A 54747-nucleotide genomic window follows, 5' to 3' on the forward strand; every position below is an offset into this window, starting at 1 on the left:
ATTGCGGTGGTGTGGGGGCGCAAGGGCGGGTTTGGGGCAGTTTTGGTTTCTCGGGGGGGGGGGGAGTTGCCCCCCGCTCGTGGGCGAAGCACCCGCGGCCGGGACGGAGGGGTGGTTCCAAGGCTGCTTTGCAGCCCTGCGGGAGCAAGCTCCCTCGCCACAGAGTGTTCGCTCGCAGTGTTATTCGTTATCGAGGCCCTTGCGCCGATACGGGAAGACATCGATGACTTTTCCGGCCCGGATCGCCTCCTGCAAGCCCTTCCAGTAGTCGGCGTTGTACAGCTCGCCATGCAACTGATCGAACAGTTTGCGTTGCGTCGCATCGGCGAACAGAAACGGCGGAAACTCCTCGGGGAACACATCCAGCGGTCCGATGGAATACCACGGTTCGGAGGCCATTTCGTCCTCCGGCGTGCGCGGTGGCGGGATGTGGCGGAAGTTGGCTTCGGTGAGGAAGCAGATCTCGTCATAGTCATAGAACACCACCCGGCCGTGACGGGTGACACCGAAGTTCTTCAGCAGCATGTCGCCAGGGAAGATATTGGCCGCCGCCAGTTGCTTGATCGCCAGCCCGTAATCCTCCAGCGCTTCGCGCACTTGGGCTTCGTTGGCGTTGTCCAGATAAAGGTTCAGCGGCGTCATGCGGCGCTCGGTCCAGCAGTGACGGATCAGCACGGTTTCGCCTTCCAGCGACACGGTCGACGGCGCGACTTCCAGCAGCTCGGCCAGACACGCCGGATCGAATTTGCTCAGTGGAAAACGAAAATCGGCGAACTCCTGGGTATCGGCCATGCGCCCGACCCGGTCGACGCTTTTCACCAGCCGGTATTTCTCGATCACCGTGGCGCGGTCGACGTTTTTCGACGGCGAGAAACGATCCTTGATGATCTTGAACACGGTGTTGAAGCCCGGCAGCGTGAACACGCTCATGACCATGCCGCGCACGCCCGGGGCCATGATGAACTGGTCGTCGGTATTGGCCAGGTGGTTGATCAGGGCGCGATAGAACTCGGATTTACCGTGTTTGTAGAAACCGATCGAGGTGTACAGCTCGGCGATGTGCTTGCCCGGCAGGATGCGTTTGAGGAAGCCGATGAACTCCGCCGGCACCGGCACATCCACCATGAAGTAGGAACGGGTGAACGAGAAGATGATCGACACGTCGGCTTCGTCGGTGATCAGCGCGTCGATCTGAATCCCCCGCCCCTCGCGGTGCAGCAACGGAATCACCAGTGGCCACTGGTCGTCGTTGGTGAAGATGCGCCCGACCAGATAGGCGCCCTTGTTGCGGTACAGCACCGAGGAAAACAGCTCGACGCTCAGTTCCGGGTCCTTGCACACCCAGTCCGGCAGGTTCTCGCGCAATTGCGCTTCCAGGCGCTGCAGATCCCGGGGCAGGTCAGCGTAATCCTCGCTGAAACGGTAATCGGCAAAGATACTTGCGAGCATGCCCGACAGTTGCCCATGGGGCTTGTAGGTGCGGGTCTGCGCGGCTCGGGCGCGGCGCAGGCTCGGCCGGGTGGTGTGGATGAACATGCAGCCGTCGCTGATCAGGTCGTGACTGAACAGGCCGCAGAAAATCGAGTTGTACCAGGTCTCGGACAGTTCATCGTCGAAGCGCAGATCAATGATGCTGATGTAGGCGCTTTTCACCAGCGGCCAGCAACTGACCTCCATCAGCGTGTCCGCCTCGAAATACTCGCGCAGGCGGGCGACGGTTTCACCGACCTTTTCTTCGTAGAGGTTGATCCGCGCCGCCGACGCCGTTTGTATTTCCTGCCAGCGCGCCTGCTCGAAGCGTTCCCGGGCACCATCGGTGATCCGCCGGAAATGCTCGCGGTAATCGTCAAAGCCATCGAGGATCATGCGGGCGATGTCGGTGGCTGGCCATTGCTGCGGCATGGATGAGACCTCTGCGGGAATTGAAGAATCTGTGCTCGAAGGCCTGAGCTTAGCCACGGAACCGGTGGCAGGAGAAGCGTAATTTCTGCCATTTCCGCGACCGTGTTGTACAGCGACACAGTTTTTATCAAAGTTTTTTTATTCGACTGTTCGGTCAGCAAACACGCCCATCAGCCCTTCCCATCGTTCGGCGCCAGCCCACTGATCCTGCGGGTTTCGGATCCAATCAGGCAGCGACATCTCTATCTCGCGGCTTTGCCCGGTTTGGGCATTCCTGCCCACTGCCCGTGACCTTGATTGCGTCGTGACCTTACCAAGATGATGGCACTTTGATATACAACCCACCATCACCCGCCTCACAACAAGATCCTCGGCTCACGAGGACGCCTTCTTTCTCAACGTCCAAGGAGCACATTGATGTCTATCCGGAACCTGCGCACAGGTTTGCGCGCCAGTTTGAGTTTTGCCGTTCTGGCCGGTCTGCTGATGGTGGTGGGCCTGTTCGGCCTGGGCCAGATGAAAGCCCTGCGTGAAAGCGCGGCAGTCATCGAAGAGTCATGGATGCCCAGCATCGAAAGCATTCACGACGCGGCGGCAAACATCGCCAGCATCCGCCTCGAAGCCCTGCGCCTGATCACGAGTACCCAGGCTGCCGTGCGCGAGCGCAGCAAAGGCCTGCTGACGGCACAGCGTCAGGAATTGCTGAAGCGCCTCGACGATCACAAAACCCTGATCGCCAACGATCAGGAGCGGACGATGCTGGAAACGCTGGGCACAGACACGGCCAGATACCTGAGCATCCTTGACCAGATCATCAAACAGATCGACGCCGGGCAGAGCGATCAGGCCTATGCACGACTGACCACGGAACTGGCCCCCCAGGGCAACGTGCTCGACAAAACCCTGGAGCAAATGATCACCCTCAATCAGCAAGGCGCCGATGCCGCTGCCAAAGCGGCGGCGGCAACCTATCAACAGTCGCTGTGGATCGTCGCGACGATCATCGTCATCGCCCTGGTTGCGACCTTGCTGCTGGCGTGGCTCCTGACCCGCAGCATTACCGCGCCGATCAATCAGGCATTGAGCGTGGCCAGGCGGATTGCCTCCGGTGATCTCAGCGCTCCTATCGACAGCGCGGGTCGGGATGAAGCGGCGCAACTGCTCAAGGCCCTGGCCGAGATGCAGGGCAATCTGCGTTCGACCATTCGCGGCATCAGCGAGTCGGCGCAACAGCTGGCCTCCGCCGCCGAGGAAATGAGTTCAGTCATGGAGCAAAGCACCCGTGGCCTGCAACAGCAGAACGACCAGATCGAACAGGCGGCCACGGCGGTTACCGAAATGAGCACGGCGGTGGACGAGGTCGCGGCCAACGCGGTGTCCAGCGCCGAAGCGTCCGAGGCCTCGAACGAGGACAGCAAGCACGGGCATGTGCAGGTCAGTGAGACCATCAGTTCGATTCAGGAACTGGTCAGCGCGGTGCTCGGTGCATCTGAACAGGCCGAAGGCCTGGCGACTCAGGCTCAGGACATCAGCAAAGTGCTGGAAGTGATTCGCGGCATCGCCGGCCAGACCAACCTTCTGGCGCTCAATGCCGCCATCGAAGCGGCGCGTGCCGGAGAAGCGGGACGCGGCTTCGCAGTCGTGGCCGATGAGGTGCGCTCGCTGGCTCAGCGCACGCAGAACTCCACGGAGGAAATCGAGCTGATGATCAGCAGCATCCAGCAAGGCACCGGCGCCACGGTCGGCGCCTTGCAAAGCAGCGCCGAGCAGGCCACCCAGACCCTGCGCCGGGCCAACAGCGCCGGTCAGGCACTGGAGAAAATCACCGCGTCGATCTCGCAGATCAACCAGCGCAACCTGGTAATCGCCAGCGCCGCCGAACAGCAGGCCCTGGTGGCCCGGGAAGTCGATGAAAACCTGGTGACCATCCGCGACTTGTCGACCCAGACCGCCGCCGGCGCCACCCAGACGTCGGCCGCCAGTCAGGAACTGTCGCGCCTGGCGGTCGACCTCAACGGGCTGGTGACGCGCTTCGTGCTCTGACGAAGAAATTAAATGCCCGATCAGCGGTTGCCATCGTCAGGGCGCTCGGCAACACTCTCGTCCCCGAAATGGAAGGAGTTGCCCGTGAGCCCTGTCGATATTTTCCGCATGTTGTCGCTGGCCGCGATCTGGGGGGCGAGCTTCCTGTTCATGCGCATCATCGCCCCGGCGATCGGCACCGTTCCGACCGGCTTTTTCCGGGTTTCGATCGCGGCTGCCGGTTTGCTGGTGATCCTCGGTCTGATGCGTATCAGCTGGGATTTCAAAGGCAAACTCAAGACCGTGATGCTGCTGGGGGTGATCAATTCAGGGCTGCCGGCAACGATGTATTCCGTCGCGGCTCAAGTGCTGCCGGCCGGTTATTCGGCAATCTTCAACGCCACCACGCCGTTGATGGGCGTGTTGATCGGCGGGCTGTTCTTCAGTGAAAAACTCACGGTGGCCAAACTGGCCGGGGTATTCCTGGGTCTGCTTGGCGTGGGCGTGCTGACCCGCGCCGGCCCCGTGGCGTTCGATCTGCCGCTGCTGATGGGTGCCTTAGCCTGTCTGCTCGCAACGACCTGCTACGGGTTCGCCGGATTCCTCGCCCGGCGCTGGCTGGATCAGGCCGGCGGGCTCGACAGCCGTCTTTCGGCGCTGGGCAGCATGCTCGGTGCCACGCTGTTCCTGCTGCCACTGTTCGGCTACAGCGTCATCACTCAACCACCGATGAGCTGGGGCGGCTGGCCTGTCTGGCTGTCACTGCTGGGCCTTGGCCTGGGCTGCACCGCATTTGCCTACATCATTTACTTCCGCCTGCTGAGTTCCATCGGGCCGGTGAAATCGATGACCGTGACCTTCATGATCCCGCCGTTCGGCGTACTGTGGGGCGCATTGTTTCTCGACGAACCGCTGTCGATGGCTCATCTGTATGGCGGAGTATTGATCGCGATAGCGTTGTGGCTGGTGTTGAAACCGACGGCGGTGAAGCCGGCCGAAGCCACCGCTCGCTGATCGCCAGATAGACAAAGGCCCGGGAGTTTCCTCCCGGGCCTTTTTCATGCGCGGCTGTTACGCCGATTTACGGAACACGAACACCAGACCGACGATGATCAACAACATCCCCAGCACGCTCAGCGCGGCCAGCCGATTGCCGAAGATCAGATAGTCCATCACTGCCGTCACCGCCGGCACCAGATAGAACAGGCTGGTGACATTCACCAGATTGCCCCGGGCGATCAGTCGATACAGCAGCAAGGTCGCCAGCACCGAAACCACCAGTCCCATCCACAACACCGGCACGATGAAACCGGCGCTGTGCTCGAAGTGGAAAGGCTGGAACGGCACGAAGATCCCGCACAGCAACAGCCCCGCCAGGTATTGCACTGGCAGCGTGCCGAGGGGGTTGTCGGTAATGCGTTTCTGCATGATCGAGCCGAACGTCATGCTGGCCAGTGCCAACAGCCCGAACAGCATGCCCGCCAAGGACATTCCGGCCAGACCGATGCCCTGGTAAACCACCATGATCAGACCGGCCAGCCCAAGCGCCAGACCGAAAATCCGGCTCGCCGAGCGCTGGCGCTCCATGATCACCACCGTGAGGATCGGTTGTACGCCCATGATGGTCGCCATCACGCCGGGGGTGACTTTCAAGTCCAGCGCCAACAGATAGAAAATCTGATACGCCCCCAACAGCACCACCCCGGTAGCCATCGCATACAGCATCGGCCTGCGACCCTTGGGCAGCTTCAGCCTGAGCAACGGCACCAGCAACACCAGCCCGCACAGGGCGATCACAAATCGGATCAGCAGAAAGGCAAAGGGCGAAGCGTGGGCCAGCCCCCACTTGGAGAAGATCGCCCCGCTGCTCCACAGCAGGACGAACAGGCTCGTGGACGCCGCCGCGAGCGCGGATTTTTTCGAAAGGACAAACATGAATACCACCTGTAGTCAGGCAAATAGCCAACTCAGCCGAAGCTGAAATTCAGTAGGTTTTTTCAGGCGGGCGCAGGGGTCAGCAGAAAACGCTGATCAGCGCGAAACACCCACGCCCAGCGGTGATACGACTGCGCACACCGGCGTGCTGCTGACAGGTGGAGGGTAATGACTGATCTGCACAGGCTGCTGATTCCCGCACGGCACGACGCCAGCGTTGACCGCTGAATCGACTACCGCGTTGAAGAGGGATGCAGGCATTGGGCTGATCTTTTTCGAGGGATGGAAAGGTGAGTCGTGGGACTCACGAGCGCCGACTATAACCAGCCTGCGACATGGATTGCAATGACTTGGGCAAAGGGCCGCCAGCGACGGATGAGCGAAAACTGAATAGGCTGTTGAGCAACGGCTACACCCACTGATGGGGAGACATGGAATGCTCGAAATCATATGCCAAGAGAAAGGACGTATTTGCGGTATCAGTTGTATCGGTCAGAGGCCAGAAAGCAGGCAGGTATCGCGACTCACAGAATGCAGTTTCATGACGGAACAGATTTTTCAAAGATCCGCTTCGAACCCATTGATGCCATAGCATTGAGCGCCTTTGAGCTTTGGGAGAATCCACACTTTTGCTGGCGAGAGATTGCCGCATGGAAGTCACGAGAACCCTTATCCCTGGATATCGCGATCTGGTTTGAAGAACAGCTGTGCGGACTGTGTTTCGCCAACCCAAATAAAAGCCGCCAGAGAATTTGAATCGTGCGACTGGAGGGACAACCCGGAGCGCTTCACCCACTTAAAAAGCGTATTTCGGTTCTGGCGATGATGGCCATTGATGAGTTTGCGCAAATAATCGGCAGTAAGTGGATTGAAGTCCAGGAGCCACTACAAGAAGCAATGCCTGTTTATACAAAACTCGGCTTCAAATTTGATTTGGAAGGCCGCCTTGTCCTCGCAGTCGAGAGTAAAGTATCGTGAAAACTGTTCAAGTAATGATCAACGAGGGCGGGCTCATGCGCAGATCCGTGAAAAAATCCCCTACCAAGAAACGATCAATCAAAACGGATGAAAGGCTTGCTTCCTCTGAGCTATCAACCAATCAGCAGCGTTTTCTTCAGCTACTGACTACAGGTATCGAAGGCGAGCCCGACGTTCTCGCTGGACGGCGCTGACTCGCAGGCAATAAAAAACCGCTCCTTGTGAGCGGCTTTTTCATGCTTTCAAATCCAGCCTCACCCAAACAGCCAATACCCCAGCAACGTCAACACCACCACCGCCAGCACCGGCCGCATCACACGGTAGGCCTTTGGATTGCGGCGTTTCCACTGTTTGACCACGCCGCTGAACTTGTCACTGAAGTTCTTGCTCCAGGCATAGGCCTGGTTGATCCCGCCGACGCGCTCGTCGTCGAGGTTTTGCGGTGCGGTCGCCCGGCCCAGCCAGGCGCTGATGGAGCGGTTGATGCGGGTCATGAGGCGATTGCTCAGCGGACGCTCGACGTCGCAGAACAGAATGACGCGGGTCTGCTCGGTTTCGTTCTTGACCCAGTGCACGTAGGTCTCGTCAAACATCACGTCTTCACCGTCGCGCCAGGCGTAGACCTGACCGTCGACAAAGATCCGGCAATCGTCGGAGTTGGGGGTCGACAACCCCAGGTGGTAGCGCAGGGAACCGGCGAACGGATCGCGGTGCGGGTTCAAGTGGCTGCCGCCTGGCAACAGCGCGAACATCGCGCCTTTGACGTTGGGGATGGCACTGACCAGCTCCACGGTTTTCGGGCACAGAGCCTCGGCCGATGGCAGCGGTTTGTCATACCACTTGAGGTAGAAGCGCTTCCAGCCTTTCTTGAAGAACGAGCCGAAACCGGCATCGTTGTTCTTTTCGGCGGCGCGGATGTAGCCCTCGTCGAACAGGTGCATGGCTTCGTCGCGGATGGTTTCCCAGTTGTCGCGCAGCACGTCCAGTTCCGGAAATTTGCTGCGATCCAGATACGGTTTGGACGGCACGCCGGAAAACAGGTACATCAACGCGTTGTACGGAGCGAACAGCGCCGAGTGGTTGACGAACTGGCGCAGCACCGGCAAACGCGCCTTGCCGCGCAAATGCACGTAGAGGATGCTGCTCACGAACAGCAGCAACACCGATACCTTGGCGGCCAACGAAAAGGTCATCAACGACTCCTTGAAAAAAGACAACGCCACGCCATGTCACTCACCCGGCATGGCGGCCGGCCATGATAAACACTACCGGCGCCGGGAAAAACCCGCCCGACCCAAGATTCAGTGTTAAGAATTGCGCAACAAAGCACTAATTAACATAACGAGCCTGAATCCTGGCTGACCTGAATCAACGGTACGCTTACTGCTGGTTCTCCTGATCGGTGAACAGGTCGCTGAACAGCATGCTCGACAGGTAACGTTCACCCGAGTCCGGCAGCACCACCACAATGGTCTTGCCCTGCATTTCCGGGGTCTCCGCCAGGCGCACCGCAACCGCCATCGCCGCGCCGCAGGAAATGCCACACAGAATTCCCTCTTCCTGCATCAGACGCAGCGCCATGACCTTGGACTCTTCGTCGGTGACGCGCTCGACCCGGTCCACCATCGACAGGTCAAGGTTCTTCGGCACGAAACCAGCGCCGATGCCCTGAATCTTGTGCGGACTCGGTTTGATTTCTTCGCCGGCCAGGGCCTGACTGATCACCGGCGAAGACACGGGTTCCACTGCCACCGAGATAATCGGTTTGCCCGCCGTATTCTTGATATACCGCGATACACCGGTGATGGTTCCGCCGGTGCCGACGCCCGCCACCAGCACGTCGATGGCACCGTCGGTGTCGTTCCAGATTTCCGGACCGGTGGTTTTTTCATGGATGGCCGGGTTGGCCGGGTTATCGAACTGGGCCGGCATGAAATATTTGCCCGGATCGCCGGCCACGATCTCGGCAGCCTTTTCGATCGCCCCCTTCATGCCCTTGGCGGGTTCGGTCAGCACCAGTTCGGCCCCCAGCGCCTTGAGCACCTTGCGCCGCTCGATGCTCATCGAGGCCGGCATGGTCAACATCAGTTTGTAACCGCGAGCGGCGGCGACGAACGCCAGGCCAATGCCGGTGTTGCCCGAGGTCGGCTCGACGATGGTCATGCCCGGCTTGAGTTTGCCGCTGCTTTCGGCGTCCCAGATCATGTTCGCGCCGATCCGGCACTTGACCGAGTAGCCCGGGTTACGACCTTCGATCTTGGCCAGAATGGTCACGCCACGGGGCGCAATGCGATTGATCTGCACCAGCGGCGTATTGCCGATGGAATGGGCGTTGTCAGCAAAAATGCGGCTCATGGCTGGGTCCTTGTACAGCGTGGAATTCAGCTCTCCAAGGTAAGCCTGTTGCTCCTGGCAGTCCAGTCGGGTCGAACGTCTGCAACCGCCAACAGTCAATCGCTTTACATCGCAAGGAAAATGCCACCATGAAGCGTCGCTACCGTTGGCCGTTGTGGATCCTCACTATTGTCGTCGTCCTGTTGGTCGCTCTGCACATCGCCCTGCCCTACCTCGTGCGCAACTATCTGAACGACAAACTGGCCAACATGGGCGACTACCGTGGGCAAATTACCGACGTCGACCTGGCCCTGTGGCGTGGTGCGTACAAGATCAACGGCCTGAAGATCGTCAAGGTCGACGGCAAGGTACCGGTGCCGTTCGTCAACGCGCCGTTGATCGACTTGTCCGTCAGTTGGCATTCATTGTGGTACGACCATGCGGTGGTAGCCCAAGTGAAGTTCTTCAAACCGGAAGTCAACTTCGTCGATGGCGGCGCCAACAAACAGAACTCCCAGACCGGTAAAGGCACCGACTGGCGCGCCCAGCTGGGCAAGCTGTTGCCGATTACCCTCGACGAAGTGCAGATCCACGATGGCCGCATCAGTTTCCGCAACTTCAACTCCAAACCGCCGGTGAACATGAATGCCACGAACGTCGAAGCGAGCATCTACAACCTGACCAACGTGGTCGACACCAAGGGCAAACGCGACGCCCGCTTCGAAGGCAAGGCCCTGCTGCTGGGCCAGGCGCCGCTGGAAACCTCCGCCACCTTCGATCCGCTGAGCAACTTCGAAGACTTCGAATTTCGCCTGCGGGCCCGCGATCTCGAACTCAAGCGCATGAACGACTTCGCCTCGGCCTACGGCAAATTCGACTTCAACGCGGGCCACGGCGATGTGGTCATCGAGGCGCAGGCCAAAAAAGCCCAGCTCACGGGCTACATCAAACCCCTGCTGCGCGATGTTGAAGTGTTCAACTGGCAGCAGGATGTGGAAAACAAGAACAAAAGCATCTTCCGCTCGGTCTGGGAGGCGCTGGTAGGCGGTACTGAAACCGTGCTGAAAAACCAGGCCAAAAATCAGTTTGCGACCCGGGTCGAACTCAGTGGCAGTGTGCATCAGCAAAATATCAGCGCATTCGAAGCGTTTTTGCAGATTCTGCGCAACGGATTCATCCAGGCTTTCAATGCGCGGTATGAGCGGCCGAAGCCCGATACGGGCTAAGTTTTTCGGTTGACGATGTAGCGTCCAGTATCCTCTGCCGCGATCAGCGCAGGTTTCTCCTGCAATGAATCCCAACCCAGGCAGGCCAGGGCCAATGACCGCGGCACGGCTTCCCGCCCATTGCTGTAGCGACTGATGCTGCGGGCACTGACACCCAACGCTTCGGCTGCCTGATTCAGCGGTAACCCCGTGCGAGCGCGCCAGTCCATAAAGATTCGAGTGTTTTCATCCGGTGCATTTTGCGCCAACGCATCCCTGTACAAAGTATCGGCACCAATCTGGATATCCGGTTCCAGCCACTCCACGCTCCAGCCATCGTCGCCCAAGTCAGCGGTTGCGAACACTTCACTATCCAATAGCGGAGCGAGCCCCGGATAGGTTTGGAGGTCGCGGCTCAAGTCCAGGTTCATCTGTTGGCCGTCAATAAAGGTCAGTGACAGGCGAGCATCAGCCAGTGCCTTCACAGCCGCCAACCGTGGCCGCTTCATGGGTAACATCGTTTCCAGTCCTCCAGCAATTGTGTCTGATGGGCCCAAACCCATGCCAACGCCTCCTTGACGATCAGCGGCGGTGCCTTGCCCATCATGACCTCGACGGTTTCCAGGCTCAGCATCACATCCACTCCGCCACCGGTCAGGTGAACATGGGGTGGCGGGTGATCCTTCTCGCGCAACTGAATGCGGTATTTTTCGCGAAATCGGTATTTAGTAGACATGCTCGAAGGCTATCGCCAAATCGGCGATACCTGAATACTGGCCCCGTGCCGAAACTGAGTCAACATGTGACGCCCCATTCAGAGACTGAATACGCCGTCTGCGTTCACAGTCGACCGGGCTGCACGTTATAGTCGGGCATCCGATTTTTCGCCTCCGCCCTGCCCGTTCAGGTCGGCGTTACCGTTCGAGGATTAGCAGATGAAGTTCGAAGGCACCCAGGCCTACGTCGCCACCGATGACCTGAAGCTGGCAGTCAACGCCGCCATCACCCTGGAGCGGCCGCTGCTGGTCAAGGGCGAGCCGGGCACCGGCAAGACCATGCTCGCCGAGCAACTGGCCGAATCGTTCGGCGCCAAGCTGATCACCTGGCACATCAAGTCCACCACCAAGGCCCATCAGGGCCTGTACGAGTACGACGCGGTCAGCCGTCTGCGCGATTCGCAACTGGGCAATGAAAAAGTCCACGACGTGCGCAACTACCTGAAGAAGGGCAAGCTCTGGGAGGCGTTCGAGTCCGAAGAACGCGTGATTCTGCTGATCGACGAAATCGACAAGGCCGACATCGAATTCCCCAACGACCTGCTGCAAGAACTCGACAAGATGGAGTTCTACGTCTACGAAATCGACGAGACCATCAAGGCAAAACAGCGTCCGATCATCATCATTACCTCCAACAACGAGAAAGAGCTGCCGGACGCCTTCCTGCGCCGCTGCTTCTTCCACTACATCGCCTTCCCCGACCGCGCCACCCTGCAGAAAATCGTCGACGTGCACTACCCGGACATCAAGAAAGATCTGGTCAGCGAAGCGCTGGACGTGTTCTTCGACGTGCGCAAGGTGCCGGGGCTGAAGAAGAAGCCGTCGACCTCGGAACTGGTGGACTGGCTGAAACTGCTGATGGCCGACAACATCGGTGAAGCGGTGCTGCGCGAACGCGACCCGACCAAGGCGATCCCGCCGCTGGCCGGTGCGCTGGTAAAGAACGAACAGGACGTGCAACTGCTTGAGCGCCTGGCGTTCATGAGCCGTCGCGGCACCCGTTAAGAGGCTGACGCCATGTTGCTCAACCTGTTCAATGAAATGCGTGCAGCCAAGGTACCGGTCTCGGTGCGCGAGCTGCTCGACCTGATCAACGCGCTGAAACAGCGCGTGACCTTCGCCGATATGGACGAGTTTTATTACCTGTCCCGGGCGATTCTGGTGAAGGACGAACGGCATTTCGACAAGTTCGACCGCGCGTTCGGCGCCTACTTCAACGGCCTGGAAAAGCTCGACGATCACCTGCAGGCGCTGATCCCCGAAGATTGGCTGCGCAAGGAGTTCGAGCGTTCGCTGACCGATGAGGAACGCGCGCAGATCCAGTCCCTTGGCGGCCTGGACAAGCTGATCGAAGAGTTCAAGAAACGTCTGGAAGAGCAGAAGGAACGCCACGCCGGCGGCAACAAATGGATCGGCACCGGCGGCACCAGCCCGTTCGGCTCCGGTGGCTTCAACCCGGAAGGCATCCGGGTCGGCGATGCCGGCAAGCGCCAGGGCAAAGCGGTGAAAGTCTGGGATCAGCGCGAGTACAAGAACCTCGACGACTCCGTGGAACTGGGCACCCGCAACATCAAGGTCGCCCTGCGCCGCCTGCGTAAATTCGCGCGCCAGGGCGCGGCAGAAGAGCTGGACATCGACGGCACCATCGACCACACCGCCAAGGACGCCGGCCTGCTGAACATCCAGATGCGCCCGGAGCGGCGCAACACGGTGAAACTGTTGTTGCTGTTCGACATCGGCGGCTCGATGGACGCCCATGTGAAGATCTGCGAAGAGCTGTTCTCGGCCTGCAAGACAGAGTTCAAGCATCTTGAGTACTTCTACTTCCACAACTTCATTTATGAATCGGTGTGGAAGAACAACATGCGCCGCACCTCCGAGCGCACATCGACCCAGGACCTGCTGCACAAGTACGGCGCCGACTACAAGGTGATCTTCATCGGCGATGCCGCGATGGCGCCCTATGAAATCACCCAGGCCGGCGGCAGCGTCGAACACTGGAACGAAGAGCCGGGTTACGTGTGGATGCAGCGCTTCATGGAGAAGTACAAGAAGCTCATCTGGATCAACCCGTACCCGAAAGACACCTGGGGCTACACCTCGTCGACCAACATCGTGCGGGATCTGATCGAGGATCAGATGTATCCATTGACCCTGCGCGGGCTGGAAGAAGGGATGCGGTTTCTGTCCAAGTAACCACTGCATTTGTGGCGAGGGAGCTTGCTCCCGCTGGACTGCCTGGCAGTCCCGTTCCGTTTCGCAACGGAGGGGGCCGCTTCGCGCCCCAGCGGGAGCAAGCTCCCTCACCACAACTAAAAGCGCTTCAGATACTCGACATGCTCCCGGTGCGCGACCTCCTGCACCACCGGGCGCAATCTGATTTTCTCCCCCGGCAGACACTGCGCCAGACGCGCCAGCGCCAACGGCGTCAGCGCCCCCAAACGCGGATACCCGCCAATGGTCTGCCGGTCATTGAGCAACACGATCGGCTGCCCATCCGGCGGCACCTGCACCGCACCCAGCGGAATGCCCTCGGAAATCATCGGTTTGCCCTGATACTGCAACGCCGTCCCCAACAGGCGAATGCCCATGCGGTCGGCGCGGCTGTCCAGCGTCCAGGCACGGTTGAATGCATCGAACAGGCTCTGCCCGCTGAACTGGCCGATTTGTGCGCCAAGCACCAGATCCAGCGGCGCGTCGAGACGCAGATCCGGTCGATGGGCCGCCGGGAGCTCACGCACCAACCGGGTTTCGCCCTGATAATCCAGCGAAGCGCCCTTGGCCAATGGCAAGCCAAAACCATCGAGACCGCCGAGTTCCTCACGCACCACGGTGGCACGGCTGCCCAGCACTTTCGGCGCTATGAACCCACCGGGTGCCGCCAGATAGGCCCGAGCCCCGAGCAATGGCTGAGTCAATTGCAGTTTCTGTCCTTTGCGCAGTTTGAAACTGCTCCACGGCGCCAATGCTTCGCCGTCGATCTGCGCCCCCAGATCGGCGCCAGCCAATGCCAGCAGACAGTCGTCCTGCGCCACCACGGCAAACCCGCCGAGGGTGATTTCGATCACCGGCCAATCCAGGTCATTGCCCAACAGCCAGTTGGCCCAGGCCATCGACCGCCAGTCCGCCGCACCACCCTGGGTCACGCCCAGATGACGCACGCCAAAACGCCCGGCGTCCTGCAACAGGCACAACGGCGTGCTCGCTTCAATCGTCAGTCGGCTCATGCCAGGGCCTCCAGAGGCGTGTCGTCACCACCGAGCCGAATGAATTCGGCATGGCTCACCGCTTCGAAGCGCACGGTGTCGCCGGGCTGCATCAGGCTGTAACCCTCGCGCTCGCGGTCGAACAGCTTTACCGGCGTGCGCCCGATCAGGTTCCAGCCGCCGGGCGACACCACCGGATACGCGGCCGTCTGTCGCTCGGCGATGCCGACGCTGCCGGCGGCGACTTTTTTGCGTGGCGTATTCAGGCGCGGTGTGGCCAGCACCTCTTCAACCAGGCCCATGAAAGCGAAGCCCGGCGCAAATCCAAGCGCGAACACCTGATATTCACGGCCACTGTGGCGGCGGATCACCTCTTCCACCGGCAAACCGCTGCGTTGCGACAGCAGGCTCAATTCCGGGCCGACACTCGAGTCGTACCACACCGGCAGCACATGACACTGGCCGCCGGTTCGCGCATTCGGCGTCAGGTCGATCAACGCTTCGGCGATCAACTCCCGTGCCTGACCCGGATTCAATGCCGTCAGGTCGTAATGCACCATCAACGTGGTGTAAGACGGCACCAGATCGATCAGATGCTCGCCAAATACCGTGCGCAAGCGCTCGCTGGCGGCGAGCATCCACGGCATGTTGGCCTCGGCGATTTCATCGAACAGACGCAGCATCAGGCAATCCACTGCCACCACTTCCACCCGCGGATTCATGGCATGCCCTGCTCGCTCAAGGCCTGACGAATGCGCTGCACGGCCGCCACTGAACCGGCGTTGTCGCCATGCACGCACAAGGTGTTGGCCTGCAAATGCAGCGCACTGCCGTCGCTGGCGGTCAGGTTGTCGCCCCGGGCGATAGTCAGCGCTTGTGCAATGATGGTTTCGGCATCGTGGTGCACCGCACCCGGCAGTTGTCGCGACACCAGTCGGCCCGCGCTGTCGTAGGCGCGGTCGGCGAAGGCTTCGAACCACAGGGTCACGCCGTACTCGTCACCGAGCTGTTGCGCTGCGGTGTTGTCACGAGTCGCCATCAGCATCAGCGGCAAACTGCGGTCGTAAGCCGCGACGGCCTGAATCACCGCCCGCAACTGCGCCGGGTTGGCCATCATGTCGTTGTACATCGCGCCATGGGGTTTGACGTAGCTGACTTTGCCACCCTGGGCGCGGCAAATGCCGTCGAGGGCGCCGATCTGGTAATGCAGGATGTCTTGCAGTTCCTGGGCGGTGTAAGCCATGGAGCGCCGACCGAAACCCACCAGATCCTGATAGGCCGGATGCGCGCCGATCTGCACGCCATGGCTCAGGGCCAGGCTGACGGTCTTGCGCATGATGCCCGGGTCGCCGGCATGAAACCCGCAGGCAATGTTGGCGCAATCGATGAAGGGCATGACTTCCGCATCCAGACCCATGGTCCAGCTGCCGAAGCTCTCGCCGATGTCACAGTTCAATAGCAGGCGGCTCACAGTGAACACTCCTGTAGCTGTTATCTTTTTATGCCGTAGGACAGGTGTCGCAGGTTATCAGTTACTGCGCGTCCAGTTGCTTGCCCCGGGTTTCCGGCAGGCTCAGCGCCGAGAGAATAACCACGCCGTAGGACACCGCCGCAAAGGCCCCGATGCCGACACTCAGCGGCACTTTCTGGCTGAGCAGCCCGATCAGCAGCGGGAACAATGCCGCCAGCGCCCGGCCGATGTTGTAGCAAAAGCCCTGCCCCGAGCCGCGAATCCGGGTTGGAAACAGTTCAGTCAGAAACGCCCCCATGCCACTGAAAATCCCCGAGGCGAAGAAGCCCAGCGGAAAACCCAGCCACAGCATCACACCGTTACTGACCGGCACCTGGGTGTACAACAGAACGATGGTGAACGAGCCGACCGCGAACAGGATGAAGTTCTTCTTGCGCCCCAACAGGTCGGTCAAATAGGCGCTGATCACATAACCGGCGTAGGAGCCGATGATCACCATCGCCAGATAACCGCCGGTGCCGAGTACGCTCAAGCCGCGTTCGTTCTTCAGAAAAGTCGGCAGCCAGGAGGTAATCGCGTAGTAACCGCCGAGGGCACCTGTGGTGAGCAGTGAGGCGCGGAACGTGGTGAAAAGCATGCCGGGGGCGAAGATCTCATAGAACTTTGACGGGCTGTCCGGGGTTTGCCTGGCCTTGGCTTCGCGGTAGATCTCGGGATCTTTCACCAGACGGCGGACGAAAATCACGAACACCGCCGGCACGATGCCGAGGATGAACAGTGCGCGCCAGGCGTCTTCCGGCGGCAACACCGAGAACAGCAGCGCATACAGAATCGCTGTCAGTCCCCAACCGAGCGCCCAGCCCGATTGCACCATGCCGACCGCCTTGCCACGATCCTTGGCGCGGATCACTTCACCGATCAGCACCGCGCCGGCCGTCCACTCGCCACCGAAACCGAAGCCCATCAGGGTGCGGGCGATCAGCAGTTGTTCGTAGTTCTGGGCAAAACCGCAGAGGAAGGTGAAGAAAGCGAACCACAGCACCGTCAGTTGCAGGGTGCGCACGCGACCGATGCGGTCGGAGAGAATCCCCGCCACCCAGCCGCCGATGGCCGAAGCGATCAGGGTGCTGGTATGGATCAGCCCGGCCTGGCCGGTGGTGATGCCCCACATCGCGATCAGGGTCGGCACCACGAAGCTGAGCATCTGGGTGTCCATGCCGTCCAGACCGTAGCCGATCTTGCAGCTCCAGAAGGTGCGGCGCTCCTGCTGATTGATGTTGCGATACCAGTCGAACGGGCCGGGACGGGCCGTGGTCTTGGGGAGGTCGAGGGTGTCGGGCGCACTCATGGCATGTCTCCGCAGGCTTTTATTGGTCTTGTTCGAAGCTCCGACGACGCCTATCGTGGGAACCGGATGCGTCGATTCTTGGGTGCGTCACCCGGTCGCGTCCAACGAATAAAAACCCGCCCAAGACATAAGAAAAATTTGTTGCCATGAACCTGAAGTTTCTCGAGACCTTCGTCTGGGTCGCCCGGCTGAAGAGTTTCCGCCTGACCGCCGACAAGCTGTTCACTACTCAGGCGTCGATTTCCAGCCGCATCGCCGTGCTTGAGGGTGAGCTTGGGGTGAAGCTGTTTGTGCGGGATTCACGCGGTGTGAGCCTGACGCCGGAAGGCCTGAAAGTGCTGGACTATGCCGAGCAGATGCTCGACACGATGCAGGCCTTGAAGCAGTCCATCGAGACCCGATCCAGCAAGGTCGGCCGAGTGCGCATCGGGGTGATGGACACGGTGATTCACACCTGGCTGAGCCCGCTGGTGGCGCAGATGACCGATCTGTACCCACGAGTGGAAATCGAACTGGTGGCCGATACCTCGCTGAACCTCTGCGATCAGTTGCAAAAAGGCTTTCTCGATCTGATCCTGCAAACCGATCTGGTGCGTCATGAAAGCGTGCGCAGCCTGGAACTGGCCAGCCATCCCATCGGCTGGATCGTCGCCAGCCAATCGATCTACAACCGCGATTACGCGAACCTCGCCGATCTGGCGCAGGAACGGATCATCACCTACTCGAAAAACTCCCGGCCGCATCAGGACATTCTGGCGCTGATGCAGAATCAGGGCGTGCTGGCGCCACGCTTGAACTGTGTGAACTCGGTGTCGGCGATCACCCGGTTGTTGCGCGACGGCTTTGGTATCGGCGCATTGCCGCCGGTGCTGGTGGCCGAAGAACTGGCGCGGGGCGAACTGACGCTGCTCGACATCGATCAACGGCCACCCGATCTGCAAGTGGTGGTGTCGTGGCGAGTGGGCGTGGAATGGGCCGAAGAGATCGTGACGTTGTGTCAGCAGGTGCTGGAGGGGTATGTGCGCAAGGTGGGTACGGATTACATGCTTCTTTCTGAATGACCCCAGCATGTGGCGGGGAGCTTGCTCCCGCTGGACTGCGCAGCAGGCCTGAAACCTGCCATCCTCGTCATTCAGAATAAGGGTTTACGCCGGTTTACGACTGCTACGCAGCCGAACGGGAGCAAGCGCCCTCGCCACCGGGATCGCGCGGCCCTACAGCCCGCGCACATCCCGGTCTTCGATCGGCCGGCTCTGGCGCAGTCGTTTGCCGCCCAGCACCACCCAGTCGATCAGACGAAACAGGCATTCGAGACCGAACGACAGCAGCATCGCGCCGCTCATGCCCCAGATCATCGCTTCCGGTGTCAGCAGAATCTGGTAGCTGTAGCCGTTCCAGGTCTCTTTGCGAATGTCCGGATCGGCGGCCAGCACCACTTGCAGGAAGCGGATGTACCAAGGGCCCTGCATGGCCTGGAATTGCTTGTCCAGCGCCAGTTGACGGTTGAGCAAGGTGCTCAGGCTGTCGGCATCGCTGCGAAACACCGGATCCTCGCTGGCGCGGTAGTGGGCGACCAGTGCCTGCATATCCCCCTTGAAGAATTGCGCGGCGGTACCCTGGAAACCGCGCAGGCCGGTCTGCACCTCGATCAGATGCGCCTCGACCCGCTTGGCGTAATCGTTGATGAATCCCGGCACCTGGACACCGATCAACAGGCCCGCCGCAAACAACACCAGCCGTAGATAACTGAGCAACATCGAGGAAAGATCCTTTATTCGGTCGTGCCCTGACGGACGCATTCGCCGCGTCGCCACAGGCTCCATTGACCCGGTTCGTAGCGGGTCCAGGTTTCGTTTTCGGTCAAGGGTTCGGTGGCAATCACCGTGACCACGTCGTTGGGCGTGGTCTCGGCCTGGAAGTCGACGATCACATCGACGTCCTTCAGCCGTGCCGGGCCGAACGGTGCGCGCCGGGTGATCTGCGCAAGTTTGGTCGAGCAATAGCAGAACAGCCAGTCGCCGTCGCTGAGCAGGCAGTTGAAAACGCCTTTGCTGCGGTATTCGGCGCATGCCGCGACGAGATCCGGCAGCAGCACTTCTATATCGACCGGTTCCGGAAACGCTGCACGTACGCGGTTGAGCAAATCGCAGAATGCCGCTTCGCTGTCGGTATCGCCGACCGGGCGGTAGAAACTCTTGATCGGGGTGAAATCGGCGAGCTGGCCATTGTGCGCGAAGCACCAGTTGCGCCCCCACAGTTCGCGGACGAACGGATGGGTGTTGGACAGGCAGACCTTGCCGACATTGGCCTGGCGGATATGGCCGATCACCACTTCGCTCTTGATCGGATAACGCTGCACCAGATTGGCCACTTCCGACTCGCAGCTGGCTGCCGGGTCCTGAAACAGCCGCAATCCGCGACCTTCATAGAAGGCAATGCCCCAGCCATCGCGATGCGGGCCGGTGCGACCGCCGCGCTGCATCAGACCGGTGAAGCTGAACACGATATCGGTCGGCACGTTGGCGCTCATGCCCAATAGTTCACACATGTGCGGGCTCTCGTGATTACAGACGCGGCTCGACGCGCCGACGCTGCGGATTGCCCGGCAGGGGTGGCCGGCCATAACGATCATCGCCGGCGCCGCCGAACGGTTGATCGCTGTCGCGCTCGTCATCGGCACGGGCGGCGGCGCGGGCGGCTTCGGCCTGTTCCTTGCGCGCCTTCGAAGCGCGTTCGATCGGGAAGCGGATCAATACGAAAATCAGGTACAGGCCGAACGCGATCATCGCGTACATGAGCAGTTCGGAGATCGCGCGCCAGGCGTTGTTGCCGACCTTGAACGCCAGATCCAGCGCCGTGATGGCGACGGCCGGGGCGAATTTTTCCTTCACCGGATCGATGATGGTCGGGCTGAACAGCAACACCGCCACCAGCACACGCAGCGGCTCGCGCAGCCAGCGCCACATCCAGCGGGTCATGCGCATCCACACCAGCAGGCAGCCAACGGCAGCAAAGGCGTAGAGGCCCCAGGCGATCAGATAGTCGTTCTCGGTCATGGTGTCCATGGCAAGGCAGGCAAAGAGGCGCTTATAGTAACGACTTTTCGCACATCAGGCTTCCCCGCCGTCCGTGCGGTCCTCATTTGTCATGTTCGAGAGCCCTCCATGCCCGTATCCGCCAACGTCACCAGCGCCCCGATTGCCCGCAAGGATGCCGGTCACGACCCGTATGCCTGGCTGCAGGAACGCGACACCGACGCGGTGCTCGACTACCTCAAGGCGGAAAACGACTACCAGCAGGCGCAGACCGCCGATCAGGCCGGACTGCGCGAAACCCTGTTCGAGGAGATCAAGGGTCGGATCCTCGAAACCGACCTGTCCCTGCCGTCGCCGTGGGGTCCCTATCTGTATTACACCCGCACCACGGCGGGGGACGAATACCCGCGTCACTACCGCTGCCCGCGTCCGGCCGACGACAGCCTGACCCTCGACGAAAGCCGCGAACAACTGCTGCTAGACCCGAACGCCCTGGCCAATGGCGGCTTTTTCTCCCTCGGTGCGTTCAGCATCAGCCCGGATCACCAACGTCTGGCCTACAGCGTCGATGCCTCGGGCGACGAGATTTACACGCTGTTCGTGAAGGAGTTGTCCAGCGAGCGTGTCAGCGAACTGGAGTTCCAGGACTGCGACGGCAGCATGACCTGGGCCAACGACAGTCTGACCCTGTTCTTCAGCGTGCTCGACGACACCCATCGCCCGCACAAACTGTTCCGCTACCGACTCGACGGCACGGCCGCCGAAGAGGTGTTCCACGAGCCGGACGGGCGTTTCTTCCTGCATTGCTACCGCGCCAGCTCCGAGCAGCAACTGTTGCTGTCGCTGGGCAGCAAGACCACCAGCGAAGTCTGGGCGCTGGATGCCAATCAGCCGCACCAGGCGTTCACTTGCCTGGCGCCACGGGTCGAGGATCACGAGTACGACGTCGACCACGGCAAGCTCGACGGCGAGTGGACCTGGTTCATCCGCACCAACCGCGACGGTATCAACTTTGCCCTGTATCAGGCCCCGGACACCGGTATCCCGCCGAGCGAAGCCGACTGGCAGAACCTGATCCCGCACAACGATACCGTGATGCTCGATGGCGTGACCCTCAATGCCGAAGCGTTGACCCTGAGCCTGCGCGAAGGCGGACTGCCGATCATCGAAGTGCGCCCGCACGGCCTGGCGCCTTATCGCGTGCAATTGCCGGACGCGGCCTACAGCCTCTACGTGCAAAACAGCTTGGAATTCGAAAGCGATCGCATCCGCCTGCGCTATGAAGCGCTGAATCGTCCGGCTCAGGTGCGGCAACTGATCCTCGCTACCGGCGAACAGGCAGTGCTCAAGGAAACCCCGGTGCTCGGCCCATTCGACGCCGACGCCTACGTCAGCCAGCGCCTGTGGGCCACCGCGCCGGACGGCACGCTGGTGCCGATCAGCCTGGTGATGAAACGCGAAATGCTCGGCAAGCCGGTGCCGCTGTATCTCTACGGCTACGGCGCCTACGGTTCGAGCCTCGACCCGTGGTTTTCCCACGCCCGTCTGAGTCTGCTGGATCGCGGCATGGCGTTCGCCATTGCCCACGTGCGCGGCGGTGGTGAACTGGGCGAAGCCTGGTATCGCGCCGGCAAGCAGGAGCACAAGCAAAACACCTTCAGCGACTTCATTGCCTGTGCCGAATTCCTGATCCTCAACGGCATCACCACCGCGCCGCAACTGGCGATCAGTGGCGGCAGCGCCGGTGGCCTGCTGATCGGTGCGGTGCTCAACCAGCGTCCGGAGCTGTTCGGCGTGGCAATCGCCGAAGTACCGTTCGTCGATGTGCTCAACACCATGCTCGATCCGGATCTGCCGCTGACCGTCACCGAATACGACGAGTGGGGCAACCCCGAAGAGCCTGACGTCTATGAGCGGATCAAGGCCTACGCGCCGTACGAAAACGTCACCGCCCAGGCTTATCCCGCGACACTGGTGATCGCCGGTTACAACGACAGCCGCGTGCAGTACTGGGAAGCGGCCAAGTGGGTCGCGAAGCTGCGCGCAACCAAGACCGATGACAATCCGCTGCTGCTCAAGACCGAACTGGGCGCCGGCCACGGCGGCATGAGCGGGCGTTATCAGGGATTACGTGACGTAGCGCTCGAATATGCATTTGTTTTCAAGGTTCTGGGCATCGCCTGAGGAACTCCGCCGGTCACTCGGGTCTTAATTCCAGACCCAACAGGCCGATAGCACATCAATCCCCTGTGGGAGCGAGCCTGCTCGCGATAGCAATCTGTCAGTCATGTTGATGTTGGCTGACACTCCGCCATCGCGAGCAGGCTCGCTCCCACAGTAGTTCTGTGCAACGCCTTGAAACAGTGAAAACAAAAAAAGACCGCTCGACATGTCAGAACCAACTCTACTGAACAACGAAATCCGCGACTGGCTGATGGACTGCGGCCTGTTCGACCAATTGCAACTGGCGGACTTCGCCGCCGCTTCGGGCTACTTCAGCATCAGCAGCGTGGCCGAAGGCGAAGCGATCTTTCGCGAAGGCGATGCCGGCAGCTTCATGTGCATCATCCACACCGGTCAGGTGGCCGTGCAGAAGACCGGCGCCGACGGTCAGGTCATCACCATGGCCACGCTGCGCAGCGGGCGTGCCTTCGGTGAGATGGCCGTGCTCGACGGCGAGCGGCGCTCGGCGACCTGCGTGGCGGCGAGCAACTGTCAGTTGCTCAACCTCGGCAAGGACTCGTTGGAAAAAATGCTCAACGACGCGCCGAAGATCGCCGCCAAGATCATCCGCGCCCTCGCCGTTTCCCTCTCCAGACGCCTGCGCATGGCCGACGGCCAACTGGCGGCGCAGCAGATCTAGCCGCCGGGGGGTTTGGGTTTGCCTTCAGGCTGCTCGATACCCGGCACCGGCTGATCCCTGGTCGGCGGGCTGGGCATTTCGATCGGCACCAGCGGCGGCCCGCCACTGCCGGAACCGGCCTTGGGAATCGATACCGGGCTGATCTGCGGATACGGTGTCGGTGTTGCGGTGCCGGGCGAACCCGGTTGCGGCGTCGGACTGACGGGCAACGCCTGCTGGGCCTGCGCGCCTGTTGCCGAAAGAGCGGCCAGCATGATCGCTGCCAGAATGCTGCACTTCATCGATGACTCCAATGGCCCCGGACTGGCCTCAGACTACTCCCAACCGCACTTGCGTGCTGTTCCTTTATTGCAGAACACGCCTCGGGCTGAGCTAAACTTCCCCACATCCGTCATTAGTCTTTCTACCAAGGTGAACCCATGAGTTCGTCCACCCCGACCAACACTTCGAAACTGGATCGCATCCTCGCCGACAACCAGCGCGACAAGGAAATGGGCTATCGCGACAAAGCCCTGAAGATGTACCCGCATGTGTGCGGCCGCTGCGCCCGCGAGTTTTCCGGCAAGCGCCTGAGCGAACTGACCGTGCATCACCGCGACCACAACCACGACAACAACCCGCAGGACGGCTCCAACTGGGAATTGCTGTGCCTGTACTGCCACGACAACGAACATTCGCGCTACACCGATCAGCAGTATTTCGGCGAAGGCTCGCTGAGCACGCCGAAGATCGCCAAGGCCACGCACAACCCGTTTGCGGCGTTGGCCGGGTTGATGAAAAAAGAAGACTGAAGATCTTCAGCGCCTGACCCGGCCCTTTCGCGAGCAGGCTCGCTCCCACATTGGTTTTGTGTACGACACCGATCTGTGGGAGCGAGCCTGCTCGCGAAGGCGGCCTGGCAGACACCGCCAATCTCAAACTGAACAACCCTCCCCCAATCCCCGTATAATCGCCCTCTTTTTTCCGAAGGCCCTCCGCTCGTGGCAGACAAACGGTACAGCTGCATTGGCTTGTATAACCCCAAATCACCGGAAAACGTCGGTTCGGTGATGCGCGCCGCAGGCTGCTACGGCGTGTCGACAGTGTTCTACACCGGCAAGCGCTATGAACGCGCCGCCGATTTCGTCACCGACACCAAGCGCGTGCACTACGACATCCCGTTGATCGGCATCGACGACCTGAAAAAGATCCTGCCGCTCAATTGCGTACCGGTCGCCGTGGAACTGGTCGACGGCGCCCGCCCGCTGCCGGAATACACCCACCCGGATCGCGCCCTGTACATCTTCGGCCCCGAAGACGGCTCGCTGGATCAGGAGATCCGCGACTGGTGCGAAGACGTCGTGTACATCCCGACCACCGGTTGCATGAACCTCGCCGCCACGGTCAATGTCGTGCTCTACGACCGCATGGCCAAAGGCCTGAACACCCGTTCCGGGCCGAAATTCCGCTGAAGCGCTGCACATCCGATGGAACGAGCTGACTGCCGGTGCAGTCAGCTTGTTTATCCATCACTCATTGCCTGGAGAAAGATCATGACCGAGCTCAAACGCGTCGAGCGTATCGAATCCACCCCGTTCCAGACCCGTTCCGAACAGAACGTCGAAGGCTGGGAGCGCATCGGCTCGCTGGCCGGCGGCGTGATCATGGTCGGCAAGGGCCTGCGCCGTGGCGGCGTGTTCGGCCTGATCCAGGTGGCCATCGGCGGCGTGGCCATGGCCCGAGGCATCACCGGCCACAGCTCGGTGAAAAGCCTGCTGGAAAAAAGCCGTCAGGACATGAACAACGTGCGCACGAAGATCGAGCGCGCCGGTGAAGAGCTGAGCAAGCTGAAAGCCAATGCCGAAGCGGCGACCAAAACCGCGACCGTGACCGGCAATGATTCGGTGAAGTCGCCTGAAGCCGGGGTTTGACGGCTAGCGAAGCAACCCCGTATCAAGGACTTTGGACGACTCGCCGATGACGCTCTCGGCGAGTTGCCCGAACGCCTTGGTATCCACCGTTCCCAGATGCATCGCCCCGCGCAGCACATCATCCAGCGACCGTTTGTTGCGGGTCTTCAGACGAATTTCACGATCCAGTTCCTGCAGCAGCAAAACTGCTTTGGATACCTGCGCCGGGTCGATCTGTTCACCGCGCAAGGTCGTTACCTTCTGGCTGTCCTTCGCCAGTTTCAGCTGCAACGCCTGATAGCGTTCATCACTCATGCCACCCGCACGACGCACCAGTTCGACGGCGTAATACTCGGCGAAACCTTCCTTGATCCAGTCGCTGCGCTGCTCGTCGTTGATCCGTGCGAACACTTGCGCCAACTCGCGAACCAAAGGGCTGCTGCCGCTTTCGCTGACCATGGGCAATCGGGTATTGAGATAGATGGACTCGTGTGCGCCCATGCTGCCGCGCCACATCGGGTCGTTGGCGCCGACGATCAGCAGCTTGCCCGGATGGCGTGGAAACACCGCTTGCACCTGCGGCCAGACGAATGTCAGCAGCGTCAGCACATCCATCCGGCGCATGCCTTGCCCTTGCGGCGAGGCCACCGTCACTTCGGTTTCCCCCAACCGCGTACGGCGGCTGCCAAGGTGGCCGGCCAGCATCCAGCCCGTGGGCCGGTCGAACAGACGGGATGGATTGTCGATGCGGAATTTGTTCTTGCCGATGCGTGGCCAGGCGGTTTCGACGCTTTTCCAGCCATCGGGCAATTCGAATTGCAGACGCGAGACCAGTTCAACGCCGTCCTGCTGATCGAGTTTGGCCGGCGGCACCAGTTCATCGCCGCGCATCAGCGCCCAGGTCGGAGTCATGCGCGTGTCGAAGCTGCCGCTCTTGCGGCCGTGGCTGATGCGTACGCGGTAGGTCAGGCTGGCCTTGTCCGCCGTCGGGCGCCATACGCCGCGCGCGTGTTGGCCCGGTGTCAGTTGCCATTGGCCATCGGCCTTGAAGTCGCTGTAGCGGCTGCCGTCGCCGAGGTCGAATTCCAGACTGCGCACGGCCTCGCCTTTGGCCAGGGTCAGGCTCACTTGCGCCTGATCGCTTTGCGGCAACAGGCGCACGTGGTAATCCAGATCGACCTTCTTGGCCGCCCATACCGGCGCGCTCAGCGCCAGCAATCCGACGATCAACGCCCGGCGCAATCCCGTCGCCATACCTGCTCCTTGGTCAGTCATTAACCTGCGCGGAAAATCAGGTGATCTTCCCAGTCCTCTTCCGGCACGCTGCCTTCGGCGAGCATGCGCCCGGACTGGGAAATCCGTTCGTGGTGCACCGCGTCGCGATCACCGCAGACCAGGTGGTGCCACAACGGCAGATCCTTGCCTTCGCTGACCAGCCGATAACCGCAGGTCGGCGGCAGCCATTTGAATGCTTCGGCCTGGCCCGGGGTGAGCTGAATGCAGTCCGGAACAAACTTGATGCGGTTCGGATAATCGCTGCACTGGCAGGTTTTCAGGTCCAGCAGCTTGCAGGCGATGCGTGTGTAATAGACGCTGTTGTCTTCTTCATCTTCGAGTTTCTGCAGGCAGCACAGTCCACAGCCGTCGCACAGCGATTCCCATTCCTCGTGATCCAGTTGATCGAGGGTTTTGCGTTTCCAGAACGGTTCGACTTTGGCGGCCATGGCTCAAGCATCAACATCAGGTGGTGAAAAGGCCGCCAGTCTAGTGCCCAAGGCCCTGTGGGCCAAGCGTCGGCGACTGCCGGTTGTGCAGGGCTTGTCAGTTTTTTCGCGGCCAAGTAGCTTTGCCAGTCTCAAGAAGCCGGGCCGGAGGCCATTGACGCTCGACCGCGTTGCACTCCGGTGAACTGCACGGCTTGAGACTCGACCCCCATCGTTCAGCCCAACTGATCCCGCCGGGTTTCGCTTCCAACCTGTTCTCAAACGTAGCAAGGAATCTCTCGATGAGTGCCAACCCTCGCGTTGCCGATTACGCCATTCACCCGCAATTTACCGATCGCTGGTCGCCCCGGGCCTTCACCGGCGAAGCGATTCCGGAAGAAACCCTGCTGAGCTTCTTCGAAGCCGCACGCTGGGCACCGTCGGCGTACAACTCGCAGCCGTGGCGTTTTCTCTATGCCCGTCGCGACACGCCGAACTGGGAGCGTTACCTGGGCCTGCTCAATGAATTCAACCGTGCCTGGGCGCAACATGCTTCGGCGCTGGTGATCGTGATTTCCAAAACCACCTTCACCGCACCGGGTGCGACCGAGGAAACACCCGCGCTGTGGCACACCTTCGACACCGGTTCTGCGTGGGGCCACCTGGCATTGCAAGCGAGCCTGAGCGGCTGGCATACCCACGGCATGGCCGGCTTCGATCAGGAGCTGACCCGCAAGGAGCTGAACATTCCGCAAGGTTATGCACTGCACGCGGCAGTCGCCGTCGGCAAGCTGGGTGACAAGGCCACCCTGGCGGACTACCTGCAGGCACGGGAAGTGCCGAGCCCGCGTCGTCCTTTGAGCGAGCTGGCGGCCGAAGGCGACTTCACCCTCTGAGCCACACCACAAGAAACACTGTGATCGTTCCCACGCAGAGCGTGGGAACGATCTCTAGAGTCAGTAACCGCGCGCGAAATCCACTTCCCCGCGCAACGCCTCGCCCGCCTGGTAAGCCCGCAGGTTATCCAGAAACAACTGCACCATCATCGGCGGCGATGTCGGTGCCGAGCTGTGTCCGGTCAACAGCAAGCCCCATGCGGTCCAGAACGGATGACGCTGCGGCAGCGGCTCCTGACGGCAAACGTCGATCACCGCACCGGCCAGATGGCCTTCCTTCAGCGCTTCCACCAGATCCGCATCGACCACCGCCACACCGCGTCCGGCGTTGATGAACAACCCGGTCGGCTTGAATTGCTTGAACAGCGCTGCGTTGTAGATGTCATGAGTGTGCTCGGTGTTGGGCAGCAGATTGACCACGTAATCCACTTCACCCACCAGCCGTGGCAGGTCAGCCATCGAACCGACTTCGACAAACGGCGCCTGCTCCCGGGCGCTGCTGGCGATGCCGTACAGCACGACGCCAAATGGCAGCAGGAACTGCGCCACGCTCTGGCCGATATCACCGGTGCCGACGATCAGCACCTTGCGCCCCACCAGACTCTGGCCGGTGCGGTTGTCCCACTTTCGCTCGACCTGACTCACCAGCCGGGCCAGCACTTCACGCTCGTGACCGAGCATGTAGGTCAGCACGTACTCGGCCATCACCTGACCGAAAATACCGACCGCCCGGGTCAGGCGGTAATCCCGACGCAAGCCGTCGGCCAGCAGCGGCGTGATGCCGGCCCAGGTCGATTGCAGCCAACGGGGCTGATGGCCCTGACGCAACAAGGTCGCCAGCAGATCGGGCTGCCCCAGCCATACGGGGCAATCGACAGCCTGACGGGCCAGCTCGGCGGAGTCGCCGCTGGTCAACACTTCAAGCTCGGGAGCTGCCTGACGCAGCAGCCGGGCGTATACAGCGTGGTCGTGTTCAGCAATCAGAACGCGCATCTTCAAACCTTTCGCAAACCGTGCAGACGACCGCCCGCCTGGGGGCAGTCATCGCGGTAAAAACAGTTCCAGGGATTACAAGAGGCCCAGGACAGGGCCTCGCAGGTCAGACCGGGTCGTTGCGTCGCAGCAACTCTTCCGGCAAGTGCTCGATGTACTCTTCTTCGGCCGGCGGCATCTGCAGGTGGTAGCCCTGCTTGTCGAGGTTCTCCAGCACCACGGCGATGTCTTCGCTGGCCAGCTTGCGCTCGGGGGTCAGCACCAGATCGAAGGAATGCTTCGCCTTGCCGAAAGCCGCCATCAGACCTTCCGGCACGCGCTCCAGGGCATCACTCTTGAGCACGTAGAGGTACATGCCGCTCTTTTTCGAACTTTGATAAATGGAGCAAATACGTTTCAAGGCTGTTCTCCGGCGGTGGCCAGGCTGTCGAGCAGCTTCTGGCCCATCAATTCGCGACGCCAGCCACGCAGCGAATCAGGCAATTGGTAAGGCCCCTCGGGGAAGCCGCTCTTGACCAGCGCTTCGAGGGTTTTCTTGCGCAACATCAGTTCCGGCGCGATCCCCAGACGTTCGGCTTCGGCCTGACCGAGGGCCCGCAGCCGTTTGATCAGCGCGGCGGCTTCGATCGGCAGCGGCTCCGGCACGGCCGGCGGCCACTGGTCAGGCCCCACACTGCCAGAGCGCTTGATCAGATCAAGCAGAAATTCGCCGTCCTGACGCACGGTACGCGGATGCATGTCTTCGATCTTGCCCAGCGCGCTGAGGCTGTCCGGCTGCGTGCGGGCCAGCGGCCACAGCGAATGCTCACGGACAATACGATTGCGCGGCAGGTCGCGGGCACGGGCCTCGCGCTCACGCCAGGCGCAGAGTTCGCGCAACACGGCCAGTTGAGCGCGGGACAGTTTCCACGCCAGCTTCGCCTCGCGATACACCTCATAGGGATCGGTCTCGCGGCGCAGGTTGGCGACCAGTTCGGCGCCGTCCTCCAGCACCCAGGCAAATTTGTCGTCGGACAGTTTCGGACGCAGTTGTACGAAAACCTCCGCCAGATGCACGGCGTCTTCGGCGGCATAGCTGATCTGCGTGTCGGACAACGGACGCTGCAGCCAGTCGGAACGGGTTTCGCCCTTCGGCAGTTCGATGCCGAGCACTTCCTGCACCAGACGCGAATAGCCCATCGAGAAGCCCAGGTTCAGGTAGGCAGCCGCCAGTTGCGTGTCGAACAACGGCGCCGGCAGGCTGCCGGTCAGGCGCAACAGGACTTCGAGGTCTTCGCTGCAGGCATGCAGCACCTTGAGCACCGCCGGGTTTTCCAGCAACGCCGCCAGCGGTTGCCAGGCGTCAATGGTCAGCGGGTCGATGAGATAGGCACGTTTGCCGTCGCCGACCTGCAACAGGCCGGCAATCGGATAGAAGGTGTCGACCCGCATGAATTCGGTGTCGAGGGCAACGAAAGGCAACTGCTGCCACTCGGCGCAAAACCGCGCGAGGCTATCGTTGTCGCGAATCCAGTGAATATCGATGGCCACACGGCTCTCCCTTCAAGAATGGCGCGCAGTATATATCGCCATCGGTGCTTTCCGCGCCTCCGCAAGGTCTGTGCTTTGATGAAATCTCCCACCTGATAACAAGAATAGTCTTACAGAAAGATTCCGCAGACTCGGTTCCTGGCCAGGACTGCCTCCTGTCTGAACCGCCAATGAACCTGTCAAACCCGCCAATCGACTGGCTATCGACTTTTTAAATACCACCCGGGATTTTCTGATTTGCCACCGGCGGCACTGCGCTCGCTTAATCGCTGGCCGCTCGCTCAAAGGTCTGAACATGGAAAACACACGCGCCACCTCCCGCCCTGCTGTCTGGCTGATGCTTGGCATCATTCTGGTCGCCCTCAACCTGCGCCCGTCGATGGCCGCCATCGGGCCTTTGCTGTCGGCGATTCGCGGCGATATTGCGCTGAGCTTCAGTCTGGCATCGCTGTTGACCATGCTGCCGGTGATGGCGATGGGGCTGGCGATGTTCTTCGGCGTCGGCATCAGCCAGCGCCTCGGCGAGCAACGCACGGTGGTGCTGTCGTTGCTGATCATCGGAGTGGCGACCCTGTCCCGGCTGTTTCTCGATTCGGCACCGCAACTGATCGTCAGTGCCGTCCTGGCCGGGTTCGGCATCGCGCTGATCCAGGCCTTGATGCCGGCGCTGATCAAGTCGCGGTTTCCCGGCAACGTGGCACTTTGCATGGGGCTCTATGTCACGTCGATCATGGGCGGTGCTGCATTGGCCGCCTCGCTCGCGCCACGGGTGATGCTCGATACCGGCAGCTGGCGCGCCGGGCTCGCGATCTGGGCGGTATTGGCGCTGCTGGCGTTGGTGTTCTGGTGGTCACCGCGCGATGCAGCACAGCCCGGCACAATCACGGCAGTGAAGAAAAAATCCTTCATCAATCATTCCCGCGCCTGGCTGCTCGCCATCTTTTTCGGTCTTGGTACGGCGTCCTACACCTGTGTGCTGGCCTGGCTCGCGCCGTATTACGTGGAAAAAGGCTGGAGTGAACAGAATGCCGGTCTGCTGTTGGGTTTTCTGACGGCCATGGAAGTGATTTCAGGCCTGGTGGTTCCGGCGATTGCCAACCGAAGCCGTGACCGGCGCCTGGTGCTTGGCGCCCTGCTGGTGCTGATCATTGCCGGGTTCTGTGGGCTGATCCTCAGCCCGCAATACCTGAGCCTGCTGTGGCCATGCCTGCTGGGGCTGGGGATTGGCGGGTTGTTTCCGATGAGCCTGATCGTCTCCCTCGACCACCTCGACAACCCGCAACACGCTGGTGGTCTGACGGCTTTCGTACAAGGTGTCGGTTACCTGATCGCGGGCCTTTCACCGCTATTGGCCGGGGTGATCCGCGATCGACTGGGCAGCTTCGAGTGGGCCTGGTGGTCGCTGACAGCAGTGATGATGGTCATGCTGCTGATGGTGCTGCGTTTCGACCCTCGACATTACGCCCGGCACTTTCACTGATCGGGCGTTGTGCACGGGTCTTCCCCTCTCTGGCTAAAGGCTTCTGGCCATCTTTTGCACGAAGGATTTGACACGTCGTATTACTAAAACTTTCTGTCCCACAACTGTCCGTGAAAAATCCTACAGGGCTTCCTCCTGGCACCATCGTTCCGTTACGATCATGCGCACACGTTTGCGCGGATTCGGCGCAAGGAGCACAGCGAGACGGAACGGATGCTGAACAGTAACTTGCTTAGAAAGCTCGACATGCAGGATCTCATGGTGTTTGTCGCCGTGTATGAGCAAAGCAGCGTCACCGATGTGTCGGAGGCGCTGTTTGTCAGTCAGTCCACCGTCAGTTACTGCCTGAAGAAACTGCGCACCAGTTTTGAAGACGAGCTGTTCGTCAACACCCGCACGGGCATGCGCCCGACCTACAAGGCCAGCAGCATGTATGGCCACGTGCAGAAAATCCTCGAAAGCATCAACCTGTGCCACGCCGGCGCCCCGGCTTTCGATCCGATGGCGCAGCCGGTGACCTTCAACATCTGCGCTCCGGAATACTTCGAACAGCTGATTCTGCCGCGCATGTTGAAGCGTTTCGACTTCGACGATCTGCCGGTGATGGTCAACATGCACAAGTTCGAAACCGACGTCCCGGTGCAGGAACTGCGCGACGGCAGCCTCGACCTGGTGATCTGTTTCGGCCCGCACTTCCACCGCAGTCATGCCGACCTGAAATCCCGGATGCTGCTGGAGGATGATCTGGTCTGCGTCTTCGACAAACGTGCGACGCCGCTGGAGCCACGTCTCAGCCTGCAAGCGTTCACCGAGCGGCGGCATGTGTTCCCCACGCCCTGGACCTCGACCACCAACATGGTCGATGGATGGCTGGCGCGGCAGGCACAGAAGCGCCAGATCGTCGCCCGCTCCAACAGTTACAGCGCCGCCTTGAAAATGATTACCGGAACGGATTTCATCCTGACCCTGCCTCGCCGGATCCAGCGCTTGCTGACCAACGACGCGGTGTTCAATCACTGCGAGGCGCCCAACGGCCTGCCGGGTTTCACCCTGGACATGCAGTGGAGTCACAACGTTGATCAGGACAGCGCCAACCTGTGGCTGCGTGAGCAGGTCATCAAGACCTGCGCAGAACTGGAAGCGGCTTGAGTCCTACATGCCGATGGCGGTTTTGCTGTAGGAATCGCGGTCGATATCCAGTAACTCCACACACAGCTGGACTTCGACCCCGGCCGGCCAATCGCACAACTCCTGCAGCACCGCGAGCAGGCTTTGCGAAAGTTGTTTCTTGATTTCCGGCGAGCGGCCGCTGAGCAGCGCCAGCTTCACGTGCACGAAGGCGCGCTCGCCAATGCCGGTACCGACCTTGAAGGTTTCGACCTTCACCGCACGGCTCTTGATATCGAATTCCGCCGCGAACTGACCGGAACCCACCAACGTGTTATTGAGCCGGATCAACGCCACATCGGCGTTCAGTTGCGGCAGGTTGGCGGTGTATTCCATGTGCAGGTGTGGCATCGAAAGACTCCAATCGGTCGGCAGAAAGGTCGTACATATACCACAGCAACGGCTGACTCACGCCAACAATGGCATCACCGGCCGCTCGCTCATGAATTGCTCCAGCCGCGAGCGCAGCCAGCGCTCGGCCGGGTCGCTGTCGACATGGCTGAGCCAGACCATCGACAGGTCGAGCGTCGGGGTCTTGAACGGGAAGGCTTCCTTGAACAGCAGCCCCGAGGCGGCCATGGCCTCGGCCGTGTAGTCCGGCAGGCTGGCGATCAGATCAGTGCCCGCGAGCAGCGCCGGCAAGGCGCTGTATTGCGGCACCGACAACACCACCTGACGGGTGCGACCGAGGTCCGCCAGCCACTCATCGGCATAGCCACTGACATTGGCCGTATGGGAAACCAGTACGTGCGGACGTGCGCAATATTCGTCGAGGGTCAACGGGGTGTCGGACTTGTCGGCGCGCAGGATGCTCGGCTGGATATGTCGCAACAGCTTGCGCTTGGCATTGGCCGGCAGGCCCCGGGTCTGGCTGATACCGACGGTGATGTCGCCAGCGGCCAGCAGATCGGGAATTCGCCAGTAATCGACATGCTGCACCACAAACACCACGTTTGGTGCTTCCTGGCGCAAGGCGCGCAACAGCGGCGGCAACAGACCGAACTCGACATCGTCCGACAGGCCGATGCGGAAGGTCATGGTGCTGACGGCGGGATCGAAATCACGGGTCAGGCTCAGCGCCACCGACAGCGAGTCCAGCGCGGGCTTGAGATGGCGATAGATGTCTTCGGCGCGGGCTGTCGGTTCCATGCGATGACCGACGCGAATGAACAATGGATCGTTGAGCATGGTGCGCAAGCGATTGAGCGCCGAGCTGATGGTCGGCTGGCCGAGAAACAGCTTTTCCGCCGCCCGTGTCACGTTGCGTTCGAGCATCAAGGTTTCAAACACCACCATCAGGTTGATGTCGGCCTTGCGAAGTTCATTGCGGTTCATCCATTGCCCCCTGTCCCCGAATTGCGGGCAGTGTAGAAAGGCTGCAGGGGACGCGTCCATCAAAACGGTGCGTCATTGCACCGTCAGAGACTTCAGCCCCAGGCCCATGATCCGCGAATCGTCGTTGATACCCAGCTGCCGGGGACTTGTGGCATCCGGCAATTGCAATTCGATGGTCAGCCGGTCATCGCTCGCAAGGTGCTCACCGAGCGCTGTGCTGATTGGAATCTCCAGACGATTGCCATGGAATCGAGTCAGACTCGTGCTCAGTACCTGCTCGCCATTCAAGCTCACGATCACTCGCTGGACGGGGTGCTGTGGCTGGACGAAGGCCAGTGCGTCGAGCACGATTGAACGCGCCTGCGGCACCAGGCGCATTTCGATTTTCGCCTGTTGCCCGTCCGTCCACGTGCCCCAGTTTTCCGGTGTCGACCAGCCGTCGGCCAGTTGTCGATTCCGATAGTTGAACGTCAGCGTTTGCCCAGGCACCGAGAGGGGAATCATGGATATCCGCTGCCCCTCATCCTTGATCGACAGGCACTGTGCGCAGCGTTTCCACCCGGGAGCGAGCACAATGAGGCCGTCCACACGGGTCAACAGATCGGTTTCACTGTTGATGCTTTTGGCTGCGTCCGCCAGGACATCGTCACTCAGGATGTACAGCGAGTCTGCGTCGTAATGCCCCGAGTCGAGCATGCCTCGCGCTTTCTGCTGCGCCAGCGTCAGTGCCGAAGCACTCACACGCGCCAGATAGACGGCATCGGTCTTCATGCCGTGGGCTGCGGCAAACCCGGCAATCACCTGCCAGCGATCGTGCTGGTTCTGCGGCATCAGACTGCGTACATTCGCGTAATGCCCGGCAGCGCTAGCCCAGAAAGGATCGTGCAGCGGGCTGTTCCAGGCCGCCGATGGCGCAAGCATTTTCCCCTGTCTCAGCCCAAGCCAGCCGTTGCGGGTATCGGCGACCTGGACCACCAGTGCCGTGGCGAGCAAAAAAATCACAACTCGCGGTCGATAACTACGCACCACCAGAAAAAGCACGCCCAGGACAAGGGCATACAGCACCGGCCAGAACATCCGCCCCGAGGCCCGGAAGACATTGGCCAGCTTGAGGATCATCTCCGGCAGCGGGTAGCCTACGGTCAATGCGCCGATCCCGATCTGATTCGACAGCGCGAAGATCCACAGTCCGAACAAGGCCAGCAACAGCCATGGACGGGCGCGCACCATACCCTTCAAGGATTGGCGGTTGCCCACCCAGGCAATCAGCGCCACAGGCACCAGCAGAAGCACGCCCAGCCCCATGTAATTGAAGCCTTCAAAGTCATCTTCGCGTTTTGGCAAATTCGGCAGGATCAGGGACCAGCCCGCCGGATCGACCGGGGACAGCACATTCATCCGGTACAAACCGAAACCGGCCGAGGCCGCACCGTCGGCAATGCTGAAATAACCGGCCTGCCAGCAGCACCCACTCACCAGCGCAAACAGCAATCCACCTTCGATGAGCCCATGACGCGGGGTCAATTCACGGCTGAATGCCTTGCCCAGCAGATCCGCCAGCCAGATCAGGGCCACCATGGCCAGCAAGTAGGCGTGCACCCATGATGTAACCGCCAGCAACGTCCCCCAGGCCCAGCGGCGTCGACGCAGGTCCGGCACCAGCGCCAGATACAGCGCGGCCAGAATCAGGAAATGCCCCGCCAGGGAAAGGTGCGCGCCCATGCGCAGAAACATGGCTGGCGAGAACACCAGCAGGCCCGTCCCCAACAAACGGATCACGGGATGGCCACTGATCAGCCCGAGCAGTTTCCAGCCGAACCAGGCTTGCAGGACACAACATGCCAGCAGCCACAGCCCGAAATACTGGAAGGTGTCCGGCAACCACGCACTGAATGGCTTGAACAACAGCGCCAACAAGGGATTGGAGTCGGAAAAGATGATCGAACTGCTCAATTCCAGGCCATAGGACGGATTGAGCCCGAGCGGAAAAGTCCATGGCGAATATCGGAAGAATTCCCAGCCCAGATAATGCGTCGCCGGATCACCCTGCTCCAGCCAGGCAATGTCTTGCGGATTAAGCGCTGGCGGCCCGATTACCAGGAAAAACACCAGCGCCCCCAACAGCAACGGCAGCAAGAAGAGCGCCGGATGCTCGCGCACATCCTTCATCGATAGGTCCAGAAGTTATGCAACACGAAAGTGAATGCCGGAATGGTCATTGCGACTGCCAGGATGCCCAGCAGGTAATGCAGCCCGGCCATCTGCGCAACCCAGGCGACGAACATCGCCAGGAAAAATCCTCCCGCCGAAACCAGCAGGAATCGCAGCAACGTCTTGCCGTGCAAGCGGGCCGAAAAACTCCAGGTGGTGTTGATCACGTAGGAAACCACCGTCGCGACTATAAATGCCACGCCGTTGGCCAGCGGTGGCCAGGGACTCACGCCCTTGATGAACGACACTGCCACCAATGCATGCAACGCGGTGACGAACAGTCCCGTCACGGCAAAGCGCAAACCGCGCCGGATCAGCGCGTCTTTCTCGGCAGACGTCACGGTTTGCGCGCCAGCACAAAAACACTCAGACCAGCCAGGCGATTCATGCCCATCAAGGGAAGCTCCAGGCTGCACAGGGTCTTGAGCAGTGTATTAACCAGCGGATGATGTTTTTTCAGCTGCGAGCGCGGTTTCGAACCACCGGGAATCAGGCGCGACGCAACCGCAATCGGGAACACTGCGCCGAAGTAATAAGCGCCCTTCTCGACCGTCAATCCGGCGTTCCTTGTCAGAGACTCGAACTGTCTCAGGGTGTAGCGGCGTTTGTGCTCGAGGAAATCATCGTGCCCGCTCCACATGAACTGGAACGCCGGCACGGTCATCAGGAAGCGGCTGCCCGACGGCACTTTGTCGACATAGGACTTGAGCAACCCCAGATCGTCGTCAACGTGTTCCAGCACATCCATCAGCAACACCAGATCGGCGTCCACGGTATCGATCGCACGGCGGTAATGCACCGGTTTGCCACCCGTGCTGGCAGTGGATTCGGCGGGGTAGCTGATGTCCACGCACCAGGCCTCATGCGCTCCCGTGCGGGCCAATAAATGATGGGAGAAAAAACCAGACCCGGCACCGACATCGAGGATTCTCTTTATCGGTGCCTCGCCCAGCAATCGGCGGGTCGCCGCTGCTTTGGAAGCGTAATACCAATGCTCGCCGATGCTGTCGCCGAGGATATCGGTTTCCTTGAGGTCCATGCTTCAGTCTCTGGATTCGTAAATGCGGCGCACCAGAAAAACCGGTCGGCGCTTCGCTTCGATATAGGTGCGGCCCAGGTATTCACCGAGTACACCGATACCGATCAGTTGCAAGCCGCCGAGGAACGTCACCGCCACCATCAGCGACGCATAACCGGGCAGATCAATACCGTAGATCAGCGTACGCACCACAATGAACATGGCAAAGGCAAATGACACCAGAGACACCAACGCTCCCAGGTACGTCCAGATCCGCAATGGCTCGGTACTGAAACTGGTGATGCCTTCAAGCGCGAAATTCCACAGCCGCCAGCCGTTGAATTTACTCTGCCCGGCCGCCCGCTCCGGGCGCTCGTATTCGACCTGAGTGGTGCGAAACCCGACCCAGGCAAACAGGCCTTTCATGAATCGCCGAGACTCCGGCAGCGTCAGCAACGCGTCCACCACACAACGATCCATCAGACGAAAGTCACCGACGTTCTCCGGTAACGACTGTTCGGCAATCCTGTTGTGCAGGCGATAGAACCAAGTGGCGGAAGTCTGCTTGGCCCAGGAGTCATTGCGACGGCTGAGGCGATGCCCCAGTACCACTTCGTATCCCTCACGCCAACGCTCGATCATCTGCAGAATGACCTCGGGCGGGTCCTGCAAATCGATATCGATCGGCACCACGATCTGCCCGGTACAGATCTGCAAACCGGCGGAAAGCGCAGCCTCCTTGCCGAAGTTGCGACTCAGATCGACGATGCGGATACGCGAGTCGTTTCGCTGGCAGATCAGCAGGCGCTCCAGCGTCGTGTCGCTGCTGCCGTCATTGACGAAAACCAGTTCGAGGCGGATCTGCTCTTCAGGATCGAAAACCTGATGGATGCGCAGGAGAAAGCCGTCGAGGCTGTCCTCTTCATTGAAGACGGGAATCACCAGCGACAACGTCACCGGCCCCGCGTTTTGCGTTCCGTGCGCTTGAGTCAATGGACTGCTCTTTTCTTGTCGTGTCTGTCGGTCGCCGAAACGGATTCGACGCCATGAGCCGTACCGTATTAAGCAGTACCACTGAAGGTCGTGCAAGGGTAGCGCAAGGACGTACCGGTCAATCCGGAGGCCGTTCCTGACGCAGGCCCTCCCTCTTGCAGAAACATTATCGAATGATTGGAAACAAATCCTGGATAGCCAAATGACAAGGCTCCGCTAGGCTTGCGAGCATGCGTCAAACAGGTTGTCGCAATATCCCCATCGCATGGAGCGAACTCAATGTATTTCGAGATTTACAGGCAATCCAAAGGTACCCTCAGCACCGGCAAAGGCCAATGGCGCTGGCGGTTAAGGGCGGGAAACCATGAAACGGTCGCCAGCGGGGAGTCGTATGTGAACAAGGCGGACTGCCTGCACGTGATCGAGTTGATCAAGGGCGTGCACGGGGAAACGCCGGTGAAGGAGATTTGAGACTGGCCGATCACCCTGCCGGTACGAAGAAGCCCCACGGATTTTCATCCATGGGGCTTTTCCAGTACGGGCGTTGATCCTCAGAACTTCTCGGGAATGTGCCGGAAGGGAATCGTGTTATTACGGCGTACTTCCGAGCCTGGCACAGGTTTCGAGACAGTGCTTACGAACTCATGAAATACCTCTCGGAGCTTGTTGGGCTCCTCTCCAGCTTGATGACGTCAATCGATTATCAAGCGGCGTTTTTTTTCAGCACATACAAAAAAGCCCCGCAGCTTCTCAGCTACGGGGCTTTTTCCATGTATGGCGGAGAGATAGGGATTCGAACCCTAGGTACCCGCGAAGGTACAACGGATTTCGAATCCGTCCCATTCGGCCACTCTGGCATCTCTCCAACGGCGCGCATCATAACAACACTTTCGTTGAATGGGAAACCCCTGAACGAAATATTTTCTGTGCTATCAGATGCTTGCGTCGATTAAAGCGGTATGCCCAGACGGTTGGCGACTTCTTCGTAGGCTTCGATGACGTCACCGAGGCCCTGACGGAAGCGGTCCTTGTCCATCTTCTTCTTGGTGTCCTTGTCCCACAGACGGCAGCCGTCCGGGCTGAACTCGTCACCCAGGACGATGGAGCCGTCGCTGAACACGCCGAATTCAAGTTTGAAGTCCACCAGCAAGAGGCCTGCGTCGTCGAACAGTTTGCTCAGGACTTCATTGACCTTGAGCGACAGTTCTTTCATGCGCGCCAGTTGCTCGGCGGTGCCCCAACCGAACGCCACCACGTGGGATTCGTTGATGAACGGATCACCCTTGGCGTCGTCCTTCAGGAACAGTTCGAAGGTGTACGGGTTGAGCTTCATGCCCTCTTCGACGCCCAGACGCTTGACCAGGCTGCCGGCGGCGTAGTTGCGCACGACGCACTCGACCGGAATCATGTCCAGCTTCTTCACCAGGCATTCGGTGTCGCCCAGCAGTTTGTCGAATTGGGTCGGGATGCCGGCCGCTTCGAGTTTCTGCATGATGAAGGCGTTGAACTTGTTGTTCACCATGCCTTTGCGGTCGAGCTGCTCGATGCGCTTGCCGTCGAACGCCGAAGTGTCGTTGCGAAACAGCAGGATCAAGCGGTCAGCGTCGTCGGTCTTGTAAACCGATTTGGCTTTGCCGCGGTAGAGTTCTTCACGTTTTTCCATGATGGGCTCCGCTTGCTAAGTAGATGGGCTAGGCGATGTGGCGCCAGTCGAGCCCTGAATCTTGATCGGCCAGTTGCAGCCAGTCCGGGTCGCACCCGAGGGTGTCGACAAAACATTGCCGGGCCAGCTGCGGCAGGTTGTTCTTGCTGCTCAGATGGGCCAGGACCAGGTGTTGCAGGCCTTGCCAGCCCAACTCGGCCACCAGGAATGCCGCCTGGTGGTTGTTCAAATGTCCCAGCTCGCCGCCCACCCGCTGCTTGAGAAAGTACGGGTAATGACCACGGGCCAGCATGTCGCGACAATGGTTGGACTCGATCATCAACGCATCGAGATCCCGATAGCCATCCAGCACCTGCTCGCAATATGAACCCAGATCGGTCAGCAGGCCGAAGCGTCGCTGTTCCTGATCACTGAAGACATACTGGGTCGGTTCCTGTGCATCATGGGCCACGGCAATGACCCGGATGTCCAGAGCACCGATCTGCAGTTGCTCGCCGCCGGCCACGAAGCCTGCGGGTTCAACCGGTTTGCGCATCCCGCGCAACGTGCCGCGACTGAGATAGACAGGCAGATTGTAGCGCCGAGACAGCAAACCCACGCCATGCACGTGGTCGGCATGTTCGTGGGTCACGAGTATCGCGCTCAGTTGCGCCGGGCTCACACCCAGGCGCAACAGGCGTTTTTCGGTTTCCCGAAGGGAAAAGCCACAATCCACCAGCACATACGTATCGTCACTGGCGATCAGCGTGCCGTTCCCTTGGCTACCGCTGCCGAGAACGGCAAAACGCATTGGATCAGCCCAGGTTGTCCTGAATCACGCTCAACACTTTACGGGCCACTTCGGCCGGCGCGACGGTGTTGATGTTTTTCTCCACGGTCACCTGAACGTTCTCGCCAACCTTGCTCAGGCGAACCTGATAACGCTCGGCACGGGCTTCAACTTCTTCCTTGGTCGGCGCACTGCCGAACAGGCTGCTGAAGAAACCAGGCTTCTCGTCTTTCTTCTCGGCCTTCTCGGCCAGGTTGATGTAGTACAGGCCCAGGCTGCGGTTGATGTCTTCGACGCGCCACTGACCTTGCTCCAGCGCACGCCCAACGCTCGACCAGGCACGGTCCAGATCGGAACCGACGTTCAGGACCGGGTTGCCGCTGCCGTCTTCGCTCAGGCTGACACGACTCGGGGTATCGAAATCACGCGATGCCAGCATCGACACCGAACCGCCCTTTTCGGAAGTGCGGCTCATGCTCGCCAGCAAGTCGTCGACCAGCGCAGCGTCCAAACCGGTGTTGACCGAACGGTTGGTGAAATCGACATTTGCGGTGCTGCCGGCAGGCCGCTCGGCGCTGACCACATAGATCTCACTGGTATTGCGCTGCACGCCCGGCTCGATGCGCACCCGCACGCGGGTTTCACTGTCGGCACCGACGCCGGCGGCGCTCAGGCGCTTGGCCATGGCGGCGGACAGTTCATCGGCATGCTGCCAGGTGGTGGTGAACTCACCGGTTTGCGGGCGTTGTTCATCCAGACGGAAACCGTTGTCCTGGAAGAACTGCACAGCCACTGGCCAGACTTCGGCCGGCGGATGCTGGCCCATGACCCACCGTGAATCACCGCTCTTCTGCAGCGAGTAATCGCTGGCATCGGCGATTGCCGACAACGGCTGAGGACGCGGAACCACATATTCGCCGGTAGCGGTATCGTCGGCGACGTTGCGCGGGATCGGCAGCAGCGGATCCAGACGCTTGGAGGTGCTGACACCTTCCGGAAGTTGCATCGGTGCAGTCTGTTTCGCTTCCAGGTAGTCGCTACCACGGTCACGGAAATAACCTTCCGGGCCCCAGATCCATCCACAGCCACTGGTGCTGGAGATAATCAAGGCAAGTGCGGAAAGTCCGGCCATTCGCTTCATGCGTTGTACTTCCTCAATTAAACCAGGACGCCGCACTGGCGCAGGGCCGAGCGCAACGTTTCATGACAAGGAGCGCTCAGCCAGGTCAGCGGCAGGCGGATACCTTCGTGCATCAGGCCCATTTCGACCAAAGCCCACTTCACCGGAATCGGGTTGGCTTCGATGAACAGGTCCTTGTGCAGCGGCATCAGTTTTTCGTTGATCGCCCGTGCGGTCTCGGCGTCGCCCTTGAGCGCAGCCTCGCACAGGTCGGCCATTTCGCGTGGAGCGACGTTGGCAGTGACGGAAATGTTGCCTTTGCCGCCCATCAGGATCAGCTCGACGGCGGTAGGATCATCGCCCGACAGCACGATGAAATCCTTGCTCACGCCATCGAGGATCGCCTTGGCGCGCTTCAGGTCGCCGGTGGCTTCCTTGATGCCGATGATGTTCGGCACGCTGGACAGACGGATCACGGTTTCGGCCTGCATGTCGCAGGAAGTGCGGCCTGGAACGTTGTAGAGGATCTGCGGGATGTCCACGGCTTCGGCGATGTGTTTGAAGTGCTGGTACAGGCCTTCCTGGGTCGGCTTGTTGTAGTACGGAACCACCAGCAGGCAGGCGTCGGCGCCGGCTTCCTTGGCATTGCGGGTCAGCTCGACGGCTTCGCGGGTCGAGTTGGCGCCGGTGCCGGCGATGACCGGAATCCGACCGTTGACTTGCTTGACCACGGCTTTGATGACGGCAATGTGTTCTTCTACGTCAAGGGTTGCCGACTCGCCGGTCGTACCGACCGCGACAATGGCATGGGTGCCGTTCTTGAGGTGGAAGTCCACGAGTTTGCTGAGGCTGTCCCAGTCAAGACGCCCTTGTGCATCCATGGGTGTGACCAGTGCCACCATACTGCCCGCAATCATGAAACCGCTCCTGCCGGAAAAAGAGAGCGGTAATGGTACTGGCGCCAACATGCTTGCACAAGCGAAGTACGGTGCCGCCATTCCCCTGAGCGCCGCTTTTCGCTACCCTTCAGACTTTGATCGGTACAGATCAGCTTGTACGTCGGGTTCCTGCTCCCTGTTTCGGCCATCGAGGCCCCATTCCAGTGTCGCCGCCTTACGCTTCCTTAATTATCGAAGCCGTGGCGATATGCAAATCGGGCTTTCCGTACGGGCATGTCCCGGCAATCAATGCCTTTAACCTACCGACCGCTCATCGCTTTAGGAATGCTGCATGTCCACCCCCACAGTTCGCGAACAATTCCTTGTCGTCAGTGCGCTCGGCGCCAATCCCATGGAGCTGACCAACGTCCTGTGCCGCGCCAGCCATGAAAACCGCTGCGCGGTCGTCACTTCGCGCCTGACCCGCCACGGCGAGTGCAGCGCACTGGTGCTCGAAGTCTCCGGCAGCTGGGACGCCCTGGCCCGCCTGGAAAGCAGCCTGCCGATCCTGGCCAAACGTCATTCGTTCACCGTGAACGTGGTTCGCAGCGCCGCCCTGGAAAATCGCCCGCAGGCCCTGCCGTACGTGGCTTACGTCTCCTCGGCCTATCGCTCCGACATCATCAATGAACTCTGCCAGTTCTTCATGGATCACAACGTCGAGCTGGAAAACCTGACCTGCGACACCTATCAGGCGCCGCAGACCGGTGGCACCATGCTCAACGCCACATTTACCGTGACCTTGCCGGCCGGCACCCAGATCAGCTGGTTGCGCGACCAGTTCCTGGATTTCGCCGATGCCATGAACCTGGACGCGCTGATCGAACCGTGGCGCCCACAGAACCCAATGTAAGGAAGCTTTCATGGCCGTAACCATCGATCAACCGGTTGCCGACTTCGAAGCACCCGCCACCAGCGGACAGACCGTGCGCCTCTCGGCCCTCAAGGGCACGCAAGTGGTGATCTACTTTTATCCGAAGGACAGCACTCCGGGTTGCACCACGGAAGGCCAGGGGTTTCGTGATCAATACGCGGCGTTCAAGGCTGCCAACACGGAAATCTTCGGCATTTCCCGGGACAGCCTGAAGTCCCACGAGAACTTCAAGTGCAAGCAGGAGTTTCCGTTCGAGCTGATCAGCGACAAGGACGAAGCCGTCTGCCAGCTGTTCGACGTGATCAAGCTAAAAAAACTCTACGGCAAGGAATACATGGGTGTGGATCGCAGCACCTTCCTGATCGACAAGAATGGTGTACTGCGTCAGGAATGGCGTGGCGTGAAAGTGCCAGGCCACGTTGATGCGGTGCTGGCCGCCGCTCAGGCACTGAACAAGGCCTGATCCTTTCGGCGCCCTGGCGGGCGCCGAATCCGTTTCAGAGCAGTGGCGCTACCACCGGCTCCTTGCGTGGCCAGGCATCAAGCACGGCCTTGAACAGCGTCGCCAGCGGAATCGCGAAGAATACCCCCCAGAACCCCCACAACCCGCCGAACAGCAGCACCGCGCAAATGATTGCCACCGGGTGCAGGTTGACCGCTTCGGAAAACAGCAGCGGCACCAGCACGTTGCCGTCCAGGGTCTGGATAATTCCGTAGACCGCCATCAAATAAATGAACTGATCGCTCCAGCCCCACTGGAACAGCGCGATCAACATCACCGGCACCGTCACCACTACCGCCCCGACATACGGCACCACCACCGACACCCCCACCAGCAACGCCAGCAGCGCCGCGTAGTTCAGCCCGAGGGCGACGAAGGCGATATAGGTCACGCCACCACAGATCACGATCTCGATGACCTTGCCGCGAATGTAGTTGGCGATCTGCCGGTTCATTTCCTCGGCAACCCGGGTGATCAGCGCTCGCTCACGTGGCAGATAACCGCGCACCCATTCGCCGATCATCACTCGGTCTTTCAGGAAGAAGAACACCAGGATCGGCACCAGAACCAGGTAGATCATGATGTTTACCAGCAGCGGCAGACTGGACAACGAAAACGTCAGCGCCCACTGCCCGAACTTGCCGATCTCGCCCCGTGCCGCCTCGATGGCTTGCAGCACCTGCTCGTCGGACACCAGATGCGGATAGCGCTCCGGCAGCAGCAACAGCAACGACTGCCACTTGGCGAGCATGCCCGGCAACTCGTTGAACAAGGTGATCAGTTGATGCCAGAGCAACGGCAACACCACGACGATGAACAACAGCAATACGCCCATGAACAGCGCGAATACCAGTCCCACCGCCGCGCCGCCAGGCATCCGCAGGCGCTCCAGGGTCACCACAAGACCCTGCATCAGGTAAGCCAGCACCATGCCGGCCAGAACCGGCGCAAGCATTCCACCCAGAGTCAGCACGGCGGTGAAGGCAAGAAACAACAGCACCGCCAGCACGACGGCTTCCTCATCGGAAAAGTAGCGCTGAATCCAGTCGCGTAACACTTTGAACATCAATAATCCTTAGGTCTTTTACGCTGTCGATTTCAGGCTTTTTTCAACCAGTAACGGTAGACGCCTGCCTCGTCTTCTTCACGCAGCAGCGTATGACCGGCCAACCGCGCAAAGGTGCGAAAGTCGCGCTGTGAGCCGGCATCCGTGGCGATCACCTTCAGCACTGCACCGCTGGGCAACCTGTTCAGTTCCATCTTGGCCTTGAGCAACGGCAACGGACAGTTCAGGCCGCTGGCGTCCAGTTCACAGTCGTGGGCTACGGCGTCGGTCATGCGTCACTCCGGATCAGGTGGTCAGGCTGCCTAGAATATCTGGTCGCAGGCCCGGTGTCCGGCTACAGTAAGGACTTTGTCGACTAAGGCTTTGTGCATGACATTTTTGCGCCCTACCCTGCTGACGCTCGCTTGCCTGCTCGCCTCACCGGGCTTCGCCGACGACCTGCCGTCACTCGGTGACGCCAGCTCTGCAATCGTCTCGCCACAACAGGAATACCAACTGGGCCGTGCCTGGCTGGCATTACTGCGCAGCCAGGTTTCGCAACTCAACGATCCGCAACTCAAGGATTACGTCGAGTCCAGCGTCTATAAACTGGTGGAAACCAGCCAGGTCAACGACCGACGCCTGGAGTTCATTCTGATCAACAGCCCGCAGCTCAACGCCTTCGCGGCACCAGGCGGGATTGTCGGGGTCAACGGAGGCCTATTTCTCAACGCCCAGACCGAAGGTGAATATGCCTCAGTGCTGGCCCACGAACTGGCACACTTGTCACAACGCCACTTCGCTCGCGGTGTCGAGGCCTCCCAGCGGATGCAGGTGCCGATGATGGCCGCCCTGTTGGCCGGCATCGTGATCGCAGCAGCCGGTGGCGGTGATGCGGGGATTGCGACCATCGCCGGCACTCAGGCGGCAGCGATCCAGTCGCAGCGCACCTTCTCGCGCCAGAACGAGCAAGAGGCCGACCGTATCGGCATCCTCAATCTGGAAAAGGCCGGTTACGACCCCCGCTCCATGCCGACCATGTTCGAGCGCCTGATGCGCCAATATCGCTACGATGCCAAGCCGCCGGAATTCCTGCTGACTCACCCGGTGACCGAGTCGCGGATCGCCGACACCCGCAACCGCGCAGAGCAGGCCAAGCCCGGCGGCATCGAGGACAGCATGCGCTATCAGTTGATCCGCGCACGGGTACAGCTGATTTATGAAGAAACACCCGGGATGGGTGCAAAACGCTTCCGGGCGCAACTGGACGAAAACCCGAAAAACAATGTGGCCCGTTACGGTCTGGCGATCGCCCAGATCAAGGGAGGCCAGCTGAATGAGGCGCGAGCGAACCTCACGCAGTTGCTGGCGCAGTCGCCGAACGAAATCATCTACAACCTCGCCCAGATCGATCTGGACATCACCAACAATCGCTTGGCAGACGCGCAGTCACGCGTCGACCGCATGCTGACGCAATACCCGGGAAATTATCCGCTGAACCAGGTACGTGTCGATCTGCTGTTGAAGCAGAACCGTACAGCCGATGCGGAAAAGGCTCTGGAAGGCTTGTTGAAATCACGCCCGGACGATCCGGACGTCTGGTATCAGGTGGCGGAGACCCGCGGCTTGTCCGGCAACATCATTGGTCTGCATCAGGCCCGTGCCGAGTATTTCGCACTCGTCGGCGACTATCGCCAGGCCATCCAGCAACTGGATTTCGCCAAGCGCAAGGCCGGAAACAACTTCCCGCTCTCGTCGCGTATCGATGCTCGTCAGCGTGAGCTGATGGAGCAGGAACGCATGATCAAGGACATGATGGGATAAAACTGCGGGCATGAAAAAACCGCCTCATTCGAGGCGGTTTTTTTTGTCTCAACAACAGCGAATCATTCAGCCAGCTTGAAGGTAATGAAGCTGGCACGTCCCTGACGCAGAACCCGCATCGATACCGAGCGATTCTTCGGCAGTGCCTTGGCGATCTCTCCGAACTCCTTGGCCGAACCAATGGCCTGGTTGTTCAAGTGAGTGATGATGTCGCCAGGCTGCAGACCAATCAGGGCGGCAGGGCCGTCCTGCACCTCCTTGATGACCACACCACCTTTGAGATCGTAGGTTTTCTTCTGCTCAGCGGTCAGTTCGGCCACGGAAACACCGAGGCGATTACTGCTGGTCTCGACGCCGGATTTCGGCAAGGCATCCAGCTCCTTGTCTTCGTCAGGAATCGCGCCGACCGTCAGCTCGATATTCTTGCGCTTGCCCTCACGAATCACTTCCAGATTGGCCTTGGCGCCAGCTTTCAAAGCACCTACCAGGTGAGGAAGATCAGCGGACATGACAATCGGTTGACCGTTCATGCTCAGGATCACGTCGCCTACTTGCAGTCCACCCTTGGCAGCCGGGCCGTCGTCCTGGATCTGGGCCACCAGCGCACCGGCCGGTTTTTCCAGACCGAATGACTCTGCCAGATCCTTGTTCACTTCCTGAATGACAACGCCCAGCCAGCCGCGACTGACCTTGCCACCGCTTTTCAGCTGGTTGGAGACATCCATGGCAACGTCGATCGGGATAGCGAAGGAAACACCCATGAAGCCACCGGAGCGGGTGTAGATCTGCGAGTTGATCCCCACCACTTCACCGTTCAGATTGAACAGCGGACCACCGGAGTTGCCAGGATTGATCGGCACGTCGGTCTGAATGAACGGCACATAGTTTTCGTTCGGCAGGCTGCGGCCGACTGCGCTGACGATGCCTTGGGTCACCGTGTGGTCGAAGCCGAACGGCGAACCGATCGCCACGACCCACTGACCGGCTTTCAGGTCCTGAGACTTGCCGAGCTTCAGCACCGGCAGGTCCTTGCCTTCGATTTTCAGCAGGGCCACGTCGGAGCGTGGATCGGTGCCGATCAGCTTGGCTTTCATTTCGCTGCGATCTGCCAGTCGAACAAGGATTTCGTCGGCATCGGCGATCACATGGTTGTTGGTCAGGATGTAGCCATCCGGCGAAATGATGAAGCCCGAACCCAGCGATTGCGCTTCACGCTGACGGTCACCACGTGGCGAACGCTGCTGCGGCGGCATGCCCCGCTCGAAGAACTCACGCAGCATCGGCGGCAAGCCATCCAGATCCGGCATCTGCTGGTTCACTTTGCGATCCGGCAGTTTTTGCGTGGTACTGATGTTCACCACCGCAGGCGAGGCCTTTTCAACCAACTGGGTGAAATCCGGCAGGTTGACCGGACTGGCCACTTCAGCCGCACTGACTGCCGGGACAGCCTGACCGAGCACCAGCACAGCGGTGATGACGGAGAGATAAGACTTCAAACTTGGTATCGACATACAGCTCCCGTTACGACGAGCAGGGTTAAGCGATATGGAGCAAGGAACACCGGAAACCACAGGCCGGCATTTTTGTTCCGGGAACAACAAACAAGGCCAGAGCCGAGAGGCTCTGACCTATAAAAAACTTTCGGGTTATTTGCAAATGAAAATGCTCAGCAAACATTTCACATCTCGAAGACGAAGTGGAAACGGCTGGAATCAGCTCACTGCTTGCTGGTTGCAGCGCCATCATTGCGTATCGACAGGGCAATCCGCTCGGCAGTGCCAATCGGAATTTCGCCGACCACGGTCACCATCATCTCGCCCTGTGGCGTAGTCAGCCGGCGGGACACAGCAACGGTAGGACCCAACTGAGTCCGGGTATCCGTGACGACTGCACCGTTGAGCGGCTCCAGAAACACCGAGAAACGAGCCAGTCCATCGTCATACAGCAGACTGTTGACCTGGGTCTTGGTGTCGGGATCCTTGTGCGAGGAACTGCTGGTGAGCTCAAATCCGGGGGGCAACCAGTCGGATCGCCAGACCTGGGCAGCCTTGACGGCTGAAGCCTTGTCACTGTCGAGGTTGACCGGTTTACAGTCGGAAGCAGCCTGAAGATCCTTGTCGGTCGGAACCTCGGAAGTATCCAGACGAGTGAACTGAAACCGCTCCAGCAACTGCCCCTTGTCGTTGAGCAAAAGGGATTTGAGCGGCAATCCCGTTTCCTTGTCCAGATGCAGCTCGAAACCGTAGCGATATTGATCTCTTGGCGTCAGCGATACGATTACCGCCTCACGCCCGGCCACACGCGACTTGCCGATCACGGCAAGATCATACCAATTCTTCAGTTTCTGGGGATCGAGAGGACGAGCGGCAGAGTTCGGAGAATCTCCCAGCCCCGCAATCAGGGCGCCACTCACGCACTGAGTATGCCCGTCAATGCGCACAACCTCCTGCGCCGAACCGTCAAGCTGAAGCAAGCGCTCACGCACTTGGCCGTTCTGGACACGATGCCAGATGCTATGGGTAGAAAAACTACCGTTACGCTCGTAGACGAATGTGCCGTGAAAGCTTTGCTGCTGCTCCGCCTGGCCCAGGCGGGTCAGCCAGTCCTGGGCCTCATCAGCATGGGCGGGAACAACGAACCAGCCGCTGAGCAGAAGCGAAAGTAGAGGTATGGCGCGCATGATCCTCCTTAACGGTTTTCCAGACTGGCTGCACGCGCATAAGGCAGGGCACTTTCAGTGCCTTTCAGCGCGGCTTGCTGAGCGTGTTGGCGCAGGTAACCCGGCAGACGCTGATCGTGCCAGCCTGGCTGACCTTGCAGCACACCATTGGCCATAGGGCCGGTGGCTTCCGAACTCTCATTGTAGCCGGCCAATACAGCCGGGCCTTTTACTTGAGGAACGGCCAATGCTGGCTGATTGGATTGTTGCGCAAGTTCAACACCGGCGATTTCATCCTGGTTGTACAGACGAACACCGGCCAGTACGGCAACAGTCACCGAGGCTGCAACAGCAAGACGACCCAGGCTGCGCCAAGGACCGCGGGACACTTTGGCTGGAGTGGCTTCATCTTCCAGTGCAGAAGAAACCGCCGCAGCAAGATCCAGGCGTGGCAGCAGCAGATCCTTGTGCATGGCTGCCCGAGCGATCTGGTAACGAGCCCAGGTTTCGCGGGTTTCAACATCATCCAGTGCGTTGAGCACTCGACGCAATTCCAGTTCGTCCGCTTCGTTATCCATCACTGCGGACAGCGATTCCTGCAGGGCTTCCCGACTCATGGCGTTCCTCTCTTGGCTGTCGCCGCTGTCTTTAGTTTTCCTGCAACAACGGCTGCAGGGCTTTATCGATGGCCTCCCGAGCGCGAAAAATCCGGGAGCGCACGGTACCAACCGGACATTGCATGACACTCGCGATGTCCTCGTAACTGAGACCATCGAATTCACGCAAAGTTAAAGCCGTGCGCAAATCCTCTGGCAATTGCTGAATGGTTCGATGGACGGTGCCTTCGATCTCATCCCGCAGCAATGAACGCTCTGGAGATTCAAGATCCTTCAGGCCGTGATCGCCGTCATAGAACTCTGCATCTTCCGAGCTGACATCGCTATCCGGCGGCCGGCGGCCGCGTGAAACCAGATAGTTTTTCGCCGTGTTGATGGCGATGCGGTACAGCCATGTATAAAAGGCACTGTCTCCGCGAAAGTTTCCAAGCGCTCGGTACGCCTTGATAAAGGCTTCTTGCGCAACGTCCTGGGCTTCATGGGTGTCGTGCACGAAACGCACGATCAACCCGAGAATTTTGTGCTGATACTTCAACACGAGCAGATCGAAAGCTCGCTTGTCGCCGCGCTGAACGCGCTCAACCAGCTGCTGATCCTCTTCCTGGGTTAGCATGAACACTCCTCGATAAACTCGGAGGAGGCTTGCATGACCAATCGACCGGACTTGCAAACATAGACTCGGGCTTTTCGCAAAAGTTCTCCCCCTCCAAGCAAGTTTCCTGCGGGCTTCTGATTTGACACGCACGAAAAACGCAGCGCGGAACATGCCGGCTGCGCGAATAATCTTTTCATCGGCTCACCGGTGAGAATCCAAGCACGAATTCCTCGTTGAAGCCGACACTGTCCCTTGATTCAGGCAACTGTCTATTGATCTTGAGCCTTTGGCAAAAGTTCCAAACATTTATAGTCGGACAAAAGCGACATTGGGCAACCACGGGTGGAAAAAGCATGTTTCATCCGCGATACAGCCGCTTTTTCCATGAAACAGAGAAAAAAGCATCTGAAAAGGCGCCCGCATTTTTCCATCACGATAGTTTCACAATGCCATGTCGGCCCGGCTATTGTGCCGCCCCACCCCTCTATATACTAGTGGGCTGTGTGGCTGTCTCGACTCGCCCCTCCGCCTGTCTTGCGCCAACCCCGACCCGGGTCGCATTGAGCGGAATCCTGAAATGAGCCAACAGTTTCAACACGATGTCCTGGTGATTGGCAGCGGTGCTGCCGGTTTGAGTCTCGCGCTGACCTTGCCCGGTCACTTGCGCATCGCCGTATTGAGCAAAGGTGACCTCGCCAACGGCTCGACTTATTGGGCCCAAGGGGGTGTCGCAGCCGTACTGGACGATACCGACACCGTCGAATCCCATGTGGACGATACGCTCAACGCCGGTGGCGGCCTGTGTCATGAGGATGCAGTACGTTTCACCGTCGAGCACAGCAAAGAAGCGATCCAGTGGCTGATCGACCAAGGCGTGCCCTTTACCCGCGATGAGCACTCCGGGACAGAAGATGGCGGTTTCGAATTCCACCTTACCCGCGAAGGCGGCCACAGCCACCGCCGCATCATCCACGCCGCCGATGCCACCGGTGCCGCGATCTTCACAACCTTGCTGGCCCAGGCAAAAGAACGCCCGAACATAGAGTTGCTGGAACAGCGCGTCGCCGTCGATCTGATCACCGAACGTCGCCTGGGGTTGGATGGCGACCGCTGCCTCGGCGCCTACGTGCTCAATCGCAAGACCGGCGAAGTCGACACCTACGGCGCCCGGTTCGTGATTCTGGCTTCCGGCGGCGCCGCCAAGGTCTACCTCTATACCAGCAATCCTGACGGCGCCTGCGGCGACGGCATCGCCATGGCCTGGCGTTCGGGTTGCCGCGTGGCGAACCTGGAATTCAATCAGTTCCACCCCACCTGCCTTTATCACCCGCAGGCCAAGAGTTTCCTGATCACCGAAGCCCTGCGCGGAGAAGGCGCGCATTTGAAATTGCCGAACGGCGAACGCTTCATGCAGCGTTTCGACCCACGCGCCGAGCTCGCGCCCCGGGACATCGTCGCCCGGGCCATCGACCATGAAATGAAGCGCCTGGGTGTCGATTGCGTCTATCTCGACATCAGCCACAAGCCCGAAGCCTTCATCAAATCGCACTTTCCGACCGTCTACGAGCGCTGCCTCGGATTCGGCATCGACATCACCAGACAACCGATCCCGGTCGTCCCGGCGGCGCACTACACCTGCGGCGGCGTAATGGTCGACCAACAGGGTCGCACAGACGTGCCCGGTCTCTACGCCATCGGCGAAACCAGCTTCACCGGCCTGCACGGCGCCAATCGCATGGCCAGCAACTCGCTGCTGGAATGCTTCGTCTACGCCCGTTCTGCCGCCTCGGACATCCTCGGACAACTGTCCGACGTCGCCATCCCCCACGCCTTGCCCGCCTGGGATGCAAGCCAGGTAACCGACTCCGACGAAGACGTGATCATCGCGCATAACTGGGACGAGCTGCGGCGCTTCATGTGGGACTATGTCGGCATCGTACGCACCAACAAGCGCCTGCAACGGGCGCAACATCGCGTGCGACTGCTGCTGGACGAAATCGACGAGTTCTACAGCAACTATAAGGTCAGTCGCGACCTGATCGAATTGCGCAACCTGGCACAAGTGGCGGAACTGATGATTCGCTCGGCCATGGAGCGCAAAGAGAGCCGAGGCCTGCATTACACCCTCGACTATCCGGACCTGCTGCCCGAAGCCCTCGACACTATTCTGGTGCCGCCCACCTACGTCGGCTGAACTTGAGACGTACCCGCAGGCGTCGGTGCAGATCCGCCGCCTGCGCATCCCGGGGCACGCAGATCGACCTGACCCGCCACTCGCCGCGCAAACGAAAGCGCAGCACCACAATCATGGGTAGCGCCAGACTGTCCGGTCGCAATTGAACCGGTTGCCAGCCATCGGCCCGATTCCACAACTGCCAGCCATCGGCATCACGACGCAATCCACAGAAGGCCTTTGGATGACTCAACAGTATCTGGCGCGGCAACACCCAGGCAGCGTGGCCCAGACAGGCAAGCATGCCGAGCAGGCTGCCCCAGAAAGGCAGGACAAGCAGAAACAGGGAGCACAGTGCCAACGCCTGCGCCAGGAGATACGCCGCCAGCAACTGCCGTGAGGCCTGCCAGCGGCATTCGAACGTATTACTTGGGCTGGACACGGTCCAGAATCATGCGAACCATGCGTTGCAGCTCGGGATCTTCCGATTCGCTGCGTTCCATGAACCAGCCGAACATGTCCTGATCCTCGCATTCCAGCAGGCGGACATACAGCGCCCGGTCCACCTCGTTCAGATTCGAGTAGACCTCTTTCACGAACGGCACCAACAACACGTCAAGCTCGAGCATGCCGCGACGGCTGTGCCAAAAGAGGCGATTCAGTTCAACTTGTTCGACCATGGAGCGCTCCTCAAATAGGCCGCAAGTATACAGGCCCGGGGCGGGCCGAACAGTCGGCTTTGGTCGGGCACCACCGATCCTTTATGAACTACCCATTTCAACACCACCCCCTTATGATGTGCCCCAGTCTATTTACCCTGCGATGACCCATGGCCGATTCTGCTTTTTTCTGCACCCTCTCTCATGAAGGCGTTCTCGCGGTTCGCGGCGCGGATGCCGGAAAATTCCTGCAAGGCCAGTTGACCTGCAATATCAATTACCTGAGCGATGACCGGGCCAGCCTTGGCGCCCGCTGCACGCAGAAAGGCCGGATGCAGTCGAGCTTTCGCATTGTGCTCGAAGGCGACGGCGTACTGATGGCCATGGCCGGTGAACTGCTGGAGCCGCAACTGGCAGACCTGAAAAAATACGCCGTGTTTTCCAAATCGAAACTGACCGACGAAAGCGCCGCATGGGTGCGCTTCGGTCTGGATCACGGGGATGCAGCCCTGAGCAGCCTGGGTCTGGAACTGCCGGCGGACGCCGACAGTGTGGTTCGCCATGAAGGGCTGATCGCGATTCGTGTTTCCCCAGAACGTGCCGAGCTCTGGGTGCCTGCCGCTCAGGCCGACGCCGTCAAAGGCAAATTGTCTGCGCAGCTGACCGCAGCCGAACTCAACCAATGGCTGCTGGGCCAGATCCGCGCCGGTATCGGCCAGGTCATGCCGGGCACCCGTGAACTGTTCATTCCGCAGATGCTCAATCTGCAAGCGGTCGGCGGCGTGAGTTTCAAGAAAGGCTGCTACACCGGTCAGGAAATCGTTGCGCGCATGCAGTACCTGGGCAAGCTCAAGCGTCGCCTGTACCGCGTGCGACTGGACGCCAGCGAGTTGCCTGAGCCTGGGACCCCGTTGTTCGCCCCAAGCCACGGCAGTTCCATCGGCGAAGTGGTGCTGGCTGCCCGCGCCGAACAAAATATTGAACTGCTGGCGGTGCTGCAGGCCGAAGCTGCCGACGCA

60 protein-coding genes and 1 tRNA gene (1 of these 61 only partly in view) are annotated in these 54747 nt (G+C 60.2%); 22 read left to right on the forward strand and 39 right to left on the reverse strand.

Going from position 1 to position 54747, the window contains the following annotated elements:
• Positions 1-180 precede the first annotated feature (180 nt).
• Complete coding sequence (gene aceK, locus ACK6BI_RS19910) at positions 181-1902, reverse strand: bifunctional isocitrate dehydrogenase kinase/phosphatase (RefSeq protein ID WP_409318407.1); 1722 nt, start codon at positions 1900-1902, stop codon at positions 181-183.
• A 486-nt stretch (positions 1903-2388) separates the two neighbouring features.
• Here aceK and ACK6BI_RS19915 point away from each other — a divergent pair, with 486 nt between their 5' ends.
• Both ACK6BI_RS19915 and ACK6BI_RS19920 read left to right on the forward strand, forming a co-directional pair.
• The gene (locus ACK6BI_RS19915) at positions 2389-3945 is read left to right on the forward strand and encodes a methyl-accepting chemotaxis protein (RefSeq protein ID WP_409318484.1); all 1557 of its coding nucleotides are present in this window, start codon (positions 2389-2391) and stop codon (positions 3943-3945) included.
• 84 nt (positions 3946-4029) lie between these two features.
• Positions 4030-4938, forward strand: coding sequence for a DMT family transporter (locus tag ACK6BI_RS19920; RefSeq protein ID WP_409318408.1), 909 nt, complete (start codon positions 4030-4032; stop codon positions 4936-4938).
• A 57-nt stretch (positions 4939-4995) separates the two neighbouring features.
• Here ACK6BI_RS19920 and ACK6BI_RS19925 read toward each other — a convergent pair whose 3' ends face one another.
• Both ACK6BI_RS19925 and ACK6BI_RS19930 read right to left on the reverse strand, forming a co-directional pair.
• Positions 4996-5859, reverse strand: a complete 864-nt coding sequence (locus ACK6BI_RS19925) for a DMT family transporter (RefSeq protein ID WP_409318409.1) — start codon at positions 5857-5859, stop codon at positions 4996-4998.
• 96 nt (positions 5860-5955) lie between these two features.
• A complete protein-coding gene (locus tag ACK6BI_RS19930; RefSeq protein ID WP_409318410.1) occupies positions 5956-6120 on the reverse strand; it encodes a hypothetical protein in 165 nt (54 codons plus the stop codon).
• Positions 6121-6390: 270 nt separating this feature from the next.
• Between ACK6BI_RS19930 and ACK6BI_RS19935 the strand changes: the two genes are divergently transcribed.
• A complete protein-coding gene (locus ACK6BI_RS19935) occupies positions 6391-6615 on the forward strand; it encodes a hypothetical protein (RefSeq protein ID WP_409318411.1) in 225 nt (74 codons plus the stop codon).
• Positions 6616-6618: 3 nt separating this feature from the next.
• On the forward strand, positions 6619-6837 hold the full coding sequence (locus ACK6BI_RS19940) for a hypothetical protein (protein ID WP_409318412.1): 219 nt from the start codon (positions 6619-6621) through the stop codon (positions 6835-6837).
• A 254-nt stretch (positions 6838-7091) separates the two neighbouring features.
• Here the strand turns inward: ACK6BI_RS19940 and ACK6BI_RS19945 are convergent, their stop codons facing one another.
• Positions 7092-8030: an aspartyl/asparaginyl beta-hydroxylase domain-containing protein gene (locus ACK6BI_RS19945; protein WP_409318413.1), complete on the reverse strand. Its 939-nt coding sequence runs from the start codon at positions 8028-8030 to the stop codon at positions 7092-7094.
• A 187-nt stretch (positions 8031-8217) separates the two neighbouring features.
• Positions 8218-9192, reverse strand: coding sequence for a cysteine synthase A (cysK, locus tag ACK6BI_RS19950; RefSeq protein ID WP_409318414.1), 975 nt, complete (start codon positions 9190-9192; stop codon positions 8218-8220).
• Between the two features lie 128 nt (positions 9193-9320).
• On the opposite strand from cysK, the gene ACK6BI_RS19955 reads away from it, so the two are divergent.
• Positions 9321-10397, forward strand: coding sequence for a DUF748 domain-containing protein (locus ACK6BI_RS19955; protein ID WP_409318415.1), 1077 nt, complete (start codon positions 9321-9323; stop codon positions 10395-10397).
• Here ACK6BI_RS19955 and ACK6BI_RS19960 read toward each other — a convergent pair.
• Both ACK6BI_RS19960 and ACK6BI_RS19965 read right to left on the reverse strand, forming a co-directional pair.
• A complete protein-coding gene (locus ACK6BI_RS19960) occupies positions 10394-10894 on the reverse strand; it encodes a helix-turn-helix domain-containing protein (protein WP_409318416.1) in 501 nt (166 codons plus the stop codon). The two genes, ACK6BI_RS19955 and ACK6BI_RS19960, sit on opposite strands and share 4 nt — an antisense overlap.
• Positions 10882-11112, reverse strand: coding sequence for a DUF4160 domain-containing protein (locus tag ACK6BI_RS19965; RefSeq protein WP_409318417.1), 231 nt, complete (start codon positions 11110-11112; stop codon positions 10882-10884). The genes ACK6BI_RS19960 and ACK6BI_RS19965 overlap by 13 nt, the downstream gene beginning before the upstream one ends.
• Before the next feature lie 199 nt (positions 11113-11311).
• Here ACK6BI_RS19965 and ACK6BI_RS19970 point away from each other — a divergent pair, with 199 nt between their 5' ends.
• Positions 11312-12157: an AAA family ATPase gene (locus tag ACK6BI_RS19970; RefSeq protein WP_409318418.1), complete on the forward strand. Its 846-nt coding sequence runs from the start codon at positions 11312-11314 to the stop codon at positions 12155-12157.
• 12 nt (positions 12158-12169) lie between these two features.
• Positions 12170-13348: a VWA domain-containing protein gene (locus ACK6BI_RS19975; RefSeq protein ID WP_007956512.1), complete on the forward strand. Its 1179-nt coding sequence runs from the start codon at positions 12170-12172 to the stop codon at positions 13346-13348.
• 116 nt (positions 13349-13464) lie between these two features.
• Here ACK6BI_RS19975 and ACK6BI_RS19980 read toward each other — a convergent pair whose 3' ends face one another.
• The 4 genes from ACK6BI_RS19980 to ACK6BI_RS19995 all read right to left on the reverse strand — a co-directional run bounded on the left by ACK6BI_RS19980 (position 13465) and on the right by ACK6BI_RS19995 (position 17177).
• Complete coding sequence (locus tag ACK6BI_RS19980) at positions 13465-14379, reverse strand: biotin-dependent carboxyltransferase family protein (RefSeq protein WP_409318419.1); 915 nt, start codon at positions 14377-14379, stop codon at positions 13465-13467.
• Complete coding sequence (locus ACK6BI_RS19985; protein WP_409318420.1) at positions 14376-15080, reverse strand: 5-oxoprolinase subunit B family protein; 705 nt, start codon at positions 15078-15080, stop codon at positions 14376-14378. The genes ACK6BI_RS19980 and ACK6BI_RS19985 overlap by 4 nt, the downstream gene beginning before the upstream one ends.
• Positions 15077-15829 carry a 5-oxoprolinase subunit PxpA gene (locus ACK6BI_RS19990; protein ID WP_409318421.1) on the reverse strand — a complete coding sequence of 251 codons (753 nt, stop codon included), beginning with the start codon at positions 15827-15829 and terminating at the stop codon, positions 15077-15079. The genes ACK6BI_RS19985 and ACK6BI_RS19990 overlap by 4 nt, the downstream gene beginning before the upstream one ends.
• 61 nt (positions 15830-15890) lie before the next feature.
• Positions 15891-17177: an MFS transporter gene (locus ACK6BI_RS19995; RefSeq protein WP_409318422.1), complete on the reverse strand. Its 1287-nt coding sequence runs from the start codon at positions 17175-17177 to the stop codon at positions 15891-15893.
• Positions 17178-17323: 146 nt separating this feature from the next.
• On the opposite strand from ACK6BI_RS19995, the gene ACK6BI_RS20000 reads away from it, so the two are divergent.
• Complete coding sequence (locus ACK6BI_RS20000) at positions 17324-18238, forward strand: LysR family transcriptional regulator (protein ID WP_409318423.1); 915 nt, start codon at positions 17324-17326, stop codon at positions 18236-18238.
• Between the two features lie 153 nt (positions 18239-18391).
• On the opposite strand, the gene ACK6BI_RS20005 is transcribed toward ACK6BI_RS20000, so the two are convergent.
• The 3 genes from ACK6BI_RS20005 to ACK6BI_RS20015 are packed head-to-tail and all read right to left on the reverse strand — an operon-like array spanning position 18392 to position 20242.
• The gene (locus ACK6BI_RS20005; protein ID WP_065258246.1) at positions 18392-18934 is read right to left on the reverse strand and encodes a DUF2937 family protein; all 543 of its coding nucleotides are present in this window, start codon (positions 18932-18934) and stop codon (positions 18392-18394) included.
• Between the two features lie 14 nt (positions 18935-18948).
• The gene (locus ACK6BI_RS20010) at positions 18949-19725 is read right to left on the reverse strand and encodes a class II glutamine amidotransferase (RefSeq protein WP_065258245.1); all 777 of its coding nucleotides are present in this window, start codon (positions 19723-19725) and stop codon (positions 18949-18951) included.
• Positions 19726-19741: 16 nt separating this feature from the next.
• Positions 19742-20242 carry an MFS transporter gene (locus ACK6BI_RS20015; protein ID WP_260522585.1) on the reverse strand — a complete coding sequence of 167 codons (501 nt, stop codon included), beginning with the start codon at positions 20240-20242 and terminating at the stop codon, positions 19742-19744.
• Between the two features lie 99 nt (positions 20243-20341).
• Between ACK6BI_RS20015 and ACK6BI_RS20020 the strand changes: the two genes are divergently transcribed.
• The gene (locus tag ACK6BI_RS20020; RefSeq protein WP_409318424.1) at positions 20342-22396 is read left to right on the forward strand and encodes a S9 family peptidase; all 2055 of its coding nucleotides are present in this window, start codon (positions 20342-20344) and stop codon (positions 22394-22396) included.
• A gap of 205 nt (positions 22397-22601) precedes the next feature.
• Positions 22602-23075: a cyclic nucleotide-binding domain-containing protein gene (locus ACK6BI_RS20025; protein WP_065258277.1), complete on the forward strand. Its 474-nt coding sequence runs from the start codon at positions 22602-22604 to the stop codon at positions 23073-23075.
• Here ACK6BI_RS20025 and ACK6BI_RS20030 read toward each other — a convergent pair.
• Positions 23072-23356, reverse strand: coding sequence for a hypothetical protein (locus ACK6BI_RS20030; RefSeq protein ID WP_409318425.1), 285 nt, complete (start codon positions 23354-23356; stop codon positions 23072-23074). The genes ACK6BI_RS20025 and ACK6BI_RS20030 overlap by 4 nt on opposite strands.
• Positions 23357-23494: 138 nt before the next feature.
• Here ACK6BI_RS20030 and ACK6BI_RS20035 point away from each other — a divergent pair, with 138 nt between their 5' ends.
• From ACK6BI_RS20035 to ACK6BI_RS20045, 3 genes are all read left to right on the forward strand, one after another.
• Positions 23495-23866 (forward strand): YajD family HNH nuclease, encoded by a 372-nt coding sequence (locus ACK6BI_RS20035; protein WP_007944009.1) that lies wholly within the window; start codon positions 23495-23497, stop codon positions 23864-23866.
• Between the two features lie 189 nt (positions 23867-24055).
• Positions 24056-24526 (forward strand): RNA methyltransferase, encoded by a 471-nt coding sequence (locus ACK6BI_RS20040; protein WP_007958066.1) that lies wholly within the window; start codon positions 24056-24058, stop codon positions 24524-24526.
• An 81-nt stretch (positions 24527-24607) separates the two neighbouring features.
• Positions 24608-24985, forward strand: a complete 378-nt coding sequence (locus tag ACK6BI_RS20045; protein WP_409318426.1) for a DUF2892 domain-containing protein — start codon at positions 24608-24610, stop codon at positions 24983-24985.
• Between the two features lie 3 nt (positions 24986-24988).
• On the opposite strand, the gene ACK6BI_RS20050 is transcribed toward ACK6BI_RS20045, so the two are convergent.
• Both ACK6BI_RS20050 and ACK6BI_RS20055 read right to left on the reverse strand, forming a co-directional pair.
• A complete protein-coding gene (locus ACK6BI_RS20050; RefSeq protein ID WP_409318427.1) occupies positions 24989-26218 on the reverse strand; it encodes a hypothetical protein in 1230 nt (409 codons plus the stop codon).
• A gap of 20 nt (positions 26219-26238) precedes the next feature.
• A complete protein-coding gene (locus tag ACK6BI_RS20055; RefSeq protein ID WP_065257662.1) occupies positions 26239-26688 on the reverse strand; it encodes a YcgN family cysteine cluster protein in 450 nt (149 codons plus the stop codon).
• Positions 26689-26969: 281 nt separating this feature from the next.
• Here ACK6BI_RS20055 and ACK6BI_RS20060 point away from each other — a divergent pair, with 281 nt between their 5' ends.
• A complete protein-coding gene (locus ACK6BI_RS20060; RefSeq protein WP_065257661.1) occupies positions 26970-27563 on the forward strand; it encodes a nitroreductase family protein in 594 nt (197 codons plus the stop codon).
• Between the two features lie 60 nt (positions 27564-27623).
• Here ACK6BI_RS20060 and ACK6BI_RS20065 read toward each other — a convergent pair whose 3' ends face one another.
• The 3 genes from ACK6BI_RS20065 to rnd form a co-directional block, all read right to left on the reverse strand.
• Positions 27624-28556: a D-2-hydroxyacid dehydrogenase gene (locus tag ACK6BI_RS20065; RefSeq protein WP_260522579.1), complete on the reverse strand. Its 933-nt coding sequence runs from the start codon at positions 28554-28556 to the stop codon at positions 27624-27626.
• Between the two features lie 106 nt (positions 28557-28662).
• Complete coding sequence (locus ACK6BI_RS20070) at positions 28663-28956, reverse strand: YcgL domain-containing protein (protein WP_085703814.1); 294 nt, start codon at positions 28954-28956, stop codon at positions 28663-28665.
• Positions 28953-30086 (reverse strand): ribonuclease D, encoded by a 1134-nt coding sequence (gene rnd / locus ACK6BI_RS20075; RefSeq protein WP_065257658.1) that lies wholly within the window; start codon positions 30084-30086, stop codon positions 28953-28955. Before rnd ends, ACK6BI_RS20070 begins: the two co-directional genes overlap by 4 nt.
• A 295-nt stretch (positions 30087-30381) precedes the next feature.
• Between rnd and ACK6BI_RS20080 the strand changes: the two genes are divergently transcribed.
• A complete protein-coding gene (locus tag ACK6BI_RS20080) occupies positions 30382-31566 on the forward strand; it encodes a cyanate transporter (protein ID WP_409318428.1) in 1185 nt (394 codons plus the stop codon).
• A gap of 213 nt (positions 31567-31779) precedes the next feature.
• Positions 31780-32715, forward strand: a complete 936-nt coding sequence (locus tag ACK6BI_RS20085; protein WP_409318429.1) for a LysR substrate-binding domain-containing protein — start codon at positions 31780-31782, stop codon at positions 32713-32715.
• Between the two features lie 3 nt (positions 32716-32718).
• On the opposite strand, the gene ACK6BI_RS20090 is transcribed toward ACK6BI_RS20085, so the two are convergent.
• The 6 genes from ACK6BI_RS20090 to ACK6BI_RS20115 form a co-directional block, all read right to left on the reverse strand.
• Positions 32719-33084, reverse strand: coding sequence for a 5-carboxymethyl-2-hydroxymuconate Delta-isomerase (locus ACK6BI_RS20090; protein ID WP_409318430.1), 366 nt, complete (start codon positions 33082-33084; stop codon positions 32719-32721).
• Between the two features lie 57 nt (positions 33085-33141).
• Positions 33142-34068 (reverse strand): LysR substrate-binding domain-containing protein, encoded by a 927-nt coding sequence (locus ACK6BI_RS20095; protein WP_409318431.1) that lies wholly within the window; start codon positions 34066-34068, stop codon positions 33142-33144.
• Between the two features lie 72 nt (positions 34069-34140).
• Complete coding sequence (locus tag ACK6BI_RS20100) at positions 34141-36237, reverse strand: DUF6311 domain-containing protein (RefSeq protein WP_409318432.1); 2097 nt, start codon at positions 36235-36237, stop codon at positions 34141-34143.
• Positions 36234-36620 (reverse strand): GtrA family protein, encoded by a 387-nt coding sequence (locus tag ACK6BI_RS20105; protein WP_409318433.1) that lies wholly within the window; start codon positions 36618-36620, stop codon positions 36234-36236. Before ACK6BI_RS20105 ends, ACK6BI_RS20100 begins: the two co-directional genes overlap by 4 nt.
• Positions 36617-37318, reverse strand: a complete 702-nt coding sequence (locus ACK6BI_RS20110; protein ID WP_409318434.1) for a class I SAM-dependent methyltransferase — start codon at positions 37316-37318, stop codon at positions 36617-36619. The genes ACK6BI_RS20105 and ACK6BI_RS20110 overlap by 4 nt, the downstream gene beginning before the upstream one ends.
• A 3-nt stretch (positions 37319-37321) precedes the next feature.
• Positions 37322-38290, reverse strand: a complete 969-nt coding sequence (locus ACK6BI_RS20115) for a glycosyltransferase family 2 protein (RefSeq protein WP_409318435.1) — start codon at positions 38288-38290, stop codon at positions 37322-37324.
• Positions 38291-38569: 279 nt separating this feature from the next.
• Between ACK6BI_RS20115 and ACK6BI_RS20120 the strand changes: the two genes are divergently transcribed.
• A complete protein-coding gene (locus ACK6BI_RS20120; RefSeq protein WP_065257649.1) occupies positions 38570-38761 on the forward strand; it encodes a DUF1508 domain-containing protein in 192 nt (63 codons plus the stop codon).
• Positions 38762-39065: 304 nt separating this feature from the next.
• Here the strand turns inward: ACK6BI_RS20120 and ACK6BI_RS20125 are convergent.
• From ACK6BI_RS20125 to dapA, 5 genes are all read right to left on the reverse strand, one after another.
• A tRNA-Ser gene (locus ACK6BI_RS20125) sits at positions 39066-39155 on the reverse strand.
• Positions 39156-39239: 84 nt separating this feature from the next.
• Positions 39240-39953 (reverse strand): phosphoribosylaminoimidazolesuccinocarboxamide synthase, encoded by a 714-nt coding sequence (gene purC / locus ACK6BI_RS20130; protein WP_409318436.1) that lies wholly within the window; start codon positions 39951-39953, stop codon positions 39240-39242.
• Between the two features lie 28 nt (positions 39954-39981).
• Positions 39982-40743 (reverse strand): MBL fold metallo-hydrolase, encoded by a 762-nt coding sequence (locus tag ACK6BI_RS20135; protein ID WP_409318437.1) that lies wholly within the window; start codon positions 40741-40743, stop codon positions 39982-39984.
• A 4-nt stretch (positions 40744-40747) separates the two neighbouring features.
• On the reverse strand, positions 40748-41863 hold the full coding sequence (gene bamC / locus ACK6BI_RS20140; protein ID WP_065257647.1) for an outer membrane protein assembly factor BamC: 1116 nt from the start codon (positions 41861-41863) through the stop codon (positions 40748-40750).
• A 17-nt stretch (positions 41864-41880) separates the two neighbouring features.
• Positions 41881-42759: a 4-hydroxy-tetrahydrodipicolinate synthase gene (gene dapA / locus ACK6BI_RS20145; protein ID WP_409318438.1), complete on the reverse strand. Its 879-nt coding sequence runs from the start codon at positions 42757-42759 to the stop codon at positions 41881-41883.
• A gap of 313 nt (positions 42760-43072) precedes the next feature.
• On the opposite strand from dapA, the gene ACK6BI_RS20150 reads away from it, so the two are divergent.
• Together ACK6BI_RS20150 and ACK6BI_RS20155 are read left to right on the forward strand one after the other, a co-directional pair.
• Entirely contained in the window at positions 43073-43633 is a 561-nt protein-coding gene (locus ACK6BI_RS20150) for a glycine cleavage system protein R (RefSeq protein WP_065257645.1), read from the forward strand.
• 10 nt (positions 43634-43643) lie between these two features.
• Complete coding sequence (locus ACK6BI_RS20155; protein WP_409318439.1) at positions 43644-44117, forward strand: peroxiredoxin; 474 nt, start codon at positions 43644-43646, stop codon at positions 44115-44117.
• A gap of 34 nt (positions 44118-44151) precedes the next feature.
• On the opposite strand, the gene ACK6BI_RS20160 is transcribed toward ACK6BI_RS20155, so the two are convergent.
• Positions 44152-45222 carry an AI-2E family transporter gene (locus ACK6BI_RS20160; RefSeq protein WP_085710240.1) on the reverse strand — a complete coding sequence of 357 codons (1071 nt, stop codon included), beginning with the start codon at positions 45220-45222 and terminating at the stop codon, positions 44152-44154.
• Positions 45223-45254: 32 nt separating this feature from the next.
• Complete coding sequence (locus ACK6BI_RS20165) at positions 45255-45494, reverse strand: sulfurtransferase TusA family protein (RefSeq protein WP_258678867.1); 240 nt, start codon at positions 45492-45494, stop codon at positions 45255-45257.
• Between the two features lie 97 nt (positions 45495-45591).
• Between ACK6BI_RS20165 and ACK6BI_RS20170 the strand changes: the two genes are divergently transcribed.
• Entirely contained in the window at positions 45592-47025 is a 1434-nt protein-coding gene (locus ACK6BI_RS20170) for a M48 family metalloprotease (RefSeq protein ID WP_065257642.1), read from the forward strand.
• Between the two features lie 62 nt (positions 47026-47087).
• On the opposite strand, the gene ACK6BI_RS20175 is transcribed toward ACK6BI_RS20170, so the two are convergent.
• From ACK6BI_RS20175 to rpoE, 4 genes are all read right to left on the reverse strand, one after another.
• Positions 47088-48536, reverse strand: a complete 1449-nt coding sequence (locus tag ACK6BI_RS20175) for a DegQ family serine endoprotease (protein ID WP_409318440.1) — start codon at positions 48534-48536, stop codon at positions 47088-47090.
• 206 nt (positions 48537-48742) lie between these two features.
• Positions 48743-49705, reverse strand: a complete 963-nt coding sequence (locus ACK6BI_RS20180; RefSeq protein WP_409318441.1) for a MucB/RseB C-terminal domain-containing protein — start codon at positions 49703-49705, stop codon at positions 48743-48745.
• Positions 49706-49713: 8 nt separating this feature from the next.
• A complete protein-coding gene (locus tag ACK6BI_RS20185) occupies positions 49714-50301 on the reverse strand; it encodes a sigma-E factor negative regulatory protein (protein WP_409318442.1) in 588 nt (195 codons plus the stop codon).
• 31 nt (positions 50302-50332) lie between these two features.
• A complete protein-coding gene (gene rpoE, locus ACK6BI_RS20190) occupies positions 50333-50914 on the reverse strand; it encodes an RNA polymerase sigma factor RpoE (RefSeq protein WP_060753712.1) in 582 nt (193 codons plus the stop codon).
• A 559-nt stretch (positions 50915-51473) separates the two neighbouring features.
• Between rpoE and nadB the strand changes: the two genes are divergently transcribed.
• Positions 51474-53090 carry an L-aspartate oxidase gene (nadB, locus tag ACK6BI_RS20195; RefSeq protein ID WP_409318443.1) on the forward strand — a complete coding sequence of 539 codons (1617 nt, stop codon included), beginning with the start codon at positions 51474-51476 and terminating at the stop codon, positions 53088-53090.
• On the opposite strand, the gene ACK6BI_RS20200 is transcribed toward nadB, so the two are convergent.
• The gene (locus tag ACK6BI_RS20200; RefSeq protein WP_409318444.1) at positions 53059-53511 is read right to left on the reverse strand and encodes a protein YgfX; all 453 of its coding nucleotides are present in this window, start codon (positions 53509-53511) and stop codon (positions 53059-53061) included. The genes nadB and ACK6BI_RS20200 overlap by 32 nt on opposite strands.
• The gene (locus ACK6BI_RS20205; protein ID WP_065257636.1) at positions 53495-53749 is read right to left on the reverse strand and encodes a succinate dehydrogenase assembly factor 2; all 255 of its coding nucleotides are present in this window, start codon (positions 53747-53749) and stop codon (positions 53495-53497) included. The genes ACK6BI_RS20200 and ACK6BI_RS20205 overlap by 17 nt, the downstream gene beginning before the upstream one ends.
• A gap of 149 nt (positions 53750-53898) precedes the next feature.
• Here ACK6BI_RS20205 and ACK6BI_RS20210 point away from each other — a divergent pair, with 149 nt between their 5' ends.
• Positions 53899-54747 carry the 5' portion of a YgfZ/GcvT domain-containing protein gene (locus ACK6BI_RS20210; RefSeq protein ID WP_409318445.1) on the forward strand. Its footprint extends 93 nt past the window's final position, so 849 of the gene's 942 nt are visible here — the first part of the coding sequence; the start codon lies at positions 53899-53901; its stop codon lies off the right edge, out of view.

Source organism: Pseudomonas sp. KCJK9016, from assembly GCF_046231795.1.
GTDB classification, from domain to species: Bacteria; Pseudomonadota; Gammaproteobacteria; order Pseudomonadales; family Pseudomonadaceae; genus Aquipseudomonas; species Aquipseudomonas bananamidigenes.

Bases quoted from the DNA above. Each gene is read 5' to 3' on its own strand.
- ACK6BI_RS19985 (WP_409318420.1), bottom strand. From the start codon at position 15,080: ATGAATCCGCGGGTGGAAGTGGTGGCAGTGGATTGCCTGATGCTGCGT.
- ACK6BI_RS20085 (WP_409318429.1), top strand. From the start codon at position 31,780: ATGCTGAACAGTAACTTGCTTAGAAAGCTCGACATGCAGGATCTCATG.
- ACK6BI_RS20165 (WP_258678867.1), bottom strand. From the start codon at position 45,494: ATGACCGACGCCGTAGCCCACGACTGTGAACTGGACGCCAGCGGCCTG.
- ACK6BI_RS19980 (WP_409318419.1), bottom strand. From the start codon at position 14,379: ATGAGCCGACTGACGATTGAAGCGAGCACGCCGTTGTGCCTGTTGCAG.
- rpoE (WP_060753712.1), bottom strand. From the start codon at position 50,914: ATGCTAACCCAGGAAGAGGATCAGCAGCTGGTTGAGCGCGTTCAGCGC.
- ACK6BI_RS20060 (WP_065257661.1), top strand. From the start codon at position 26,970: ATGAGTGCCAACCCTCGCGTTGCCGATTACGCCATTCACCCGCAATTT.
- ACK6BI_RS20035 (WP_007944009.1), top strand. From the start codon at position 23,495: ATGAGTTCGTCCACCCCGACCAACACTTCGAAACTGGATCGCATCCTC.
- ACK6BI_RS19995 (WP_409318422.1), bottom strand. From the start codon at position 17,177: ATGAGTGCGCCCGACACCCTCGACCTCCCCAAGACCACGGCCCGTCCC.
- ACK6BI_RS20050 (WP_409318427.1), bottom strand. From the start codon at position 26,218: ATGGCGACGGGATTGCGCCGGGCGTTGATCGTCGGATTGCTGGCGCTG.
- ACK6BI_RS20095 (WP_409318431.1), bottom strand. From the start codon at position 34,068: ATGAACCGCAATGAACTTCGCAAGGCCGACATCAACCTGATGGTGGTG.
- ACK6BI_RS20055 (WP_065257662.1), bottom strand. From the start codon at position 26,688: ATGGCCGCCAAAGTCGAACCGTTCTGGAAACGCAAAACCCTCGATCAA.
- ACK6BI_RS20170 (WP_065257642.1), top strand. From the start codon at position 45,592: ATGACATTTTTGCGCCCTACCCTGCTGACGCTCGCTTGCCTGCTCGCC.
- ACK6BI_RS19930 (WP_409318410.1), bottom strand. From the start codon at position 6,120: ATGCCTGCATCCCTCTTCAACGCGGTAGTCGATTCAGCGGTCAACGCT.
- ACK6BI_RS20180 (WP_409318441.1), bottom strand. From the start codon at position 49,705: ATGCGCGCCATACCTCTACTTTCGCTTCTGCTCAGCGGCTGGTTCGTT.
- ACK6BI_RS20100 (WP_409318432.1), bottom strand. From the start codon at position 36,237: ATGAAGGATGTGCGCGAGCATCCGGCGCTCTTCTTGCTGCCGTTGCTG.
- ACK6BI_RS19955 (WP_409318415.1), top strand. From the start codon at position 9,321: ATGAAGCGTCGCTACCGTTGGCCGTTGTGGATCCTCACTATTGTCGTC.
- ACK6BI_RS19925 (WP_409318409.1), bottom strand. From the start codon at position 5,859: ATGTTTGTCCTTTCGAAAAAATCCGCGCTCGCGGCGGCGTCCACGAGC.
- ACK6BI_RS20000 (WP_409318423.1), top strand. From the start codon at position 17,324: ATGAACCTGAAGTTTCTCGAGACCTTCGTCTGGGTCGCCCGGCTGAAG.
- nadB (WP_409318443.1), top strand. From the start codon at position 51,474: ATGAGCCAACAGTTTCAACACGATGTCCTGGTGATTGGCAGCGGTGCT.
- ACK6BI_RS19965 (WP_409318417.1), bottom strand. From the start codon at position 11,112: ATGTCTACTAAATACCGATTTCGCGAAAAATACCGCATTCAGTTGCGC.
- ACK6BI_RS19945 (WP_409318413.1), bottom strand. From the start codon at position 8,030: ATGACCTTTTCGTTGGCCGCCAAGGTATCGGTGTTGCTGCTGTTCGTG.
- purC (WP_409318436.1), bottom strand. From the start codon at position 39,953: ATGGAAAAACGTGAAGAACTCTACCGCGGCAAAGCCAAATCGGTTTAC.
- ACK6BI_RS19975 (WP_007956512.1), top strand. From the start codon at position 12,170: ATGTTGCTCAACCTGTTCAATGAAATGCGTGCAGCCAAGGTACCGGTC.
- ACK6BI_RS20120 (WP_065257649.1), top strand. From the start codon at position 38,570: ATGTATTTCGAGATTTACAGGCAATCCAAAGGTACCCTCAGCACCGGC.
- cysK (WP_409318414.1), bottom strand. From the start codon at position 9,192: ATGAGCCGCATTTTTGCTGACAACGCCCATTCCATCGGCAATACGCCG.
- ACK6BI_RS20030 (WP_409318425.1), bottom strand. From the start codon at position 23,356: ATGAAGTGCAGCATTCTGGCAGCGATCATGCTGGCCGCTCTTTCGGCA.
- ACK6BI_RS19935 (WP_409318411.1), top strand. From the start codon at position 6,391: ATGCAGTTTCATGACGGAACAGATTTTTCAAAGATCCGCTTCGAACCC.
- ACK6BI_RS20010 (WP_065258245.1), bottom strand. From the start codon at position 19,725: ATGTGTGAACTATTGGGCATGAGCGCCAACGTGCCGACCGATATCGTG.
- ACK6BI_RS20110 (WP_409318434.1), bottom strand. From the start codon at position 37,318: ATGGACCTCAAGGAAACCGATATCCTCGGCGACAGCATCGGCGAGCAT.
- ACK6BI_RS20045 (WP_409318426.1), top strand. From the start codon at position 24,608: ATGACCGAGCTCAAACGCGTCGAGCGTATCGAATCCACCCCGTTCCAG.
- ACK6BI_RS20205 (WP_065257636.1), bottom strand. From the start codon at position 53,749: ATGGTCGAACAAGTTGAACTGAATCGCCTCTTTTGGCACAGCCGTCGC.
- dapA (WP_409318438.1), bottom strand. From the start codon at position 42,759: ATGATTGCGGGCAGTATGGTGGCACTGGTCACACCCATGGATGCACAA.
- ACK6BI_RS20155 (WP_409318439.1), top strand. From the start codon at position 43,644: ATGGCCGTAACCATCGATCAACCGGTTGCCGACTTCGAAGCACCCGCC.
- ACK6BI_RS20080 (WP_409318428.1), top strand. From the start codon at position 30,382: ATGGAAAACACACGCGCCACCTCCCGCCCTGCTGTCTGGCTGATGCTT.
- ACK6BI_RS20175 (WP_409318440.1), bottom strand. From the start codon at position 48,536: ATGTCGATACCAAGTTTGAAGTCTTATCTCTCCGTCATCACCGCTGTG.
- ACK6BI_RS20090 (WP_409318430.1), bottom strand. From the start codon at position 33,084: ATGCCACACCTGCACATGGAATACACCGCCAACCTGCCGCAACTGAAC.
- bamC (WP_065257647.1), bottom strand. From the start codon at position 41,863: ATGAAGCGAATGGCCGGACTTTCCGCACTTGCCTTGATTATCTCCAGC.
- ACK6BI_RS20150 (WP_065257645.1), top strand. From the start codon at position 43,073: ATGTCCACCCCCACAGTTCGCGAACAATTCCTTGTCGTCAGTGCGCTC.
- ACK6BI_RS20185 (WP_409318442.1), bottom strand. From the start codon at position 50,301: ATGAGTCGGGAAGCCCTGCAGGAATCGCTGTCCGCAGTGATGGATAAC.
- ACK6BI_RS20020 (WP_409318424.1), top strand. From the start codon at position 20,342: ATGCCCGTATCCGCCAACGTCACCAGCGCCCCGATTGCCCGCAAGGAT.
- ACK6BI_RS20135 (WP_409318437.1), bottom strand. From the start codon at position 40,743: ATGCGTTTTGCCGTTCTCGGCAGCGGTAGCCAAGGGAACGGCACGCTG.
- ACK6BI_RS19915 (WP_409318484.1), top strand. From the start codon at position 2,389: ATGGTGGTGGGCCTGTTCGGCCTGGGCCAGATGAAAGCCCTGCGTGAA.
- aceK (WP_409318407.1), bottom strand. From the start codon at position 1,902: ATGCCGCAGCAATGGCCAGCCACCGACATCGCCCGCATGATCCTCGAT.
- ACK6BI_RS20160 (WP_085710240.1), bottom strand. From the start codon at position 45,222: ATGTTCAAAGTGTTACGCGACTGGATTCAGCGCTACTTTTCCGATGAG.
- ACK6BI_RS19970 (WP_409318418.1), top strand. From the start codon at position 11,312: ATGAAGTTCGAAGGCACCCAGGCCTACGTCGCCACCGATGACCTGAAG.
- ACK6BI_RS20015 (WP_260522585.1), bottom strand. From the start codon at position 20,242: ATGGACACCATGACCGAGAACGACTATCTGATCGCCTGGGGCCTCTAC.
- ACK6BI_RS20005 (WP_065258246.1), bottom strand. From the start codon at position 18,934: ATGTTGCTCAGTTATCTACGGCTGGTGTTGTTTGCGGCGGGCCTGTTG.
- ACK6BI_RS20025 (WP_065258277.1), top strand. From the start codon at position 22,602: ATGTCAGAACCAACTCTACTGAACAACGAAATCCGCGACTGGCTGATG.
- ACK6BI_RS19960 (WP_409318416.1), bottom strand. From the start codon at position 10,894: ATGTTACCCATGAAGCGGCCACGGTTGGCGGCTGTGAAGGCACTGGCT.
- ACK6BI_RS20065 (WP_260522579.1), bottom strand. From the start codon at position 28,556: ATGCGCGTTCTGATTGCTGAACACGACCACGCTGTATACGCCCGGCTG.